We start from the raw sequence: 43,281 nt of genomic DNA on the forward strand, positions 1-43,281 counted from the left end.
AAAATTTTGTTCAGTTTTCAAAGGTCTACATGGAAACACAAACATTTTTCATGAAACGAAGAAAATCGTTCGCATATTCAAATCCTTATGTCCCTTGCCTCTAACAGCAATAACAATTATATAACAGCCAATCTCGCAAGTCAATAAAAACTTTTCAATTGGTAATTGGTATATGTGTTCATGTCATTGAAGCAACGAGTAATATATTATCAGCTATTTCGACTCAGGTCAACAACTAATTCGAAATTCATTCAATTATTTTTCAACCGGAAAGATTAAAGATTGTTAATGGTGGGTTCAAATCCTCCCCACACCGGTCGATAACCTTGTATACTTGCAGATGAAATCTCATCGAAAGGAACTGTAATCAGTTGAAAAAAATTGTAATCATTGATGCAAAACGATCTGCTATCGGTAAATTAAATGGCGCGTTGTCTTCATTAACTGCTGAACAACTTGGCTCAAAAGTTGCAAAAGAACTTCTTGAAGCTTCAAAAGTCGCTCCAAGCGAAGTGGATCAAGTTATCTTTGGCAACGCAATCCAGGCCGGTAACGGTCAAAACATCGCTCGCCAAATTGAACTCAACAGTTTGATTCCGGAAAGCAAGACTGCATTCACTGTCAACCAAGTATGTGGCTCCGGCTTGCAGGCAATTCATCAGGCTCGCTCATCATTGCTGCTGGGTGAAGCTCAGACAATTATTGCCGGTGGAACCGAAAGCATGTCGAATGTTCCTTACCTTAACATGTCCCAACGTAAATCGACAAAGTTCGGGTCTGTCACATTATATGATGGTTTACAAAAAGATGGGCTGACCGATTCAAAAACCAATGAACCGATGGGTATGACTGCCGAGAATGTGGCTGATCAATATCACGTATCGCGTCAGGAACAGGATGAATTTGCCCTGCAATCCCACCAACGGGCGGCTTTCGCTACCGAGCATCATTACTTCAATGAAGAAATTGTTCCAATTGAAATTAACCAACGGAGATCAAAAGCACCAATTGTCATCGACAAGGACGAATCGATCCGAACCGATACCAGTATGACAAAATTATCAAAACTCTCACCATCATTCAAGGATCATGGGACTGTGACTGCCGGCAACAGCGCCCCGCTAAACGATGGCGCCTCCGCTCTTATGATGATGACAGAAGATCGAGCCAATGAACTGGGTCTCAAGCCAATGGCAGAAATTCTGGGATACGCCGAATCAGGAATCGACCCCAGCGTCATGGGATATGCCCCCTACCTGGCGATTAATAAATTGGTTTCAAATCTAAAAATGACGACTGATGACATTGATCTGTATGAAATCAACGAAGCATTTGCATCCCAGTCAGTGGCTGTTGTTCGTGATTTGGGGATTTCAATGGATTGCGTCAATATTAACGGTGGCGCCCTCGCTTTGGGTCATCCACTCGGTGACTCCGGTGCCCGAATTGTGACCACCCTGCTTCACAACCTGAAACGGACCAACCAAGAATTTGGCATTGCCGCACTATGCATGGGTGGCGGCATGGGTTCCGCTCTCGCCATTAGATCACTATAAACAGACAAAAATAGGTCGCAGTCAAAACATGAACGTTTTGACCGCGACCTTTTATTTTCGATTAAAGTTTGGCTCGTTCGTCTTCAGGCAGACTATCTTTGAATGAGGACTGGTAAAGCCAATAATATAAATGCTTAGTTGCTTTTGACATCTCCGCGTACTTCGGGTTGATTGATTTGACCTCTGGATAAACCCGCATCAAATGACTGAAAGCGCTGAAAGATCCAGCTTGAGACAAGCCATCGTAATCCTTTTTACCTCGACGTACCAGACCCATTAGCTGGTCAATCTGAAAACGAGCCAGTTGATCGACGTAATCAGAAATACTGGCTGTTAGTTCAAAGCTGGGTTCGGACACATTGCGGGTTGCCGCATACCGGCCGTCAGCAATGTGCTCCAGCAGACTATTTCTGGTTAATGTATATTGCACCATTAGTGGCATTAGGAAAACACTCTGCAGGATTTGGTGAGTTGTTTCAAATATCCCATAGCTCACCTTCACCGTTTCGCCCCGATCATTCACAGTCGGTTGATCCTTATCCAAGACGCGACTGTAGCGTAATCGGTAATTCTGATGCTTGGCATTTCTGGCACTCCCGGCATTGCTTAAATCCAAGATAGCCAGCCTCTCTGCCAAATCAGCACCAGATTTTGGTAGATCAAAGTAACGACCAACATCTTGAATAGCCGCCTGAGTCTTGGCAATCACGGTATCCCGATCAATGGAATCTGTTACGGGTGCCCCGACCAAGTCAGGATTGGATTTATTAAAACACTTATAAATAAGCGCATACAGTCCCAATGAGGCCAAGCTGTTCAGCATCCCTGCCAATGTATTGTTGACAAAAATATTGATATCGTCAGTCAAAGATACTTTGCCCAGGGCATCAGTCATCATCTTGGGTAAATCGTGCTCTTCAGTAAAATCGTCTTCATTATATGAGTAATTTTCAAGCAGTGGCCGTTTTGCATCACCCAGCGGCTGATTACTTAAAAAACCGTCGCTAATCTCCTTGGCAACCCCGGTCGAAGTTGTTTCCTCAGATGCGGATGCTTTCTTGGATTCGTTATTGATGGTTACAAACGGAGAAGCCCCGTCCATATATTGATTGACATGATTGAACCACTGATTAACCAAAGTGGTTTGCTGATCGGAATCCAATTCCTGCAAGGCTGAGTTGATTCGGAAAACAACGCCGCCAGTTCCGGCAATTGCCCGGACAAATTGAATGACGGCCGTTTTATATCCGACCACGAATTTATCAGGCGTATCGCTTTGACTCAAGTATTCGGAAAAGTGGATCCCAGCCGCACGGTCAACGGTGGAGCTGTCATTGTCCCCAGTAGCCCAAAGTGACATGTAATTAAATTGATCAATCGTGACAGCCTTGAGATCTTTTGCAGCAACCAAATACCCCATTTGGATTGCCTTTGACATTTTAAACTCTGCCAACGAGATACTTGGAAGCAATGGCTTGGGTAAAAACGAGCGCAGTCCTCTTGCAATTCGCTCTGAATAAATCGAACTTTTTGCGTATGTATTCTCACCGAGTACTTTTGAAGTCATTAATCCCAGCATATTAAATAATTTTTGTTGTTTCGAACGGGTATCGGAATCATTCGCCGATGTATTGGCCTTCTTCATGTCGAAACCACCCCCTAGTCTTAAGACTATGATATCATAAACCAGCACTAATCATGGGCTTCAAACGTGGAATTTACAAGTCTTTAACAATTTTTGAAATTTCCAAGCTTTATTTTTGTGCTTCAGGCACACTTCTTGTATTCTTATGGTAGAGATAAGGAAGGGATGTGAATGTTATGGGAAATCTGAAAAACAAGTCCGATGAATTAATCGGCAAGGCAAAAGAAGCTGTTGGTGATGTAACCGGAAACGAGAAGTTGAAGCTCAAGGGCAAGGCCCAAAAGACATCCGGCAAGGCAAAAGATAAAGTTGAAGACGTCAAAGAAAAAGCATCTGAAAAAGTTAATGACGCCTTGGGTGACGAAAAAGAAGATAAGAAGTAGTTTACTTTGAATCACCCTTAATGATAGTTGGTTGTTTAACAAGAAGATTTAAATAAGAAACCCGGTGGCCACAATCATTGTGGTGGATATACTCCTTCTTGAGTAGACAAGCAAATAATTAAAGCTTGTTCACTTAGGAAGGAGTTTTTGTATGGGCCGAAAAGGAATTCGATACACCTTAGAGGAAAAGCTCTTCTATATTGGTTTAGTTCAAGCTGGGTCAACAACTCGCGAAATAGAAAGACAATATGGTGTTAAGCACGGCCAGGTAAAAGTGTGGTTAGAAAGGTATCAGTTTAAAGGAGTTGATGGTCTCAAACGAGCACCAGGTATTCGGCAATATTCAAAAGAATTTAAACTTGGGGTAGTTCAGGAGTATCTTGCGGGTGGTACTTCGTACCCCAAATTGGCAAGAAAATACGAAGTTTCCAACATCGGGGTTATCTACCAGGGGTTTCTCGATATACTAGTGGGAAATCATTAGATTCCACTAGGAGGAGAACACCGTTGAATGAAGGTCGCAAAACAACCAAGCTTGAACGAATTGAGATTGCGGAATGGACGATTGCCCACGAAAAGCATTACACCGAAGCAGCCAATCATTTTAATGTTTCATATGGTCAGGTCTACAGTTGGGTCAAAAAATATGAAAAGGATGGGGCAGATGGATTAGCTGATCGTCGCGGAAAAGCTAAAGAAGATAATGGTCATCTTTCCGAATTAGAAAAGAAAGACTTGGAGATTAAGCGCCTGAAGGCACGACTGGAATATGTTTCAACAGAGGCAGCGATTCTAAAAAAACTTCAGGAAATCGAAAGGATGGATGCACACAAGAAAAATATCAAGCCGTTCAAACACTCTCCCAAAAAGTAAACCCAGACACGAAACAGAAGTATGGGATTAGTTTCATCTGCCAATATTTGGAGGTGTCACGTGCAGCATACTATAAATGGCTGGGTCATGAACCAACGGTTCATGAGCTGGAAAACCAAGCGATTTACAAGTACATCAAGCAATTGGAAGAAGCTAATCATTACATTTTTGGCGTTAATCGCTTGGTTACTTACATTAATCAAGAAACGCCTTATAAGGTTGGTCCCACTCGAGTTCGTAATATCATGCGTCGAGGTGGTATTAAAGCTTCTATTCGAGTTGCCAAGCATGATCGTAAAGCTGAGAAAAAAGAGTTTGTTTTGGCCAATAAACTCCTCACTGCGGATGCTGGTCATGATTTCCATCCAAGTCACCCGAACGAAGTTTGGGTGACCGACTGCAGTGAATTGCCCTATGGCATTAACGGAACAGCAAAGCTTCGTCTGAGTGCCATCAAAGATTTGTATGACCACAGCATTGTTTCTTGGAAAGTCGCCTCGACAGAAACCGCCGTGCTGGTCACCGATACTTTCAAAGCTGCCATTAAGAATAATCATGGTGTCAAGCCTGGCTTAATTCATAGCGACCAAGGATCGAGCTATACCTCCGAACGTTATAACACAGCATTGTCTGGAATGGGCATCATTCATAGTATGTCTCGACCAGGGACTCCAGGGGATAATAGCCCAATGGAAAGCTTCTGGAGTCACATTAAAACGGAGTTTTTTGCCTTCGAACAACCGTTATCTGAGATCGAGATGATCACGTCAATTCAAAATTGTATTAACTGGTACAACAATAAACGACGACAAGAAACACTCAACGGCATGACCCCAGTAGAATACCGGAATCATGCCGTTGATGAAACTGCATAACAGTTTTAATTATTTAATTGTCTACTTGACGCGGAGTAGCTCCGGTACCGGGTTTTTGCGTTGTAAAATGAGAAAGAATATTTTTTTATCTTCTATGTATTGCATGGCAAATCATAATGCTCTATAATTCACTCTCGTGTTATTTTGATCTAATCAATTGAATTAGAAATTTGAACAGGGACGTGATTGACAATGTCAGCAACATATTTACGACAAGCAACTAACGAAGATCTTTCAGAAATTAAAACAATTATCGATGAAGCAAAAGCGTTTCTTAAAAAACAGGGTATCGACCAGTGGCAAAACGGTTATCCAGCGTATGAAGATTTGGAAACCGATGTGAATAACGGTATTACCTACGTGCTGATCGTTGACGGCAAAATTGCCGGGACTGCTGCCCTTCACCAAGGGCTGGATGTCAATTACCTGAACATCCACGACGGTGAGTGGGTTAACGGCGTTCATGGCCGTTATACCGCCATTCACCGGATCGCCATGTCATCTGAATTTCGCGGCCAGCACTTATCCGATAAAATGGTCAGTGGCCTGATTACCATTTCCGGCGTTTTGGGATACAAAGACATTCGCATTGACACCCATCCCGACAACGCGGGCATGCAGCACGTCATCACCACCAACGGCTTTACGAAACGCGGCACCATTTATATGGCCGAAGCAGACGGCGAAGCATCCCCTCGTTATGCCTACCAACTAGTTATTGGGTAACCTGATAAAAAGGGGTACAATATGATCAATGAGGTGATATGAATGGCACAAGACGATGCTGACGTAAAGACCGCACTGATTATCATGTACGTCATCGGCGTTGTATGTCTGGGAATCACATTTTTCATTCTCGATAAAGTGAACGGAAAATGGTTTACGAAGTTCTCGGTTGGACTCGCCGGAGTTGTTTTGGTGATGGGAATTATTTTGGTAAATTTGATTAGCCTAAATTAAAAATCAATATTAAAAATGGTTGAAGACAAAACGTTAAGTTTTGTTTTCAACCATTTTTTTCAAAATTCATTCACTAGCACGAACATCTGCCGTTCCTGATCGGGCTACTTTCCCTTTTTAACCTGACTCAAATAAGCATATATTTTATTGTTTAAAACATGATTCACTTTAGTCAACTGCGATAGTACAAAGGCAATTACAAAGTAGATAAAATCGAGCCCAACGCTATTAAAAAATAGATGGCAAGGCCCATGGCAACGAGCAGGAACCAGAAACAAACCAATTCAATGATTTTTTTGAAATGTATTTCATCCACTCTTATCACACCTCGCCTTCCCCACCAGTTGATTGCTTCATATTACCAGGATCAAAAACTAGATTTTATCAAATGCCTGATCCAAATCGGCAATCAAGTCATCCGCGTCTTCCAAGCCAACCGACAATCGAATTAATTCATCCTTAATGCCCATTTTAAGCCGCTCTGGCTTGGGAATTTCAAAGTGTGACATGAATGCCGGCACCTCTACCAAACTTTCGGCAGCCCCTAAACTAACGGCTAATATGATCAGTTGAAGGCTGTTGACAAACTTGGCAGCGTCCAGGCCATCCTTAATTTCAAAGGACAGGACACCACCGGCACCTTCGGCTTCATCATTGATAATCTTGTAATCCTGGCTGGATTTATCCGCAGTTGGGTAGTAAATTCTTGATACTTTGGGATTACTTTCAAGATAGGCAATAATCTTTTCCGCATTTTGAATATGCCGATCCATCCGAAGATTCAGGGTCTGAATCCCCCGGCGTAACAAATTGGCTTCTTGGGGTGCCAAAACCGCACCAATCGTGTTTTGAACCGCATACACCCGATCACTCAATTCCTTGGTCTTGGTGACAATCATCCCGGCAGTGAAGTCGGAATGACCACCAAGATATTTAGTCGCCGAATGTAAGACAACATCAGCACCTAAATCCAATGGCTTCTGTAGATATGGTGTTAAGAAGGTATTGTCAACGACGACCAAGGCATCATGTTGATGCGCGACTTTGGCAATTTGCTTAACACTCGAAACCTTAAGCAGAGGATTAGTAACCGGCTCGAAGTATACCCCTTTGGTATTTGGCTTAAAGGCTGCAGCGACTGCATCCACATTCTGGGTGTCGACTTCGGTGAATTCCAATCCCCGTGGCTTCAAAAAATCGTTAACCAAGCGGAAAGTTCCACCATAAATGTTGTCACCGATAATAATATGATCACCGGGCTTAAAAAGCGCTAAAGCGGCATGAATGGCGGCCATCCCACTTGAGAAAGCGAATCCACGGTCACCGTTTTCCAACTCGGCACAGACTTCTTCGACCGCGTCACGAGTTGGGTTGCCTGAACGTTCATAGTCCCATTTAACATCCGAACCCAACTTGGGATATCTAAAGGTTGAGGAATTGTAGATTGGCACGTTCACCGCACCGGTTGAGTTGTCGTCAGGTCTGCCGCCGCGGACCAATAATGTATTAAATTTTACCATTGAAAGATCTCCTGTCTAATCAAAATGTGGAGCTACTGTACGGGAACTAATTGATCTGATGATAACAGATATAAGTACTTCTTTGAAACAGGTTTTCCAAGAATCTTTTCCAAAGCTCGGCCATACAAGCGCAGTTGACCCTCATACCGTTCACGAATCGTGTCAATCGTGGTTTTAGGTGTTAACCGGTCGGTCTTGTAATCAAACAGAACAACCCCGTCGGAAGTCTCAACATAACCATCAATAATTCCGTGAATCAAGATCCGTTGATCGTCATCCTCGTCAAAGTCTTTGAAGGCTTGATTGGCTTTCATCAACAGAGAGAAAGGAACTTCCCGATAAGTCGTGTCGGGATTGGCCAACACATCCTGGCCAACGTCACTGGCATAGAATCGAAGAATCCCGTCAACATTAATTGACTGAGCAACATTTTCTTGTAAAATGCCCGCCTTAACAAGGTTGGCAATCAATTCTGACACATTTTTCTCAGTTGGCTGCTGATGAAGGTCAACTTGCTGCAGGACCAAATGCGTTGCGGTCCCGATTTCGGTTGGCGCAGGCTTTTTAGTGCCATTTTCAGAAATAAACTTTGGGGTTGCCAGACTGGGCTGGGTGTATCGACCCGGTTTAATCATTTGGCTGCTGTCAATTCGAGCATTATTGCCCAACTGGACATTGTCGGGGTCATCAAATAACCGTTTGATTTCAGAAACTGACTGATAAGCAGTGGTTTGAGTAGCTGCCTGATGGGGATAGTCAAAGTTCATAATATCGGCAATTCGCTGTCGGTCCGGTTCTGACCCGGATTCCGTCTGATCCTGTCGCTCAACCCACTCATTGGGTTCGACAGCGACATTACCAGTCTGCATTTTGCCTTGAATGACCTTGGCATTATCGTAAAAGGTCAACGTAAAATGACTTTGATCATCCTGAAGCTGATTGACAATTTGACTGTCGCCATACGTCTTAATCACGTCCGGATGTCTGGAAATTGCCGGTCCAATCCAGTCCAAATACTTGTTGGCCGAATTTCGTTCAGCCATGGGGATCAATAAATCGGACTCATCGGTCTTTGACTGCCAGGCACTGACAACCGACTGAACGTCTAAAGTATCGCCTTTATCGCCCTTTGCCGGATTCACTTTACCTACTAAGAACAATCGCTGTTCGGCACGGGTCAGGGCAACATATAGTTTTCGCATTTCCTCTGAAAGGCCGGCATTCTTAGTCACATCGACAACTGCTTGGCGCTGCAAAGGCTCTTGAATTTCTCTGGTTTCAGTATCCAAGTATGAAATGCCGACACCCAGATGATCGTTTAACACTGCCCGACCACGGGTATCTTGGGGGTTGAACTGTTTGCCGATATCATTCAAAAAGACGATTGGAAATTGCAGTCCCTTGCTTCCATGAATGGTCATGACATGAACCATATTATCCGAAGTATTCGGAACTGCGGTCGCCAAATCATCATCTCTGGCCTGCATCCGTTCAATAAACAGAACAAATCGGAATAATCCCTTAAAGCCGTTCTTCTCGTAATCAGCAGCCCGTTCATAAAGGGCGTGCAGGTTGGTCTGACGCTGATAGCCACCGGGCATTCCGCCGACATAGTCCAAGAATCCGGTCTGCTGATAAATTTCCCAAATCAAAGCAACCAAGCCATCCTGCTGGGCCACATTCTTAAAATGATCCAATTGTTTAAAGAAAGTGTCAATCAAAGGATAGATGGCCTGTGCGTATTCATTGGGTTCCGAATTCGGGTACTCACGATAGAATTTCAGAACTGATTCATAGTAATTTCCAGTCTTTTGATTGATCCGCAGATAAGCTAACTGATTTTCATCAAGGCCAACGATTGGTGATCTTAAGACGGCAACCAGTGGAATATCCTGATAGGGATTATCAATAATCGAGAGTAACGACAGCATGACCTGGATTTCGGTTGTCTTCAAATAACTCTTGGCCCCGGTAATTTCAGCCGGAATCCCGTATTCTTTGAATACTTGCGACATGGTTAATTGACTGTTTCTGGTTGGTGAAATGACGGCGAAGTCGCCATAATCCACCGGCCGATAAGAGTCGCCATCCGCTACTTGTTCATGGTTATCCATAATTTGACGAATCTTTTGGGCAATCATTTCCACTTGGCCCTGATCGGCGTCCATCTGCTGTTCGTCAGGAAGCTCAGGTCCTTCTGTCAGTGGCTTTTTGGCACTGTACAGCATGACTTCAACATCGGCTTTAAGGTCATCCGGATAATACTTGGCACCGAACTGCAGCTTAGCTTCTGAATAGTCAATCTCACCCACCTGCCGGTCCATAATCTGTTCAAAGATCAGGTTAATGAAGTTATCGACGTTTTCCGCCGAACGGAAATTATCTGCCAGGGTGATTAACTCATTATGGTTATCTGCTAAAGCATAAGTATTTTGTTTATTAATAAACATCTGCGGATCTGCCAGCCGGAATCGATAAATCGACTGCTTGGCATCCCCCACCATGAAGCGATTACCGCCGCCATCCTTGGCCAATTTATTCAAAATGGCATCTTGAAGGCGGTTATTATCCTGATATTCATCAGTCATAATTTCATAGTATTGATCCCGCAGTTTGGCTTGAACCTGTCGTGCCTGTTCACTGTCACTGTTCAATATCTGGTAGGCTGCCTGCTCAATATCGATAAATTCCATCAAGTGGCGCTGATGCTTGGTTGCGGCGTACGCCGATCGAAAGTCGCGAACGGCCGAAATTAATTTGGCAACCCGCTTTTTAGAAGCGGCCATCAAATCAACGTTGGCTTGTTCATCAAGACTGAAATACTGCGCATAAAAAGCTTTCCAATCGTCTTTGTTCTGATTGTTAATTTCTTTAATTTGTTCATGATAAAATTTCTGGTCGCCCTGCGGCTTTGAAAGTGACGGTAATTTGATAAATTCAAACCCCAGCAGTGCTTCACGAATTGCATCAAATGACGAAAGTTTTGCGATGGTTTCTTGAAGGCTGGTAATGGCCTTTAGCTGATCGCCGAATGCCTTTTCATCTTTATCCAATAAGCCACTTTGAGCCAATTTGATCATGTACTCATGATTGAGCTCGATTCGGGCAAACACTTCATCGATCTTTGGAGCAATATTGGTTCGATAAAAGTCGCTTTCGAACAGGCTTTTACCCCCAAGGTCATAGAATGCTGTCGCATCATCCAGCCAGCCTTCAGGATCATCGGTAACATTTGCGAATTCATCCAGCCGATAAATCAAATCAGCCAAGCCATCATCGCTACGGTCACTGGAAAAGTTCTCGGTCAGGCGGGCAAACGACCCATCTTCATCATTGCCATAAAGGTCTTCACGAACAGTGTCCCAAACTTGATCCTTCAATAACTGCTTTTCCGTGTCGTCCGCCAGAATTCGAAAGTTGGGGTCAATCCCTAATAGATAGTAGTAACGGCCAACTAATTTTTGACAGTAGGCATCCATGGTTGTGATATCAGAAACGGCAACTTTTTGAATTTGGGTCAGAAGTCGACTCTTTTCTCCTTCCGGAGCGTTATTGAATTCTTCTCGCAGGGCAACCTGTAATCGTTGCCGCATTTCTTTGGCAGCAGCGTTGGTAAAGGTTACGACCAGCAGCTGGTCAACATCAATATGTTGGTTTTTGACCATATCAATAATTCGGTCAACCAAGACCCGAGTCTTTCCTGAACCAGCCGAGGCGGATACCAGGACATTGCCTTCAGGCCGGTCTTTGATTGCCTTTTGCTGATCAGGTGTGTAGTTAAATGCCATCGGACTGTTCCTCCCCTAACTTTTTCAAGATTTCTTTGACAGATTCGTTATCCACAAGCCGGTATTGGTTCTCCGAAAGAATTGGGTCGAAGTTCATGATTGATTTGTACGGGGTGAACTGCATCCCCGTGGTTTGGCCCTGCTTATATGGCCAAAGCTTAACGTCACCATTAAAAATCTTCGAAGCCGCATCAACGATTAGTTTCTCGGTGTGATCAAGAAATGCATTCAACTCCAATGGGTTAATCAACGACTTGGCGCCCGTGAAGCCTTTGGCAGTTTTTCTGAATGGATAAATTTGTGAATAGCCACTCTCTAAATCGTTTTCCAAATTGCCAATCAGGTCGTCATCATCGACTAAGATCCCGTTATACTGGTGTTTCTTTAACAGTGCCGCATCAAATGACTTGTTCTGAATTTCGTCAGGCTTGAACACTGCATTATAAATATGCAGATAAAGGGCCCCTGCAAGTGCGACTTCCTTGTCATCAGGGTTAAGCTGCTTGAGGTTGTTTTTGAGCACGTCCAAATAAGTCAGCAGCTGCATCGACGTGCCATCATAGGCTGCGTTGAAATCAAATTTCCGGTCGGATGACTTGTAGTCGACAATCCCAAAGTAGCGTTTATCTTTGGTAGTCATTGAATCAATCCGGTCAATTCGGCCACGGACTTTGACTGAACGATCACCGGGGAGTTCAAACTGCAAGCCTTTAAGTGCCTGCTTTTGATTTGGCTGGCCAAAGATCAACTCGGTATTTTTCGGCCGCATCGGTGTGAGATTCTGTTGGTCCCTTAGAGCCCGGACCATCTGCTGAACGGTCGCCTGCAGCTGCATGGAGATGTAGTGCATTCGGTTGGAACTGGTTAAGACAACGTAGTCAAAGTTTTGGGGATCCTGAATCAGCTTCTCAACAGTTTCATTAACCAGTTCTTGAATATCTTCATCGGTCAGCGTCGTTAAATCAATGGATTGCGCGTGAATCTGCTTCACAATATGGTCCATCGCGTCATGATAGAAAGTTCCGGTAGATGCAGTCGATAATTCAAACTTCGGCCGTTCTTGCAGTTTCAAACCATATTTTAAGAAATATTCATACGGATTCTTATAGAAGGTTTCCAGTTGAGAAATTGAAATGTTCAGTTCGGATCCGTATAAATCAGTGACAATCTGGTCGTCCAGTTTCTTGGGAACATTGGTGTAATGAATGCTCTTCAAGAGCTTGACTGTCTGCCTGCCAACATCCGGATCATGCCCCAAAAACTGCAGTATTTCTGCCCAATCCGAACTGAGATCATGGTTGTCCTTAAAAGAATTTTGAGCACCCTGAATCAGGTGATGCAGGGTGCCCGGCTTTGTCCCGACATATGGCATCACATCATGTTCGGAATCCGGAATTGCCGGATTATTAACCACTTTGAGGTTAAAGAATCGTTGAATCCGTGAAACATATGGTGAAAGTTTCACAGCTGATTCGTCGTTTAATTTATTGGTATAAGTAAAAATCAGCTTGTCGGAAGCCGTCATGAAGGCTAAATAATTCAAATACGGCTCAAAGGCCATCTGAACTTCTGCGGGATCATTCAAATACTGATCGTCACCGAGATTGCTTTGCAGCTGGCTGATATCGTCATCCCCAAAGAGGTTCTGGTTAATGAGCCGATCCGGCATATTGTCGTCGTTTGAACCAATCATGAAAGTGACCTTGCGATCATCCATCTGAACCATGCCGCTTTCAGAAACGCTGACCTGATCCAATGTTGATGGAATCTGGGAATAATCAGCTCCTTGGAATCCGGCGTAAATCAGTGACCAAAAGTCGTCTGGAACGAATGGCTTGTCACCCAGAATCTGGACACACTCATCAAGTAATGAGCAAAATGTCCGCCAGACCTGTTCAATTTGATTGGACCGATTCATGTCTCCGGCGGCGGTTGCGTCGTCACGCCAACTCTGAAGTCGATCAATCACACCGGCATCAGCTAAAAATTGATAGAGAATGCTAGCGGCTTCCTGGTTGGTTTTGGCTTTATAAAATTTCTTGTAAAAGCTTGGCAACAAGTCCCTGACAAGATGCCGAATAAGGTTGATTTGCCGAGAAATCTCCCGGTCCTGATCGGTAATTTTAGTCGATGCCTCGCCTTCATCGTCATCAGGCAGCCAAACATACTGCCAGTCTTCTTTTTGAGTCCAACGGCTGTCGGCATAATCATTTTTCAACACAAGATTGTCAGTCAAAGCCACTGCTCGGCGATAATCATCAACCGCCATCGGCTTGCCGTCGATCATCGGCAGAACTAGTTCGGATTTCAAAAAGCGCATCACATCGTCATATCGATAATTACGGGTGCGGTTTGGATCATAAATATCAAATACGGCACTTAATAATTCAACCAATGGATGGTCGGCCATCGATTTTTGAATATCCTTAAAGAATGGAATTTGCTGGGTGTTTAATACGGGATCCAAAATATTTTGATAAGCATCCAAGTGCCTGGTCAAAATGAGAAAGTCGGCATATCGATATTTCCCGCTGGCAACCATTTGGTGAATCATCGTGGCAACCTGATCGAGCTCGGAGTAAAGGTTGTCTGCTTGATAAATCTGAACTGAATCGGATGATAGTTGACTATTAACTTGAGGGGTTCCCAGACTGCTGGAAGCAATCCAGTACTGTTCAAGCTTTTGCATGTCGCCACCAACCCGCGGCTTGTCGGCCATTACTGATTTCAAATAAGGCACCTGATTGTCGGCGGCAAAGCGATACAGCTGATTGAACAGCTTGGCTGATTGAAAGAAAAGGTTGGGCTGTTGGGGCAGTTCAGTCGGGTATGGCCGATCCAACGTCAAAGAGACCGTCACCGAGGCGGCCTGATTAATAAGGGTCTGAACCAATCCAAATTCCTGAGCAGTGAATTTGGAGAACCCGGAAATATAGAAGTGATAACCGGTTAAATCAATATCGGCAAACTTACTGCTCAAAAGGTTGAGAACGGTATGGCTATCAAAATATTTGTCCGAAATCTGCTTCACATATTGAGAATAAATAATGGCAAAGTCATGCAATTTGTCGCGTAAATCATTGGTAATTGTGCTGTCTGAACTTTCCAACATCTCAAGCAGGTCTTCGGGCAGAACGTTTCCTGCCTGCATTTCGGCAATCTGAGTCGCAATCTGACCAATAAAGCCGGGATTATGAATTTCGTGGTCAAACAAAATAAGTTTTTCCTGGTTATCAACAATAATTTGATACAGCAGCATATTAATGCCGGCAGTGGTGATCCGCTGCTTTTGGTATTCAGGTGTGTTCCGTAAGAAGAACCAGGCGAGTCGTGTGAACGACAAAACCTGGACCTCACTTTGAGCGGTCGTTGATTCACCGGGATCGACTAATTGTTTTAAAATACTGACTTCTGATTCGAATTTAATATGGTTTGGCACCAAATAAAAAAATTGGTCATCCGGATGATCTGATTTTTGCTTTTGAAGGATTGCGACCATTTTTTCCTGATGATCAAGTCCACTTTTCCCGAGGACAAATTGTAGTGTCACTGCTCTCACCTCTTTAAAATTACTTTAATTTTAACATAGTATATTCCTAATGTTTGGGGAAGATTGAGAGGCATCTAGGAATCCAAACCAGCCCCGAATCGGCTATGAGAAAGGGATTGGCACGGTCAATAGACTGCATTGCGAAATTCAAAAGCATTATCATTGAACATTAAAAAAAAGAGTCTATTATAAGGGTTGGATGTACTTTACATCCATCTATTTGACCTAAATGAAAGCTTTATGCTTGCATTGATCTTGTTATGGAGCCTACCAGTGCATTCCACGATTAAGTATCGGAAGCAAGAATTTACGATCTACCCCCAATATGTCTTTCAAGTTCAGATACTGATAGGCCCTACTCCTAATAACGCCCAGCGAAAACTGGGTGTACATAAAACAAGAGTGCGCAGCAAGCCGATTAGCTTCTGAGCATTAATTTGATAACGAGTTTTGATGCGCACTTAGCATCGGAACTCGTTATCGGATTAAGCGGAGGAAGCTGGCTTGCGAAGCACGTTTCGGCTATATATAAGTAGATCTACAAAGCAAATACTGTAAGACAGAAAAACTATTGATGGACGCTTTTTGTTCATCGATAGTTTTTTTGTCTTACACAGTAGGGGTCAGGGTCGTCGGAACACATTTCGGCTACATATAAGTAAAACTCCAAAAGTGAACTTCTTAGACCCCGGAGCATAACTGAAAAAATTTGGTGGTGAGCGTTTTTTGCTCATCACTAAATTTTTTTAGTTATGTAGCAGGGGTCTGGGCTGTCGCCAAGTAGGCTAGGCAGGCTTCCAGCCGGCCGTCGGAGCGTGTTTGAGAAGCAGCCAATACCAGATAATAAAATTAGTGCACCAGAGTGTGACAAAGCCCGGTTAACCCCGGTGTATAAGGAAGGGGTTCCAAGTAGGCTAGACGTGTTTCACACGGTCGTTGGGGCTGCAGGAACACGTTTCGGCTACATATAAGTAAAACTCCAAAAGTGAACTTCTTAGACCCCGGAGCATAACTGAAAAAATTTGGTGGTGAGCGTTTTTTGCTCATCACTAAATTTTTTTAGTTATGTAGCAGGGGTCTGGGCTGTCGCCAAGTAGGCTAGGCAGGCTTCCAGCCGGCCGTCGGAGCGTGTTTGAGAAGCAGCCAATACCAGATAATAAAATTAGTGCACCAGAGTGTGACAAAGCCCGGTTAACCCCGGTGTATAAGGAAGGGGTTCCAAGTAGGCTAGACGTGTTTCACACGGTCGTTGGGGCTGCAGGAACACGTTTCGGCTACATATAAGTAAAACTCCAAAAGTAAACCTCTTAGTCCCCAAAGTGTAAGACAGAAAATCTATCAATGAACGCAACTTGTTCATCGATGGATTTTTTGTCTTACTTAATAGTAAATAACGATCCCAACCCCCAAACAAAAATTCACAATGTTTGAATTCACTTACAAAAAGTGATTAAATATAATCACATAGAACCGTTGTCACAACAGTATTGGCACCGTTTACACATAGTAACCATTCCAAAACATTTATTTGTGAATTTTTCGAACTATCTATTCCATAGGGGGATACAATTATGGCAAAAATTGCAATTGTTACCGGATCTGGTCAGGGGATTGGTGAAGGAATTGCCCGTCAATTAGTCAACGATGGCTTTACCGTTGCCGTAGCCGACATGAATGAAGAAAATGCCAAAAAAGTTGCTGAAGAAATTGGCAATGACTCCAAAGGCTACTATGTTGATGTTTCAAAAAAAGATAGTGTCTTCGGACTTGTCGACCAAGTCGTTGCGGACTTTGGCAAACTTGATGTCTTAGTCAATAACGCTGGAATTGCTAAAATCGGCACGATTCTTGACGTTGAAGAAAAAGATTTTGATCAAATTATGGGCGTCAATATTAAAGGTGTCTTATTTGGAATCCAAGCTGCAGCCGACCAATTCAAGAAACAAGGAACCGGTGGAAAAATCATCAGTGCCTCTTCAATTGCCGGCCACCAAGGATTCGAGTTGCTTGGCCCATACTCCGCAACGAAATTCGCGGTTCGTGGGTTAACTCAAGTAGCTGCTCAAGAATTAGCCAAAGATAAGATTACCGTTAACAGTTACGCACCAGGCATCGTGCTCACAAAGATGTGGGACCAAATTGATGCGGAAATGGCTAAGATCTACGATGTTCCGCTAGGTGTAACCCTTCAAAAGAACATTGACAGTATCGCATTAGGCCGTGGTGAAACCCCAGCCGATGTTGCCAACCTGGTATCATTCTTAGCAGATCCAAAATCCGACTACATTACCGGTCAAACCATCATTGTGGATGGTGGAATTCAGTTTGTATAAGAACAACGAAGGGAGCAGCCAAATTGGTTGCTCCCTTTTTCATGTCTACTATTGTTAGGCTCTAACCTTATTTTCTTCCATCACTTTATTGGTATAAAACTCCAAATCATCAACCGCCTGATCGTCTTGATCGCCTTGGGTCGTGATCGTGTGCAGATTTTGCTGGGCAACCGCCCAATAGACCAGGTTGGTCGTAATCGGCAGGATGTCTCGAATAACATGAAAGTCAAAATTTTCCCCGTTGTTTTCCTTCATATTAAGAAAGTTGTGCCAATCAGTGACCATATTAACGCCACTGTGCTCTTTTTTTGAAACTGCGGAAATAATGACAAAATGAGAATTGCGGTTTGCTTCCGCCAGTTGATCTTTTAGTTGTTGAATTTGTTCCGGTTCCAGCTTGATAGCCATCTTATCGCCCCCATTGTTTATTGATCAATAATGCCAACTGAATGATTGATTAACTTTTGTTCAATCAACATGTCATATGCCAACTTGGCAACTGCATTTGGTGAAACAGTTCCAACCGGCATTTTGCTTCCTTCATTAAATAATCGATAATCGGAAGCTTGGTCATCTTTTAATTGACTCATCCTAATTATAGAATAGGAGATTTCAGATTCATCAACAATCTTTATGGCATATCTTTGCTGTTTTATAAATTCTTGCTTGTCTTTGACCCCGGCATATTCTACCGGACCGTCCAATTCATCATCGACTCCCGCATATGAGAGCATGACAATATCGCTGATTGGCGGCTGCACCTCATCGACCGCTTCAAATAAAGATTCTAAATAAAGATCGGCATCATTAGGCCCGACTGCTATAAACAGCAGGTTGGTGTCTGGCAGGAATTTGGCGTACCCTTCGGCCGATTTCAAGTCACCTGAGTAGATTGACACATCAACGTCTTCGTTTGCCTTGAGCAAATTTGTAAGTGGCGGTACAACTTGATTGTTTTGATTAATGATCAGTAGTTTTTTCAATTGACAGCTTCCTAATCTAAATGGTTTATATTTTTGGATAAAGTACCATAATTAATGTGTACCATAATAATTATGGAAAATCAAAGGAGGACGTAAAAATGTCCGAAAATGTCAAAATTGGTAAGTCAGCTGTTGTCAGTACACCGCTTGGATTTGGAACCAATGCCGTCGGTGGTCACAACCTGTTCCCAAATTTGGATGAGCAGGCTGGAATGGATTCGGTTCGAGCTGCGTTGGACAGTGGTATCACAATGTTGGATACTGCTTTTGCCTATGGGTTTGGCCGATCCGAGGAACTCATCGGCAAAGTGCTCAAAGACTATGACCGCTCAAAAATCGTGATTGCCACCAAGGGCGCCCAGATTGTTAATGGCGATAAAGTTTCCATCAGCAATAAACCCGCAGATTTGGAAAAATTTGTTAAAAGCAGTCTCAAACGACTTGGCACAGATTACCTCGACATCTTTTACATTCACTTTCCTGATGATCAAACACCTAAAGATGAGGCAATTGCCAAACTTGTCGATCTCAAAAAACAGGGATTGATTAAAGCGATTGGAGTTTCCAACTTCTCACTGGATCAACTCAAAGAAGCCAATAAGAATCATGACGTCGACATCGTCGAGGACCAATACAGCTTGGTTCACCGTGATGCCGAAAAAGAATTATTCCCTTATCTCGAAAAAGAAAACATATCCTTCGTTCCATTCTTCCCACTTGCTTCGGGTCTCCTAACAGGTAAATACGATGGAAGTCCAGTTGATTTTCCTGAAGATGATCTTCGAAGCGACGACCCCAACTTTTCCGGCAGCCGTTTCCATGCAATTACGGAATCGGTCAAGAACTTGCAGCCAATCGCCGACAACCACGACGCAACAATTGCTCAGATTGTTCTGGCGTGGTACATCAAGAATCCAGATATCAGCGTGGTCATCCCCGGCGCCAAAACACCTGAACAGGTCCGCAGTAACGCCAAGGCCATGAATGTGGCGCTGTCGGATCAAGAATACAACACCATCGATAACGCATTTAGACTATAATCTTACGAAATAATATTTTATCAACCTCAGTGGCAGAAATCACTGAGGCTTTTCTTTTCATTCGTAATGTAACCACTTCCATAAATAAAGTGGCCTAATAATAAACAATTTCTGGTTTTAACTTAATTTAATTCGTTTATTGAACCTATTTGCGGATAATGCTAGAATTAATATGTAATTTTTAAATTATATCCGAACTATAGAGGGAGCTATTATATGTTAAATTCAATTGCCAAGTATTTCGAGTTCGATGAGCGCCATACGAATTTTCGTACGGAAATCATCGCTGGAATTACGACGTTCGTTTCAATGGTTTACATCCTGTTTGTTAACCCCAATGTGCTTGGAGTAAGCGGGATGGATAAGGGTGCCGTCTTCACTGCGACTGCCCTCGCTTCTGCATTTGGCTGTTTCATGATGGGCTTTATTGCCAACTACCCAATTGCCATTTCGGCCAGTTTGGGAATCAACGCCTTCTTTGCCTATTCCGTTGTTATCGGTATGAAGGTTTCATGGCAGACTGCTTTGGCCGGCGTCTTCGTTGCATCAGTGATCTTTATGATTTTGACCGCATTGAAGCTCCGTGAAAAGATCATCGATTCTATTCCAGCTGATTTAAAAGCCGCAATCGGTGGTGGTATCGGGCTGTTCATTGCCTTTATTGGGTTAAGTGACGGTGGATTAGTTCAAGCTAACAAAGATACCCTTGTCAGCTTGGGTTCCCTTCACGTTGGAACAACTTGGCTTACGATCTTCGGTCTGTTAATTACCGTTGTCTTGATGAGTATGCGAGTTCCTGGTGCCATCTTCATTGGAATGGTTTTAAACGCCATCCTGGGTATGTCCACTGGATTAATTCCACTCCCTCACCAATGGGTTTCATCAATTCCAAGCTTGAAGCCAACCTTTGGTGTTGCTCTGTCACACGTTGGCGATATCAATTCTGTTCAATTAATTGTTGTTGTCCTGACGTTCCTGCTGGTAACCTTCTTTGATACCGCTGGTACGTTGGTTGGATTGGCTGAACAAGCAGGATTCATCAAGAATAACAAGATTCCTCGAATCGGTCATGCATTGATCGCTGATTCTTCAACCATGCTGGTTGGTTCAGTTCTGGGAACTTCACCAATGGGTGCCTTCGTTGAGTCATCAGCCGGGATCGCTGTCGGTGGCCGAACTGGATTTACCGCCATTATCGTCGGAATCCTCTTCATCTTGGGAACCTTCTTCTCACCACTTCTGACTGTTATTACCAGTCAAGTAACCGCACCAGCTTTGATCATCGTTGGTATCCTGATGGCTCAGGCACTTAAAAATGTTCATTGGGAACAATTCGAAATTGCAGCCCCTGCATTCATTACGCTTGTCGGTATGCCATTAACTTACAGTATTGCGGATGGTATCGCCCTTGGCTTCATCACTTACCCAATCACAATGATTGCCGCTCGTCGTGGAAAAGAAGTCAGTGCCATGATGTACGCTTTGGCGGTAGTGTTTGTGATTTTCCTGTGGATTTTAAACAATTAGAGTGCGACGAGACCCGGGTTGCCCCCGGAGTGTAAGCCAGAAATTTTAAGGATGAGCGGTCCTTGTTCATCGTTGAAATTTCTGGCTTACACAGTAGGGGGCAGGGTCGTCGAAGCACGTTTCGGCAAAAGAAACTCCACCAAACAAACTAACATCAACAACAAAGTAAAACCACCTTCAAGGTCTGCCCACCAACCCGTTTTGACCTCAGCACCTAAAAGCGGTAACCTATAAAGGTTGTCTAACAACTGAATATTTAACAAGGAAGGAATTTGTTATGAATTCTAAGACTAATTTGTTTGGCATCAGTAACGTTCGTGACCTCACGAAAGCTGCTGTTGTAGCTGCACTCTACATCGTTATCACGATGGTCTTTGCACCCTTGGCTTTTGGCCCAGTTCAGTTCCGCTTTTCAGAAGGCTTGAATAACCTTGCTGTCTTTAATAAGCGCTACGTTGTGGCGATCACGCTTGGATGTTTTGTTTCGAACATGATGTCATCGCTTGGACCTCTGGACATGGTCGTGGGAACTGGTGAAACGCTGATTGCGCTGTTAACAATCAATATTGTCAGCCGCTTCATCAAATCACTGCCATTGAAGCTGGTTGCATCCGTTTTGATCGGAACCTTTTACATGTTTATCGTTGCTGGTGAAATTGCTTATCTCGGAAGCAGTGCCTTTTGGCCAACCTTCTGGGGTGCATACTTGACCACTGGTATCGGTGAATTTGTAACCATGACAATTGGTGCTGTACTGGTTTACATCATCAATATGAAATATGATTTGAGTAAATAAGTATCCCAACCGCAATCAGATATCCCTGATTGCGGTTTTTTCGTGCATTCAAATCGTTTACCTCAGGCTCAAAATCAATTAAAATGATCCTGTGAACAAAATCACAAATAAACTCGGGAGGTTTCAATATGAAAGAATTATTTGCAAGTCCCAACACCTACATTCAAGGCCCCGGTGAGTTATTCAATAGTGCACCGTACATTGAAAAATATGGTACCAAGGTGCTCCTGCTTTCCGATCCCACTGTTTTAAAAATTGTTGGAAATGATTTTATCGAATATCTGAAAAATAACGGTTTTGACGTTACCGTTGCTCAATTCGAAGGTGAAGCGTCCGAATCAGAAATTAACCGAGTAACGGCAATCGGCGAGTCCGACCAGGACCAGATCATCATTGGCCTTGGCGGTGGTAAAGCCGCTGATTCCGCAAAGGCAATTGCCGACAACCTCGACATTGCCGTCATGGTTGCCCCAACCATTGCATCAACCGATGCTCCATGTTCACGATTATCGGTTATTTACACTGACGATGGTGCTTTTGATCACTATCGCTTCTACAAGAAGAATCCTGAAATTGTCCTTCTGGATACCAAAGTTATTTCAGGCGGTCCCGTTCACTTACTGATTTCTGGGATTGCCGATGCGTTGGCAACCAACGTTGAAGCCACCGATGTTCGGGCAGCCAACGCCGACAACATGTTGGGCGCCAAGCAAACGATCGTGGCCGGTTCAATTGGTCAAGCTTGCGAAGACAACCTGTTTGAATATGCCGACTTGGCGATTGCTGCCAACAAGGCCCATGTTGCCACACCAGCACTGGAACGGGTTGTTGAAGCCAATACCCTATTAAGTGGCTTAGGCTTCGAGAGTGGCGGTTTGGCAGCCGCCCACGCCATTCACAACGGCTTCACTGCATTGACCGGTGATGTTCATCACCTGACGCATGGCGAAAAAGTTGCTTATGGAACTTTGGTTGAACTCATTTTGGATAACAGTGACCACGCCCGGTTTGAAAAGTTCTTGAAATTCGATCTCAAGTTGGGGCTGCCAACCACTTTGGCTGATCTTCACCTGGGTTCAGCTTCCGATGAAGACCTGATGAAGGTGGCCATCCAAGCCTGTGATGATAACGACACCATGGATTGTATGCCAACTGACATCACACCAGAAGATGTCTTTGCCGCAATCAAGGCAGTCGATGAATACAGTAAAGATTTTCAAAATAAATAATTCATGACAAAAATAAGGAACTTCCATGTGCAAGAGACACAGTTGGAAGTTCCTTATTTATTAATCAATTAATCAGTCACTTCATTAGTCACAATGATTCGGCCGTCATGCTTCTTACTTAATAATTCATGTCCCTGAATAACGCCTGCCAAAGTAAATGGTAGTTGATAGCCAATTCGAATTGAGAGCTTTTTCTCCGCCATTAATTTCAATAAGGCAGTCAACGCTTCAGCATCCGAAATGGCCTTGGTTGCAATAATTGGCTTGAACTGAAACGGCTTGTTGGATAATGGCTCATCCCCACCAACCGTGGTGATGATGCCATTTTCTTTCACAATTCGGGCATCACTGTCGCTGTCAGCCCCATTTAAAGCAGAGTTAATCACGACATCGGCGCGATTGGCAAGAACCAGCGCAGGATCCTGCTTGTTGTAAGCGACGTATTCCTGAACACCCAGCGATTTGACGTAGGCCTCATTTTTACTCGAGCCGATACCAATAACCGTTGCCCCTATATTCAAGGCCAATTGAGCAGCCAATGATCCGACCCCACCAGAGGCTCCCCTGACCACGACCGTTTGACCAGACTTAACCTGACCAAAGAAGTACACCGCTTGATAGGCTGTAATTCCGGGCGTCACAATCCCCGCTGCTTCAGCGAAGGAAACTTCATCTGGAATGATCACCGTTCGACTTGCCAACGCATATGCATATTCGGCGTAGGAACCATGGCCATGAGCCACAACCCGGTCGCCAACCTTGAATCCAGTAACGTTGGCACCAAGCTTGGCAACTGTTCCGGCAACATCACGGCCCGGAATTACCCGATGAGTCGCCTGCTTCCATTCACCAACCCGCATGGATTTTTCAAAGTTGTTGAGATTAAACGCTCTGGTATTAATTAAAACTTGATCATCAGAAATTTCTGGAGTTGGCACATCATATTCTTCAAAGACATCGGCAGCACCGTTATGATCGTATCCAAATGCTTTCATTTCTATCGCTCCTATTTTATAAGTCATAAGTTATAAGGAAAAAGTTCTCGTGAGTCCGCAATTGATTTAATAAAAGTGTAAGGGTTCTCAAACTGCATAGCAACCAAAAGGCCCTTTAGAAATTTATCGGACATAAAAAAGGATCCCACCACCCTCTAGGTGATGAGATCCTTATCTGGTACATGAACATTTGAAAGGCATTAGAACCAATCATTGACCAATACATGGTCGGTATTCTTTCTCGTTAAATATCTTCTGCAGGGTTGAACTGACAGACTACTCGGATCTAAGCACGCTGGCTTAGCACCTACATTATTTTCGGATGTCCCTCGTCTGTCTTGCAGGTGATTAGTTCATTCACCTTTCACTATTATTATATGATGTATTAGCGAAATACACAAACAATCCGACCCCAAATCAGCCTTGAAGATCACGGAAAATTTCCTGCATTCTGGTTTCGATATCATAGAGTTCAGCAGCATAATCCTTCAAATTATCAGCGTGCTGATCAACTTTTTTCTTAGGAACGTTTGTCTTATATCTGAGCTTATGTTCCAAGCTGGCCCACATATCCATCCCGACTGTTCGAAGCTGAACTTCCACCGGTACATCGAAAACCCCGTTGGACTGGAACACCGGCACGGAAACGACCAGATGGAGGCTGCGATAGCCACTGGGCTTGGGGTCTTTAATGTAATCCTTGCGCTTCAGTAAGGTGACATCGGACTGTTGAACCAGGGCCTCTTCAACCCGATAAACATCATCAATATAATTGGTAATCACCCTGATCCCACCAATATCTTTGATTTCATTATCAATCGATTTGGTGTTCATCGGAATCCGTTTCTTCAACACTTTCCCTACCAAACTACGGACGCTTTTCATGCGTTCTTCCATGTGGTGAATTGGGTTATGATCGTAGTTCATTGAGTATTCATCATCCAGGTTTTCAAGCTTGGTGCCAATTTCATTAACTCCGGCATGACGGAGTTGATAAACCTCAGCAAGGTCCTTCAAATTTTTGACTGGGCCCTTCAAAGGAGACTTTTCGAGATCCTTCATTACCTGTTTGAGATTCATAAAGTTATTGCGTTCCAATATCATTTTCGATTCCTCTAATCATTACAAAATTGGCGACAGCAGTCGGCTGAAGGTTTGCTTAAACTTCAACCAGAGCGACTGCTTTTCAAACATCTCCGGTGTCTGGAGCTCACTGACATCGATGTCATTTAAGAAAATATCGCGCATGTCAGCGGAGAATTTTTGATCATAAATAAACGAGTTGATTTCGAAATTCAGCTTAAAGCTCCGGTAATCCAAATTGGCCGAACCAACTGAAGCGATCTTGTCGTCAATGACCATGGTTTTGGCATGCATGAAGCCATTATTGTAATAGTAAATTTTGACGCCTTCTTCAGCCAATTGACGGGCATAATACTGGGTTGCCCGATAGACAAACGGGTGATCGGGCATACTTGGTACCATAATGCGAACGTCAACGCCGGACATGGCAGCAATCCGCAGGGCATCCATAACACTATCATCAGGAATCAGATAAGGTGATTGAATCCAGCAATACTTTTTTGCCATAGTGATTAATTTAATATAGCCCATTTTAATCTGCTGTAAATCTGAATCCGGGCCACTGGAAACAATCTGCATATTGACGTTTCCTTTGGTCGTGGTAACTGGGAAGTACTTGGCCTCAACCTGATCTTCGTCGATCTGATCACGTGGACTGGTGGCGTTCCAATCAAGGATGAATCGGGCTTGGAGTCCGAACACCCCTGAACCAATAATCCGGATGTGGGTATCGCGCCAGTTGCCAAACTTCTTCTTGCGGCCAAGATACTGATCGCCAATATTAAAACCACCGGTGTAGCCGATGATTCCGTCAATCACAATAATCTTTCTATGGTCACGAAAGTTGATACGGAAATCCAACAGAATTGATCGGGTGTTCAAGAATGGAAAGGCCTTACCGCCGGCGTCAACAAGCGGTTGGAAAAACTTTCTGGTAGTTCCCATTGAACCCCATGAATCATAGATCACTCGGACTTCAACGCCTTCACGAGCTTTTTGCACAAGCAGATTTAAAATCTCATTTCCAATCTTATCGTTGTAAAAAGTGTAAAATTCGATATGGATGCTTTTCTTGGCAGCTTCGATATCGCCGATAATCTTATGAAAAAGGGCGTTTCCACCTGTGAAGATGCGCACTTTGTTTTGCCGAGACAAAAAAGCATGATCCGTTGTCATGAACATATCCACAGCGGTTCGGGCACTGTTAACAACTTCATCGGCTGGTGTCTTATCATCGTGTCCCAACTGGTTGCGTTGCTCATTCAGCCGCTCATCCAGCTGCATCTGCACGTGTTTATGTAATTTGAATAATCTGTTCTTGGGCAGCTTTCGGCCAAGGAAGGCATAAGCAATGAAGCCTACCAGCGGTAAAAATACCAGCACCAGCAGCCAGGCCCAGATTGCCGCGATATCTCGTTTCTCCCTGAACACGGTGAAGATTGCCAGGATGGCGTTGATCACGACTACGATATTAAAAATCATCGACCAATCAATATTCATTTTTTCCTCCTCATTACCCGTTTTAGGATAAAATAAGAATACATACTGTAAGTATACTAGAAAGAAGCGGAAATATTATGAATTTGGCAAATTTTCTTGTGGTGGGGATTCATGGTTTCCACTCCATATTCTTTTTTCATTTGATTTTTCGAGAACAGCCGATTTTGGGCTTTGGGCTGATTTTGGCAATCGTCCTGTACGTCATTTATAGAAGAATGAATCGGTAGTCCTGATTCAAGCAACACAAATTTATTTCGAGGGAAGTCAATCATGAAAAAGCAAACGAACGCAGCCCGGTGGATTGCCCTGACAGCAATGGGTCTGGGTGTCTTTATGGGTCTCTTGGATGTCACGGTCGTCAATGTGGCCCTGCCAACAATGGCAAAAGGATTTAAAACAACATTTACAGATCTCCAATGGGTATTAAACGCCTATACGCTGATCTATGCCGTCACCTTGATGATCATGTCCAAATTAGGCGATATGTACGGCCGAAAGAAAATATTTTTGGGGTCAATGATTCTGTTTGTCATCGCTTCGGCAATTAACGGCATGGCACCGAGTCTTTTGATCCTCGATATCAGCCGTGGCGTCCAGGCAATTGGCGGTGCCGGCATGATGTCTCTATCCATGGCGCTGGTTGCTTCTAACTTTGAAGGCAAAGAACGTGGCCTGGCATTGGGAATTTTGGGCTCCATCATCGGTGTCTCATCGGCTTCCGGTCCTCTGATCGGCGGTTATTTAGTTGAACACTTTGGCTGGCCGGCAATCTTTTATGTAAATGTGCCATTTGGAATTCTGGCCGTTATTTTGACTCTCTTCTATGTCCGAGAAACGCCAAGTTATGGCAAGAATCATAAGATTGACCTAGCTGGAATGCTGCTCTCTGCCATCGGGCTGTTTGCCATCATTTACGGTCTAATCGTCAAGGAGGGGCATCCCCACTGGGCTTGGACCGATGGCCGGGTCAGCGGCTTAATTATTGGTGGAGTTGTCGTAATGATCTTCTTCGTATTCGTTGAAATGCGGGTTGAAGATCCGATGATTGACATTAAGATGTTCAAACGGCCACATTTTTTGGGAACAATTCTGATTGCGTTTGCCTTGGGGTCCGGGATATACGCGTACAACGCTTTCTTGACCGCCCTCATGCAGAACTATATTGGCTATTCTGCCGTCCAGACTGGAGTTCGACAGTTGGCTATCAGTGCCTGGTCGTTGTTCCTCGGACCAGTTGCCGGAATTCTAAGTTCCCGTTATTCCAAAAAGTGGATGATCGTTTGGAGCATGTTTGTTGGTGGTGCCGGCTTCTTATTGATGGCCAACTCAATCAGTCCAACCGTGACTTTCGTTGAACTTTGGCCCGGCATGGTATTAATGGGAATTGCCAACGGAATGGTCAACCCGCTGCTGAATACGGCCGGCATGGAAGGCACCCTGCCCCAAGATATGGGCATGGTATCCGGCCTGCTGAACGTCTTTCGACAGTTTGGTACCACGGTTGGTGTGGTTGGCTTGGGCCTGATTCAAGACGCCCAATACGAGAATCATTTGAACGGGCACATGCCCAGTTTGGAAATGCCAACCAAAGTGATGAGCAACATCAAAGATGCCCTGATTAACGCCGGCCCATTTTCCGGTCACACCATCGCCTTTTCCGACAGAATGGCCCGGGCGCCGTTTGCCAGGGCCCTTCAAAAAATCGTCATCCATGCATACGATAACGGGATGGCCGCGGTTGCGGTCACATCCGGCGTAATCGTGATTGTGGGTGGTGTTGGTGCTGCCTTGTTGATGAAGAATCATGTTGATAGTGTTCATCTGGAAGTTAAACAGAAATAAAGAGACTGCTATCTCATTTTTGAAAGAACAATAAATAGGACCAAGCCGGAATGGCTTGGTCCTATTTTGCATGCGTGCTCATTTCATCAACTGGGGTACAGTTTGAATCATTTGAGGGAAACGACAAGGTGTTCTTGTACAAATAGGGGCTCTGCTGAGTATGCCAGCACTGCTCGAAAGCGCTAACATAACTATATTATATTCTCCAAATGGAGTCTGAGCACTGTCGAAATCATTTGTTTTTTATGACCTCATCTGGAACACGACACTCGGATCCAATGACAAATATCATGCTACAAATCACTTCCATTTTGTCGATAGTCTGCTGGCGTAACCCCGAATATTTTTTTAAAATTCTTGTAAAAGTGACTCATATCCGTATATCCAACCTTGTCAATAATCTCTTCGATACTCATATTCGTAGATATCAATAATTTTGCCGCTTCACGCATTTTGATATCTCTGAGGAGCTGGGAGAATGAAAAGCCGGTTTCCCGTTTAATGAATCTACTGATGTATCCTTCACTCAGGTTAAAGTGTTGAGCCAAGCTTTCTAAATTAATGTCTTTTCTATTCACGCGAATATACTGAATAATATTTGAAACAGGTTTCTCATCAATAGACCCCTCTAACATTTTCGCATCTTTGGCATGATTTCGAATGAGCTGCCCAAACAATAACAAGACATAACTATTCAGAATGATCTGAGAACCATGCATCGTTGTTTGCGATTCATTATAAAGTCCGAAAATAATGTGTTCAATTTCCTGATCATTATCACAATGAATAAGCACCAATTGAGAAAACTGCCGGCGATACAACATCCTTAAAAAGAAGTTCGAGATATCATTTTGTTCCATTAATAATGGTGCGAATGCATCTTCGAACGATGACCGGCGCATGATAATATTAACAACGATATCTTCGTCTGCATTAGAAAAGAAGGCCTGCTTAAGATTAGGCGGAACGATGATCATATCACCCTGCGTCAAATCATAGTTTTTCCCATTCAGAAAGAATTTGCAATGGCCATTAAGAACATAAGAAATCTTCACGAATTCCAGTGTATGCTCCATAATTGGCAAATAACGCAAATGTTTAAAAACCACAATTTCAGAATTAAGATGCGGTGGATATATCAAATTTGATTTTGAATGGTTGACCTGCTCGGGATGAATGACTTGCTGTGAAAAGAATTGACTCTCGAAAAATCTGGGACGAATATCCGAAAGTGGCTTATCTGGAAACTGAACAGGATTTTTCATATTTGCTTTATACTGATCAGCAAACTCCTGCCAACTCGAGACCGGCTTAAAATGATCATACGGATTAGCCTCATACAATTTCTTATATCCAACCTCAGCGGTTTCAAGTTTCATGAATGAATTTAAACTTGAAGAATCCATCATTCTCACTTCTTTCTAAAACAAACAATGACTGGCACAATATACTTGTCCCAGCCGATCATTTGTTAATGTTTATACTTCTTGATAATCAAAACTGTTTTCGTAGTGTCCATCTCTCAGCTCAACCTTATCATATCCTGGAATATCGACTTGTGCGGTTGCACCGTAAGGAACATCAACTGAAACGGAAAGTTTGCCAGCTTCATAGGTCCATTCAACCTTTGCAGTACCAAATGGCGTTTCGTGTGAGGCCTTTGCAGAGGTTAATCCACCACCTGGACGGGGAGCAACTTCAAATTGGTGCCAAGCAGGAGCAGTCGGCTTAAGACCACCAACAGTTGCGTGAATCCAATCAGCAACGGATCCTAATGAATAATGGTTAAATGAAGTCATGACACCAGGGTTAACTGATCCGTCGGGCTCCATTGAATCCCATCGTTCCCAAGTTGTCGTTCCACCCATTTTTACCTGGTACATCCAACTTGGACATTCTTCGGATAAAAAGAGCTCATATGCTTCGTTCATGTGGCCTGTCTCGGTCAGAGCTGGAAGAATGTATGGTGTTCCGGCAAATCCGGTTCCAATTTTTCCATGTGCCCGACGAACAAGCAATGCTAAACGATGGCCAGCAAATTCTTTTGTTTCAGGATCATCATCAACCAAGCCAAATGCAATAGCAAGTGCATATGCACACTGCGTATCAGACGTCATAATTCCCTTGTCATTGAAGAAACGTTTTCTGAAGCCAAGATGTACATGAGCTGCAAGCTTGGAATACTCATCTGCTTCAGCGTCATTGCCAAGCTCATGACCCATTTTAACAAACATGTCACAACTATTGGCATAAAAGGCCGTGGCAACTAAATTCTTTTCAGTCATTGCCTTAACAGGATTGTCAGCAGGTGCGTTAGGATCCAACCAGTCACCAAGCTGTCCGAGTGAATATGGTGGCTTGCGATCCCAGACACCATCCTCTGAGAGATAACCTTTAACTTCATCAATCCAAGCTTTTGCAGCAGGATACTGCTTGGCAAGCATTTGTTTGTCACCACTTGCCATGTAGATTGCCCAAGGAACACGGACGGATGAATCACCCCAAATAGCAATTCCTTGTGGTTCTGTCCACTCGGCATATGGAATAAACGGGACATAGAATGGAACGGTGCCAAGACGTTTTTGCTCATGAGCAACGTCTTGCATCCAGCTGCTCAAGAATCCTTCAACATCGTAAAAGTAAGCTGCTGTGGGGCTGAACAATGAAATATCACCAGTCCATCCAAGACGTTCATCACGTTGTGGGCAGTCTGTTGGAAGAGAAACGAAGTTTGATCTCATTGACCACAAAGCATTGTCATCAAGTCGGTTGACATTCTTATTGGAGGATTCGAAAGTACCGGTTTGCTTCATATCTGAAAAGTAAACTTTGCATTCCATATCGTCTGCGGTCAAATCTCCGCGCCAGCCGCGAATCTCAGCATAACGGAACCCATGTGTCGCAAAGCGGGCTTCAAAGTATGCTTCTGAACCGTTTGAGACGTATTGGTCAATTTGTTGACCACGACGCAATGGGCGGGTTGACAAGGTGCCATCGCTTTCTAATACTTCAGCATGTTGCAATTCGATGACATCACCATCTTTAGCATTTGTGATGTGCAAATTGATCCGTTGAGTACAGTTTTGGCCAAAATCAATCTGCCAATCAGCTTTACCATCATATTCCCGAATCTTTTTAATCGAAAGTGGTTGATTGACCATAGTTGCCCGAACAGGCGGCAAAATTGGAAATTCCATTTTCCGTTGATCAAAAGGAATTTGAGCGACTGGATACCAATCCGAATCATCATAGCCGGGTTGATCAAAACCATCTTTTTCGAGATGTGAATCATATCTCTCGCCTTCACATAAGTCAGATTGAGTGATTGGACCCTTTGCTGATTTCCAAGTATCATCATGAGAATTTGAGAAAATCTGTTCACTGGATCCATCAGAGTATGTTACTTCAAGTTGGGCGAAGACGCCAATCTTATCGCCATAAATATTGGCTTTGCCACCCTTGAAGCCGATTCTGCCACGGTACCATCCATCTCCAAGATAGAATCCGAAAGCATTCTCGCCTGCATTCAAGTCATCCGTCAAATCATATGTCCAGCATTCCAGACGGTCATCATAACATGTCCAACCGGGAGTCAGAATGTCCTTACTCATTTCTTTACCGTTGACGTGGCCTTCAACCAGCCCCAATGCAGAAAGGTAAAGGCGTGCATAAACCGGCTTATCCTTTAACGTAAACTCATGTCTAATCAATGGCAAATGACGATGGTCAGTCTTTTCTTCAGGCCATGTTGGTCCAATAAATCCAGCAAGAAGTTCCCAGTATTCAAGAATTCCCTCATCGAATTTGAGTGGTTTCGACCATGCACCCTTTGAGTCACCATCAACCAAACGAGCTTTCACTTCAACTTGTTCCCTTGAAACCAATGGATCTAAAGGCCAGTTAAACAAAACATTGTTAACAGGTTCTGTCATGATTGATTCGGTTTTACCTTCTTGCCCAGGCATATGCAGGGTAATCTCAAGTTCAACTTCATCGCCATCGGCAACATGCCCATCGTACTTCCATGAAATCCGCGGTGTAGCTGTTCTGATGCCCAAAACATCACCGTGATAGTGCTCAACTTGTAAATCGTATGGTGCTTGTGCTTTAACAATCTCTGACATTCTAAAAGTCCTTTCCTCTCATCCAAGCTGTTTTCTAAAATGAATAATCCGATTTACTTCTCGATACCGTACTTACGTTGCAAGTGAATCATAATTGCTCCAGCAATGAAGCTGACAACAACGACTCCCGCGAAGCACCACATCGTAATTTTAATAACACCCGGCAAAACAAGTGCTGGTGTAATGAAAGCAAATAAAGCACAAACAACTCGAGAAGTTCCGTTGATGAGTCCCTGAATTGAAGAACGAACGTCAACTGGGAATGATTCTTGTGTCCAAACCTTGTACAAAGCTTCACCAGCCATCGGACTACCAATGTTATAGAAACCAATGGCAACGATGATTGCAATAAGGCTACCTCCACCCATGGTCATACCAACCATGGCAACGAACATAATAACGGCACCAATTACAAATCCAGTGTTACGGTACTTACTACCGGCAATTGATGAGAAAATGGCACTGACAACAAGGGCAATGACATTAAGAACAATTCCGGCACCTGTAGCAAGACTTTGTGAAGCATCAGCCTTGACCATCATGAAGGTCTGGAATTGGCCCCAAGTGTTGGCCAGCAGGTTCCAACCGATGTAGAAAATCAAGATAGCAACGAAGAAATACAAGAACTTCTTGTTTTGGCCAAACAGAATCTTGGTTACTGACTTTGTGGCAACTTGAGTACTGTTCTTTTGGTTTTCTTCATATCGTGCAGTACCTTCTTCATGTAATTCCTTGAATTTGCCTGACATTGTCCGCCATAACCAAGTGACGATGGCAAATACAACCAATAGGCCAAATACGATTCTTGCACCAGTTGCACCTGTCATCTTGGAAACAGCAAATGCACCGATGTATGAAATGAAGATACCAGCCTGCCAGAAAATTTGAGTTGATGAAACTAATTTAGCCGAAATTTTTGCATTAGGCGAATCTCTTGAAACAACCGTTAAGGAAATTGGTAAATCAGTTCCTGAAGCAACACCAGTGATAATGACACCAATCAACAAGGTGATGTAGTTTGGTGCAAATACGGCAATTCCCGCACCGACTGCATAAAACAGGTTAATCCAGTTAAATACTTTTATCAGACCAATTGATTCAGCAATTCGGCCACCGAACAATGATCCAAAGGCAATGGCAAATGTTAAGGCGCCAGAGATGACACCAACTTGACCATTGGTTAAACCTAATCCGGACTGCCACACAGAAATGGTTGCGGCCAATCCAACAATAATACCTGACCCAAGCATTGAACCAATCCCCGCGGCGTATGCCAGAGGACGGTAATAAGAAATATTTTTTGTGTCCATGATTAATGAGTCTCCTTATTTATAGCTAATTTTTTATTGTGATCCAGCTTGCGCTCGTGAGAACTGTATACTGGATCGGGAATGTTATGATGAGCAATAAACCGCATAACGAGTTCTGCAGACAACCAGCAGATGGCTAAAGAACCAACTAATAACCAGATTAAGAGTGTTGGTGAATAGGCCATGATTGCTGGTGTAACAAACGAAAAAATTGCGGTAACTGCACGAACGATTGAATAGCTGATACCTGTTACACTTGCTCGAACATGCACTGGATATAACGACTGACTCCAGATTTTGAATAATGGCTCTCCATGGAGCATATTGGCACAGCAATAAACAAAATATGATATGGTGAATATCCACCAAACACCGCCAAAGGCTGCTGATAGGACAAATGACAAAATACATAAGATTAAGCCAATCCGTGTCATCACATAACGGTACTTCGTGTCCGCAAACTTCATATAGATGCCGTACAGGACAAATGCACCGAGGATGTTAGCGAAGAACGCACACAAGGTTGAAAATTGCTGACTCCGACCGTCGATTGTTACCAGGAAGTAATTCAAGAATGATCCCCAAGTGTTGGCGGGAATATTCCAAAATAGATAAAATCCTGTTAGTCCAATCATTGGAACGAAGTAACGAGGCATTGAAATTAACTTTTTGAAGGGAATTTTTTCTGCAGCAATTTCCTCTTTAGTCGATGCCCGCCTCTCAACTGGAACGATCATTGAAACTTCCAACTGGTGAAATTTCGGTGATAACGCACGAATTGCCCAAGTGATCAGAGCAACGACTCCCAACCATGCAAATAGGATCCGTGAGCTCATGTATCCCAAGCTTGCTGTGAGAAAGCCCAGTCCTTGAGAAATAACAATGCCGCCTAACCAATAAATTTCAGTTGACGCAATCACCTTACCGTATTGATCGGGTTCGGTTCGTTCGGAAATGACTGCTAATGAAGTTGGCAAATCGGCACCCGAGGCAGCTCCGGCGATGAATAAACCAACAACAATCACAGGTAAATTAGGTGCCAATGCAACCAAAAACGTTCCGAGAGCAACAAACAGAATATCAATATTGAACACTGTTACACGCCCAAATTTGTCTGACAGGTAACCACCAATGGCAGAACCAAAGGCAACTGATAAAGTTACCAGTGTGCTTAAGGCCCCAACCCACCAAGCATTCAAACTAAATTCTGTTTTCCACATCGCCAACACAATTCCAGTCGTTACTAAAATACTAGCATCGAGATATGAGGCAATACTTGCGTTCATCGTCAACATCCATCCAGATCTTGATCGAGACTTCATAAAATACCTCCATTCATTTAATCTTCAATAATTGGAACCGTTTCTGTAAACGTTTACAAATATTAGGATATGCTCTGGCTGCCCATTCAACAACGTTTCAACTTATTGGCTTTTTATGACATGCACATAAAACCACAGTAGACACATATGATTGAGCAATTCGAAGCAGCAAAAAAAGCGTCAAGAACTTTATCGTTCCTGACGCTTCTCTATCAGTGGTTGGACAACCCTGTATCAAAAACATACTTTACTCATCCATCCAATCAATCTACTGCTTCCCAATAATATCGACAATGATACGTTAAGTTCTTCATGAGGTCCCAAATAAACCGTCAATTCAAGCTTTGATCGAGAGTATCACCACTTGCATATCGGAAAAAGCCAAAGGATCCATTGAGGACTCATTAGTGATGTCAGATAATGATATGTTTAGGTTTTAAACGGCTTATCTTTATGAAAATTGGTATACCTTTGAAGGGCAAAAGCAAAGAGCAGTTATGGTAACATATCGTTAAAAATGTTACCACAATTGCTCTTCTATTGCTACTTAATATCTTTCAGCGGACCTATACCAATTATTGATACAGTTCCGGCCGTTATGAGTTTCAGTGCCTGATGGTTAATCTAATGTGGCACTGATGATCAGCATCATTGGCCGTCTCAGTTCATCGCGCATGTCCGAGCTTTCAGCCAACATCTTATCTGTCGGTGTCGGTTCAATGACTTGGTTAAGTCGAAATCCAGCATTCAATAGTGTATTCAGGTAAGTCATAAGGGTGCGATGATATTTTTTCACAGAGTGGCCCAAAAAAACAGTTTCGCGACTGGATTCATCAAAGTATCTATCAACCGGCCAGTATTTTCGTTGACCATCATTACCTAGGATCCATTCTTCGTTGCCCTGAGCCGTGAAGATTGGATGTTCAACACTGATGATCAAGCGCCCACCAGAGTTTAGTTTTGATTTAATCAATTGAACCAATCCGGAATAGTCTTCGATGTAGTGAATCGCCAGGGAACTGATCACCACATCAAAACGACCGGCAAGTTCGTTAACTGCCATCATATCCAGTACCTGGTAATGAATTTGATCTTGATTGGCCATTGATTTGGCTTTTTGAATCATTTTGACTGATGCATCAATACCCACGACTTCACGGGCACCATGGTCAGCAGCATACCGACAGTGCCAACCATACCCGCATCCCAGATCAAGAACCCGCTTACCCGTGAAGTCGGGGAATAGCTTTTTAAGCTGATGCCATTCTCCGGCTGCCTTTAATCCATCCTTGGATCGAGCCATTTGGCTGTATGCGTTAAAAAATGATTCATCGTCATAAATATCAGACATTTCTTACCTCCATTAATTTCTATCGATACAACTCCGGCTGGCGATCTTCAAACACCGGCATAAATCCGCGGGCATCGTCAGTTTCTTTGGTATCAATCGTGAATACTTTTAATTGCGGCTGATCATCCAATGTCAGAATCTCATCGCCCATTGGATTATAAATGCCCGAATGACCGCCAAATGGATTGTCCGGATCACTGCCCACTCGATTAACGGCAACCACAAAGCTCTGATTTTCAATTGCTCGAGCAGCAAGTAACCGGCGCCACTGAGGGATTCGTGAAGTCGGCCACTCTGCTGGGACAAATAAGATTCGACTGTCGTCCAAGCTTAAAGTCCGCAGCCATTCTGGGAACCGAATGTCGTAGCAGATCACACTGGTTGCGTTAATTCCCTTGATTTCAAAATGATCTTCGTCAACACCGGATGCCAAATACTCATCCTCATGCATCAGGCCAAATAAATGGACTTTGTCGTAGGTTGTCATCAGCTTTCCATCGGGCGCATAGATATAGGTCGTATTGTAGAAAGCACCATTCTTTTCGGTAGAGACGGAACCCCCATGAATGGTGATTTGGTATTTCTTGGCCAATTCTGCCAGCAAAGTCTGGGTCCGCTGACCTTCCTTATCGGCTACCTTGTCCAACCGGGTCAAATCGTATCCGGTATTCCACATTTCCGGGAAGAAAATAATGTCCGCATTTTGTGTGGCTGCCTTTTGAACGTTTGGTTCGATTTGAGCAAAATTTTTGTCAGGATCACCAAATTTTATATCCAGCTGTGCCAATGCAATTTTGATTTTCATGTGACCGTCTCCCAATCGATTTTCTAAAAAGTATACAACAAAAAAACACATTCACCAATCAATGGCAATGTGTTTCACTCTTGTTAAATCACGGCTGTAATCGCAGCGATTAACCCGAAGATCACACCGGGCACGTCGGCTACAATCAAGATCCAATCCCGTTTTGGCTTGACCCAACCATACGCAACCCACAGTGCGGCGTTAATCGACGCACAAAATGGCTGAATAAATGAAGTTGGCTGCCCATTTAAATTCTGCAGAATTTCTCCTATGTATGAGATATACATGATCATATTGGCAACGGTCGCAATATCCCCAATAATTTTCTCTTCAGTATAAACATGCTTGCCTGCATGTACTTGACTCCCATTTGGGTGACTCAACTGACTTTGCACACTAACATCTCCATTCCCTCTTATGTACCGTGATACCATACCCGACGGGAGAATACTAGACATTCCGGAGATTATAGTGAACAATTTCTTGGATCAGCTTTACTGGAAACGGCTGATCGACAGGAAGTTGAATCGCTCCGATACTGGTTTTATAGTCTTTGAGCTGATCTTTGAATTCAACAATTGCTTTTGGTCCAGGATACAATCCGATATGATTCTTAAAATTAGCAAAGTGAATGATATTACTCTTATAATGAAAAGTCGGCATTCCATAGGAGATCTTCTCATCATAATTTTCTGGCATTTCATTTTTGATAATCTGATACAATTGTTGTAGCTTGTCTTGCCTTGATACTGGCTGGTTCTCGATGTATTCTCGAACTAATTTTTCCACTTGGCATTCCACCTTTTTGAATCTTTTTTAAATTATTTGATTAAAATCTGTTGACATTTATATTATAAGGCTCTAATATACAAAGCAACAATTAATTCGTCCATAAAACCGATGAAGTGGAGATCAAGATCATTGTGCACGCAAAGAGAGCTGCCATTGCTGAGAATGCAGCCGAACGCAGATGATTAAATGGACCACTGAGGGTTCTTCCGAAAGTTCGCAAGTACGGAGAAACGTGTTGGCATACGTAAGTTGTCGGAGGGATGTTAGTCCCTTGCTAAGAGTGATTAATTGGGGAACTTAACAGATGAAGTCTATCTCCCCTGATTAATTGAACTAAGGTGGCACCGCGGAATAATCCGTCCTTAACAATCAAATTTGTTATGGACGGATTATTTTTTTGCAATAAATGGAGGTCACACTTATGAAAAATGAAATTAAACGATGGCAAATCATAGATTGAACTTTAAATCATTAATTCGAACTTACTATAAAGGAAATCCTTGGAGGAACCTACTATGATAAAACAAGCTATTGAAAAAGTTGTTAACCACGAAGATCTTACATTTGAAGAAAGCCAATTAGTTCTCGATGAAATTATGAACGGCGAAACTTCAGAAATTGAAACTGCCAGCCTCTTAACCGCATTAACCGCGAAAAACCCAACTATCGACGAAATTGCCGGTGCCGCATCATCCATGAGAAACCACGCTTTGAAATTCCCAGAAGCCGGCAACGTCTTGGAAATCGTTGGAACTGGTGGTGACAAAGCCAACACCTTCAACATTTCTACTACCAGCGCAATTGTCGTTGCTGCAACAGGTACCAAAGTTGCCAAGCACGGTAACCGCGCCGCTTCATCCAAGAGTGGTGCCGCCGATGTCTTTGAAGCCCTTGGTCTGGACATCAACGAAGATCCAGCCACCAGCTTCCAGAGCCTTCAGGACAACAACCTTTGCTTCTTATTTGCTCAGGAATACCACAAATCAATGAAGTACGTTGCCCCTGTTCGTAAGGCATTGGGAATCCGAACCATCTTCAACATCCTCGGCCCTCTGGCCAACCCAGCCCATCCAACCAGCCAGCTCTTAGGCGTTTACGATGAAAGCTTAATCGAACCTTTGGCCAACGTCTTAAAGAAATTGGGTGTCAAAAATGCCATGGTCATCCATGGTCGTGACGGGCTTGACGAAATGACCGTTACCGATGAAACAGCCGTTGTCGAATTACGCGATGGCAAGCTCAGCAAATACGTCATAACACCGGAACAATTTGGCCTCAAGCGGGCACAACGTCAAGATGTTGTTGGCGGCACCCCTGAAGAAAATGGTCAAATCACCCGCGACATCCTGGCCGGCAAGAAAGGCCCCAAGCGCGACATCGTTTTACTTAACGCTGGTTCAGCATTACACCTTGCCCATCCGGAGTTGACCATTCAAGAAGGCATTGATTTAGCCGCCAAGACCATCGATGAAGGAAAAGCTCAAACAGAACTCAATCGTCTGATTGACTTCTCCAACAAACGCAAGGACGTGGTTGCATGATTCTCGATGATTTGGTAAATGTGACTCAAAAACGCCTACAAAGACATGAAGCAACCAAACCTCTATCAGAATTAAAGCAGGATGTCGAACAGATGCCGGCAACTCGGAAAGCGGATTTCCTGGATATTTTGAATCAACCCGGCCTTCACGTTATCGCCGAAGTCAAAAAGGCATCTCCTTCCAAAGGAACCATCGTCCAAGACTTCCCATATCTGGAAATTGCCAAAAGCTACGATCAAGCAGGTGCCGACGCAATTTCAGTTTTGACAGAGCCGGATTACTTCAACGGTCATCTCAACTATCTAAATGAAATCAGCCAGGAAGTTTCGGTTCCAACATTGCGTAAAGACTTTACCATTGACCCATACATGATCTATGAAGCCAAAGCTAACGGTGCTTCCATCATTCTTCTGATCGTCGCAATCATAAACGACCAGCAGTTAAAAGATTATCGTGAACTAGCTGAAAGTCTCGGCATGCAGGCAATCGTGGAAGCTTATACCGCTGACGAAGTGACCCGAGCATTGAAGTCCGGTGCCAAAATCATCGGCATCAACAACCGCAACCTGAAAGACTTCAAAGTCGATTTCAACAATAGTTTGAAATTACAGGCGATGGTCCCGGATAACGTCCCCGTCATTGCGGAAAGTGGCATTAAGACCCAAGCTGATGTTGAAACATTGGCAAATGCCGGGTTCAACGGCATCCTGATGGGTGAAACCCTGATGCGGGCCAATAATAAGCAACAATTAATTAAAGAATTCAAATCAGTATCCGTTCAATAAATATCGAGGAGGTGTGACCATGGTTCAAGTTAAAATTTGCGGGTTGATGAGGCCCGATGACATCCAAGCAGTCAATAAAGCGCAAGCTGATTTTGCCGGGTTCGTCTTCGCCCCCAGCCGCCATTATGTTTCATTGGAAACTGCTCTGGCTTTGCAGGCTGAGCTCAATCCAAAGATCCAAAAAGTTGGTGTCTTCGTGAATGAAACGACGGCTGAAATCCTGGCCATTTACCAAGCTGGCGCCATCGACATTGCTCAGCTTCATGGTAAAAGCACCGCTGAAGAGATTAAAGAATTACAGGACGCCGGCCTGAAAGTCATTCAAGTATTTGAACGCAAATCGATTGATCCACAGTCACTTGCCAACTATTTGATGGTCGACAGCGGCAAGGGTTCCGGTCAGGTGTTGAACTGGAAAGCCCTTCCCCACATTGACCGCACCACAATTCTTGCCGGCGGCTTAAATCCTGACAACATCAGCCAGGCAGTCACCATCGTCAATCCAGATATCGTCGACGTTTCAACCGGCGTCGAAACCGACGGTCACAAAGACCCCGCCAAAATCATGAATTTTATAAAAAATGCGAAAGAGGAATATGCCTTATGAAAAATTTAACTGAAGAAAAACAAACCAAACGTCCCGGGATCTTCGCCAATACATACGGCGGCCAGTACATCCCCGAAACCTTAATGACTGAACTGGAAAAAGTCGATAAAGCTTTTCACACCTTAAAGGATGATCCCGAGTTCAAGGCCGAATTACACGACTTGCTCGTCAACTACGCCAACCGGCCATCACTTCTCTACTATGCCAAGAACATGACTGAAGACCTCGGTGGTGCCAAGATTTACCTTAAACGAGAAGACTTAAACCATACCGGTGCCCATAAGATCAATAACGTGATCGGCCAGGCATTGCTTGCCAAACATTTAGGCAAAAAACGCCTGATCGCCGAAACCGGTGCCGGCCAACATGGTGTAGCAACTGCAACAATTGCTGCCCTGTTCGGCATGGAATGTGAAATCTTCATGGGTAAAGAAGATACGGACCGCCAAAAGTTAAACGTCTACCGGATGGAATTATTAGGTGCCAAAGTTCACCCAGTGACAACCGGTTCAATGGTTCTCAAGGATGCCATCAATGCCACCCTGCAGGAATGGGCCAGCCGTTCCGAAGATACTTTCTATGTAATGGGTTCTGCCGTTGGGCCTTATCCGTTCCCAGAAATGGTCAAACATTTCCAAAGCGTGATCAGTAAAGAATCCAAGCAACAGCTCAAAGCCAAAGAAAACACCTTGCCCGATATGGTCATCGCCTGTGTCGGCGGTGGTAGTAACGCCATCGGTAGTTTTGCTGATTACATCGACGACCCCAGCGTTAAATTGGTCGGAGTTGAAGCTGCCGGCAAAGGTGTCAACAGTGATAAGACAGCTGCTACCATCGAACGTGGAACCGTTGGGATTTTCCATGGAATGAAGTCTTTGTTCCTTCAAAACGAAGACGGCCAAATCAACCCGGTTTACTCAATTTCCGCCGGCTTGGATTACCCTGGAGTCGGTCCGGAACATGCAGCGCTCGCAAAAGAAGGCCGAGCTCAATATGTCGGCATCACTGACGACGAAGCTGTTCAGGCATTTGAATACATCGCTAAAGAAGAAGGCATCGTTGCAGCCATCGAAAGCTGTCATGCGGTTGCTTACGTTGAAAAGATTGCCCCAACCATGTCCAAAGATCAGATTATTGTCTGCACCCTCTCAGGACGGGGTGACAAAGATGTTGCCAGCATCGCCAAATATAAAGGAGTCGATATCGATGAGTAATTTATCTGAAATTTTCAAAAATCATAAGGCTTTTATCCCATTTGTCGTTGCTGATGACCCGGATTTTGATACCACAGTTGCCAACATTGTTGCGTTAGCTGAAGGCGGCGCTGACATTGTTGAAGTTGGAATCCCCTTCTCAGACCCAATCGCTGACGGTGGCGTGATCCAAGCTGCCGATTTGCGGGCATTTGACGCCGGCGTCCGGACCAAAACGGTCTTTGAAATCGTTGAGGCCGCTCGAAAACAAACCGATGTGCCAATCGTTTTCCTGACGTATTTAAACATCGTCTTCAAATACGGTTACGATGCTTTTTGTCAAAAGTGTCAGGAGTTAGGCGTTTCAGGATTGGTCATTCCGGATATGCCTTACGAAAGTCGGGAGGACATCGTACCAACCGCCGATAAATATGGTATCGACATCATTCCATTGATCGCCCCAACCTCCGGCCACAGGATCGAAAAGATCGCCAAAGCTGCTTCCGGATTCATTTACGTCGTTTCCTCACTGGGGATTACCGGTGAGCGAAACGAGTTCTTCAATGGCTTGAAGGACTTAGTCGCAGAAATCAAGAAGTACACCGACGTCCCAACCGCAATCGGCTTTGGGGTTCATACACCCGAGCAGGCCAAAACAATGGCCGGCATTGCGGACGGCGTGATTATCGGCAGTGCAATTGTTGATATTGTCGCCAAGCAGAAACAAAATGCACCAAAGGCTGTTGAAGAATTTACGAGATCGATTCGGTCTGCCATTGACGAAACTGAAAAAGCTAATGTATAAAAATAGGAGTGTGATAAAAGGCGGTTTTGCTACCGTAGCATAACCTAGGATTATTTTTTTGAGCTGAAGGCTCGGAAAGTCATCCTAGATTATGCATAGGGAGCAGCCTTTTGGAACACGTTCTGGCTATAAAGAAGGGTTCTACAATATCTGTTGTTGGTAATAGAT

33 protein-coding genes, 1 pseudogene and 1 other annotated feature are annotated in these 43,281 nt (G+C 43.8%); of the genes and pseudogenes, 17 read left to right on the top strand and 17 right to left on the bottom strand.

The features are described from left to right. The first annotated feature begins 371 nt into the window (after positions 1-371). Positions 372-1,556: a thiolase family protein gene (locus tag FD17_RS09525; protein WP_057825959.1), complete on the top strand. Its 1,185-nt coding sequence runs from the start codon at positions 372-374 to the stop codon at positions 1,554-1,556. Positions 1,557-1,617: 61 nt separating this feature from the next. Here FD17_RS09525 and FD17_RS09530 read toward each other — a convergent pair whose 3' ends face one another. Further along, positions 1,618-3,201, bottom strand: coding sequence for a hypothetical protein (locus tag FD17_RS09530; RefSeq protein WP_057825960.1), 1,584 nt, complete (start codon positions 3,199-3,201; stop codon positions 1,618-1,620). 176 nt (positions 3,202-3,377) lie between these two features. Here FD17_RS09530 and FD17_RS09535 point away from each other — a divergent pair, with 176 nt between their 5' ends. The 5 genes and pseudogenes from FD17_RS09535 (at position 3,378) to FD17_RS09555 (ending at position 6,292) form a co-directional block, all read left to right on the top strand. Then, complete coding sequence (locus tag FD17_RS09535) at positions 3,378-3,584, top strand: CsbD family protein (protein WP_057825961.1); 207 nt, start codon at positions 3,378-3,380, stop codon at positions 3,582-3,584. Between the two features lie 151 nt (positions 3,585-3,735). After that, positions 3,736-4,457, top strand: a pseudogene (locus tag FD17_RS13550) (helix-turn-helix domain-containing protein). Continuing rightward, positions 4,352-5,332, top strand: coding sequence for an IS3 family transposase (locus FD17_RS09545; protein WP_156653618.1), 981 nt, complete (start codon positions 4,352-4,354; stop codon positions 5,330-5,332). The pseudogene FD17_RS13550 and the gene FD17_RS09545 overlap by 106 nt, the downstream one beginning before the upstream one ends. 192 nt (positions 5,333-5,524) lie before the next feature. Next, entirely contained in the window at positions 5,525-6,058 is a 534-nt protein-coding gene (locus FD17_RS09550; RefSeq protein WP_057825963.1) for a GNAT family N-acetyltransferase, read from the top strand. A gap of 42 nt (positions 6,059-6,100) precedes the next feature. Further along, positions 6,101-6,292: a hypothetical protein gene (locus FD17_RS09555; protein ID WP_057825964.1), complete on the top strand. Its 192-nt coding sequence runs from the start codon at positions 6,101-6,103 to the stop codon at positions 6,290-6,292. 374 nt (positions 6,293-6,666) lie between these two features. On the opposite strand, the gene FD17_RS09560 is transcribed toward FD17_RS09555, so the two are convergent. The 3 genes from FD17_RS09560 to FD17_RS09570 are packed head-to-tail and all read right to left on the bottom strand — an operon-like array spanning position 6,667 to position 15,150. Then, a complete protein-coding gene (locus FD17_RS09560) occupies positions 6,667-7,812 on the bottom strand; it encodes a trans-sulfuration enzyme family protein (RefSeq protein WP_057825965.1) in 1,146 nt (381 codons plus the stop codon). Positions 7,813-7,844: 32 nt separating this feature from the next. Then, positions 7,845-11,600, bottom strand: a complete 3,756-nt coding sequence (gene addA / locus FD17_RS09565; RefSeq protein ID WP_057825966.1) for a helicase-exonuclease AddAB subunit AddA — start codon at positions 11,598-11,600, stop codon at positions 7,845-7,847. Continuing rightward, a complete protein-coding gene (locus FD17_RS09570) occupies positions 11,590-15,150 on the bottom strand; it encodes a PD-(D/E)XK nuclease family protein (protein WP_057825967.1) in 3,561 nt (1,186 codons plus the stop codon). The genes addA and FD17_RS09570 overlap by 11 nt, the downstream gene beginning before the upstream one ends. A gap of 1,571 nt (positions 15,151-16,721) precedes the next feature. On the opposite strand from FD17_RS09570, the gene FD17_RS09575 reads away from it, so the two are divergent. Then, positions 16,722-17,483 carry an acetoin reductase gene (locus FD17_RS09575; RefSeq protein ID WP_057825968.1) on the top strand — a complete coding sequence of 254 codons (762 nt, stop codon included), beginning with the start codon at positions 16,722-16,724 and terminating at the stop codon, positions 17,481-17,483. A gap of 54 nt (positions 17,484-17,537) precedes the next feature. On the opposite strand, the gene FD17_RS09580 is transcribed toward FD17_RS09575, so the two are convergent. Together FD17_RS09580 and FD17_RS09585 are read right to left on the bottom strand one after the other, a co-directional pair. Continuing rightward, the gene (locus tag FD17_RS09580) at positions 17,538-17,891 is read right to left on the bottom strand and encodes a hypothetical protein (protein ID WP_057825969.1); all 354 of its coding nucleotides are present in this window, start codon (positions 17,889-17,891) and stop codon (positions 17,538-17,540) included. A gap of 17 nt (positions 17,892-17,908) precedes the next feature. Further along, positions 17,909-18,466, bottom strand: coding sequence for an NAD(P)H-binding protein (locus tag FD17_RS09585; RefSeq protein WP_057825970.1), 558 nt, complete (start codon positions 18,464-18,466; stop codon positions 17,909-17,911). 98 nt (positions 18,467-18,564) lie between these two features. Here FD17_RS09585 and FD17_RS09590 point away from each other — a divergent pair, with 98 nt between their 5' ends. From FD17_RS09590 to FD17_RS09605, 4 genes are all read left to right on the top strand, one after another. Then, entirely contained in the window at positions 18,565-19,506 is a 942-nt protein-coding gene (locus FD17_RS09590; RefSeq protein WP_057825971.1) for an aldo/keto reductase, read from the top strand. Between the two features lie 216 nt (positions 19,507-19,722). Further along, positions 19,723-21,033 carry an NCS2 family permease gene (locus FD17_RS09595; protein ID WP_057825972.1) on the top strand — a complete coding sequence of 437 codons (1,311 nt, stop codon included), beginning with the start codon at positions 19,723-19,725 and terminating at the stop codon, positions 21,031-21,033. Positions 21,034-21,310: 277 nt separating this feature from the next. Continuing rightward, entirely contained in the window at positions 21,311-21,829 is a 519-nt protein-coding gene (locus FD17_RS09600; RefSeq protein ID WP_057825973.1) for a QueT transporter family protein, read from the top strand. 128 nt (positions 21,830-21,957) lie between these two features. Beyond that, positions 21,958-23,058 carry a glycerol dehydrogenase gene (locus FD17_RS09605; protein WP_057825974.1) on the top strand — a complete coding sequence of 367 codons (1,101 nt, stop codon included), beginning with the start codon at positions 21,958-21,960 and terminating at the stop codon, positions 23,056-23,058. Between the two features lie 68 nt (positions 23,059-23,126). On the opposite strand, the gene FD17_RS09610 is transcribed toward FD17_RS09605, so the two are convergent. The 3 genes from FD17_RS09610 to cls form a co-directional block, all read right to left on the bottom strand. Then, on the bottom strand, positions 23,127-24,053 hold the full coding sequence (locus tag FD17_RS09610) for an NADP-dependent oxidoreductase (protein ID WP_057825975.1): 927 nt from the start codon (positions 24,051-24,053) through the stop codon (positions 23,127-23,129). Positions 24,054-24,470: 417 nt separating this feature from the next. Further along, entirely contained in the window at positions 24,471-25,157 is a 687-nt protein-coding gene (locus tag FD17_RS09615; protein WP_057825976.1) for a GTP pyrophosphokinase, read from the bottom strand. Positions 25,158-25,175: 18 nt separating this feature from the next. Then, on the bottom strand, positions 25,176-26,636 hold the full coding sequence (cls, locus tag FD17_RS09620) for a cardiolipin synthase (RefSeq protein ID WP_057825977.1): 1,461 nt from the start codon (positions 26,634-26,636) through the stop codon (positions 25,176-25,178). A 270-nt stretch (positions 26,637-26,906) separates the two neighbouring features. Between cls and FD17_RS09625 the strand changes: the two genes are divergently transcribed. After that, on the top strand, positions 26,907-28,478 hold the full coding sequence (locus FD17_RS09625; protein WP_057825978.1) for an MFS transporter: 1,572 nt from the start codon (positions 26,907-26,909) through the stop codon (positions 28,476-28,478). 293 nt (positions 28,479-28,771) lie between these two features. On the opposite strand, the gene FD17_RS09630 is transcribed toward FD17_RS09625, so the two are convergent. The 8 genes from FD17_RS09630 to FD17_RS09665 all read right to left on the bottom strand — a co-directional run bounded on the left by FD17_RS09630 (position 28,772) and on the right by FD17_RS09665 (position 38,179). Further along, the gene (locus tag FD17_RS09630) at positions 28,772-29,887 is read right to left on the bottom strand and encodes an AraC family transcriptional regulator (protein WP_235803207.1); all 1,116 of its coding nucleotides are present in this window, start codon (positions 29,885-29,887) and stop codon (positions 28,772-28,774) included. A gap of 69 nt (positions 29,888-29,956) precedes the next feature. After that, positions 29,957-32,602: a family 78 glycoside hydrolase catalytic domain gene (locus FD17_RS09635; protein ID WP_057825979.1), complete on the bottom strand. Its 2,646-nt coding sequence runs from the start codon at positions 32,600-32,602 to the stop codon at positions 29,957-29,959. 53 nt (positions 32,603-32,655) lie between these two features. After that, the gene (locus FD17_RS09640) at positions 32,656-33,912 is read right to left on the bottom strand and encodes an MFS transporter (RefSeq protein ID WP_057825980.1); all 1,257 of its coding nucleotides are present in this window, start codon (positions 33,910-33,912) and stop codon (positions 32,656-32,658) included. 2 nt (positions 33,913-33,914) lie between these two features. Continuing rightward, positions 33,915-35,234, bottom strand: coding sequence for an MFS transporter (locus FD17_RS09645; protein WP_057825981.1), 1,320 nt, complete (start codon positions 35,232-35,234; stop codon positions 33,915-33,917). Between the two features lie 619 nt (positions 35,235-35,853). Continuing rightward, positions 35,854-36,585, bottom strand: a complete 732-nt coding sequence (locus FD17_RS09650) for a class I SAM-dependent methyltransferase (protein WP_057825982.1) — start codon at positions 36,583-36,585, stop codon at positions 35,854-35,856. Between the two features lie 19 nt (positions 36,586-36,604). Continuing rightward, a complete protein-coding gene (locus FD17_RS09655; protein WP_057825983.1) occupies positions 36,605-37,390 on the bottom strand; it encodes a carbon-nitrogen family hydrolase in 786 nt (261 codons plus the stop codon). An 83-nt stretch (positions 37,391-37,473) separates the two neighbouring features. Further along, positions 37,474-37,785: a SemiSWEET family transporter gene (locus FD17_RS09660; protein WP_057825984.1), complete on the bottom strand. Its 312-nt coding sequence runs from the start codon at positions 37,783-37,785 to the stop codon at positions 37,474-37,476. A 55-nt stretch (positions 37,786-37,840) separates the two neighbouring features. Then, positions 37,841-38,179 (bottom strand): iron chaperone, encoded by a 339-nt coding sequence (locus tag FD17_RS09665; RefSeq protein WP_057825985.1) that lies wholly within the window; start codon positions 38,177-38,179, stop codon positions 37,841-37,843. Positions 38,180-38,281: 102 nt separating this feature from the next. Then, positions 38,282-38,549: a binding site (T-box leader), on the top strand. A gap of 148 nt (positions 38,550-38,697) precedes the next feature. Between FD17_RS09665 and trpD the strand changes: the two genes are divergently transcribed. The 5 genes from trpD to trpA are packed head-to-tail and all read left to right on the top strand — an operon-like array spanning position 38,698 to position 43,113. Next, a complete protein-coding gene (gene trpD, locus FD17_RS09670; RefSeq protein WP_057825986.1) occupies positions 38,698-39,723 on the top strand; it encodes an anthranilate phosphoribosyltransferase in 1,026 nt (341 codons plus the stop codon). Then, a complete protein-coding gene (gene trpC / locus FD17_RS09675) occupies positions 39,720-40,508 on the top strand; it encodes an indole-3-glycerol phosphate synthase TrpC (RefSeq protein ID WP_057825987.1) in 789 nt (262 codons plus the stop codon). Before trpD ends, trpC begins: the two co-directional genes overlap by 4 nt. A 19-nt stretch (positions 40,509-40,527) precedes the next feature. Next, on the top strand, positions 40,528-41,115 hold the full coding sequence (locus FD17_RS09680; RefSeq protein WP_057825988.1) for a phosphoribosylanthranilate isomerase: 588 nt from the start codon (positions 40,528-40,530) through the stop codon (positions 41,113-41,115). Next, complete coding sequence (gene trpB / locus FD17_RS09685) at positions 41,112-42,329, top strand: tryptophan synthase subunit beta (protein ID WP_057825989.1); 1,218 nt, start codon at positions 41,112-41,114, stop codon at positions 42,327-42,329. Before FD17_RS09680 ends, trpB begins: the two co-directional genes overlap by 4 nt. Next, positions 42,322-43,113: a tryptophan synthase subunit alpha gene (gene trpA, locus FD17_RS09690; protein ID WP_057825990.1), complete on the top strand. Its 792-nt coding sequence runs from the start codon at positions 42,322-42,324 to the stop codon at positions 43,111-43,113. The genes trpB and trpA overlap by 8 nt, the downstream gene beginning before the upstream one ends. Positions 43,114-43,281 lie beyond the last annotated feature (168 nt).

The organism is Lentilactobacillus sunkii DSM 19904 (assembly GCF_001435575.1).
GTDB classification, from domain to species: Bacteria; Bacillota; Bacilli; order Lactobacillales; family Lactobacillaceae; genus Lentilactobacillus; species Lentilactobacillus sunkii.

Bases quoted from the DNA above. Each gene is read 5' to 3' on its own strand.
- FD17_RS09530 (WP_057825960.1), bottom strand. From the start codon at position 3,201: ATGAAGAAGGCCAATACATCGGCGAATGATTCCGATACCCGTTCGAAA.
- FD17_RS09535 (WP_057825961.1), top strand. From the start codon at position 3,378: ATGGGAAATCTGAAAAACAAGTCCGATGAATTAATCGGCAAGGCAAAA.
- FD17_RS09550 (WP_057825963.1), top strand. From the start codon at position 5,525: ATGTCAGCAACATATTTACGACAAGCAACTAACGAAGATCTTTCAGAA.
- FD17_RS09555 (WP_057825964.1), top strand. From the start codon at position 6,101: ATGGCACAAGACGATGCTGACGTAAAGACCGCACTGATTATCATGTAC.
- FD17_RS09560 (WP_057825965.1), bottom strand. From the start codon at position 7,812: ATGGTAAAATTTAATACATTATTGGTCCGCGGCGGCAGACCTGACGAC.
- addA (WP_057825966.1), bottom strand. From the start codon at position 11,600: ATGGCATTTAACTACACACCTGATCAGCAAAAGGCAATCAAAGACCGG.
- FD17_RS09575 (WP_057825968.1), top strand. From the start codon at position 16,722: ATGGCAAAAATTGCAATTGTTACCGGATCTGGTCAGGGGATTGGTGAA.
- FD17_RS09580 (WP_057825969.1), bottom strand. From the start codon at position 17,891: ATGGCTATCAAGCTGGAACCGGAACAAATTCAACAACTAAAAGATCAA.
- FD17_RS09590 (WP_057825971.1), top strand. From the start codon at position 18,565: ATGTCCGAAAATGTCAAAATTGGTAAGTCAGCTGTTGTCAGTACACCG.
- FD17_RS09595 (WP_057825972.1), top strand. From the start codon at position 19,723: ATGTTAAATTCAATTGCCAAGTATTTCGAGTTCGATGAGCGCCATACG.
- FD17_RS09600 (WP_057825973.1), top strand. From the start codon at position 21,311: ATGAATTCTAAGACTAATTTGTTTGGCATCAGTAACGTTCGTGACCTC.
- FD17_RS09605 (WP_057825974.1), top strand. From the start codon at position 21,958: ATGAAAGAATTATTTGCAAGTCCCAACACCTACATTCAAGGCCCCGGT.
- FD17_RS09610 (WP_057825975.1), bottom strand. From the start codon at position 24,053: ATGAAAGCATTTGGATACGATCATAACGGTGCTGCCGATGTCTTTGAA.
- FD17_RS09615 (WP_057825976.1), bottom strand. From the start codon at position 25,157: ATGATATTGGAACGCAATAACTTTATGAATCTCAAACAGGTAATGAAG.
- cls (WP_057825977.1), bottom strand. From the start codon at position 26,636: ATGAATATTGATTGGTCGATGATTTTTAATATCGTAGTCGTGATCAAC.
- FD17_RS09625 (WP_057825978.1), top strand. From the start codon at position 26,907: ATGAAAAAGCAAACGAACGCAGCCCGGTGGATTGCCCTGACAGCAATG.
- FD17_RS09630 (WP_235803207.1), bottom strand. From the start codon at position 29,887: ATGATGGATTCTTCAAGTTTAAATTCATTCATGAAACTTGAAACCGCT.
- FD17_RS09635 (WP_057825979.1), bottom strand. From the start codon at position 32,602: ATGTCAGAGATTGTTAAAGCACAAGCACCATACGATTTACAAGTTGAG.
- FD17_RS09640 (WP_057825980.1), bottom strand. From the start codon at position 33,912: ATGGACACAAAAAATATTTCTTATTACCGTCCTCTGGCATACGCCGCG.
- FD17_RS09645 (WP_057825981.1), bottom strand. From the start codon at position 35,234: ATGAAGTCTCGATCAAGATCTGGATGGATGTTGACGATGAACGCAAGT.
- FD17_RS09650 (WP_057825982.1), bottom strand. From the start codon at position 36,585: ATGTCTGATATTTATGACGATGAATCATTTTTTAACGCATACAGCCAA.
- FD17_RS09655 (WP_057825983.1), bottom strand. From the start codon at position 37,390: ATGAAAATCAAAATTGCATTGGCACAGCTGGATATAAAATTTGGTGAT.
- trpD (WP_057825986.1), top strand. From the start codon at position 38,698: ATGATAAAACAAGCTATTGAAAAAGTTGTTAACCACGAAGATCTTACA.
- trpC (WP_057825987.1), top strand. From the start codon at position 39,720: ATGATTCTCGATGATTTGGTAAATGTGACTCAAAAACGCCTACAAAGA.
- FD17_RS09680 (WP_057825988.1), top strand. From the start codon at position 40,528: ATGGTTCAAGTTAAAATTTGCGGGTTGATGAGGCCCGATGACATCCAA.
- trpB (WP_057825989.1), top strand. From the start codon at position 41,112: ATGAAAAATTTAACTGAAGAAAAACAAACCAAACGTCCCGGGATCTTC.
- trpA (WP_057825990.1), top strand. From the start codon at position 42,322: ATGAGTAATTTATCTGAAATTTTCAAAAATCATAAGGCTTTTATCCCA.